At 35.5% G+C, this 49590-nt stretch carries 46 protein-coding genes and 1 pseudogene; 23 read left to right on the top strand and 24 right to left on the bottom strand.

What is annotated here, in order from left to right:
• Nucleotides 1-56 precede the first annotated feature (56 nt).
• The 4 genes from JCM15579_RS16835 to JCM15579_RS16820 are packed head-to-tail and all read right to left on the bottom strand — an operon-like array spanning nucleotide 57 to nucleotide 3268.
• Complete coding sequence (locus JCM15579_RS16835) at nucleotides 57-644, bottom strand: hypothetical protein (protein WP_054721916.1); 588 nt, start codon at nucleotides 642-644, stop codon at nucleotides 57-59.
• 37 nt (nucleotides 645-681) lie between these two features.
• Nucleotides 682-1053, bottom strand: coding sequence for a hypothetical protein (locus JCM15579_RS16830; protein ID WP_054721914.1), 372 nt, complete (start codon nucleotides 1051-1053; stop codon nucleotides 682-684).
• 19 nt (nucleotides 1054-1072) lie between these two features.
• A complete protein-coding gene (locus JCM15579_RS16825; protein ID WP_054721913.1) occupies nucleotides 1073-2254 on the bottom strand; it encodes a tetratricopeptide repeat protein in 1182 nt (393 codons plus the stop codon).
• A gap of 24 nt (nucleotides 2255-2278) precedes the next feature.
• Nucleotides 2279-3268 (bottom strand): hypothetical protein, encoded by a 990-nt coding sequence (locus tag JCM15579_RS16820; RefSeq protein WP_054721906.1) that lies wholly within the window; start codon nucleotides 3266-3268, stop codon nucleotides 2279-2281.
• A 454-nt stretch (nucleotides 3269-3722) separates the two neighbouring features.
• Between JCM15579_RS16820 and JCM15579_RS16815 the strand changes: the two genes are divergently transcribed.
• From JCM15579_RS16815 to JCM15579_RS16805, 3 genes are all read left to right on the top strand, one after another.
• Complete coding sequence (locus JCM15579_RS16815; protein ID WP_054721904.1) at nucleotides 3723-5279, top strand: hypothetical protein; 1557 nt, start codon at nucleotides 3723-3725, stop codon at nucleotides 5277-5279.
• Between the two features lie 63 nt (nucleotides 5280-5342).
• Nucleotides 5343-6977 carry a patatin-like phospholipase family protein gene (locus tag JCM15579_RS16810; protein WP_054721903.1) on the top strand — a complete coding sequence of 545 codons (1635 nt, stop codon included), beginning with the start codon at nucleotides 5343-5345 and terminating at the stop codon, nucleotides 6975-6977.
• A 149-nt stretch (nucleotides 6978-7126) separates the two neighbouring features.
• Nucleotides 7127-7450, top strand: coding sequence for an HU family DNA-binding protein (locus tag JCM15579_RS16805; protein ID WP_172677460.1), 324 nt, complete (start codon nucleotides 7127-7129; stop codon nucleotides 7448-7450).
• Between the two features lie 137 nt (nucleotides 7451-7587).
• Here the strand turns inward: JCM15579_RS16805 and JCM15579_RS16800 are convergent, their stop codons facing one another.
• The 4 genes from JCM15579_RS16800 to JCM15579_RS16790 form a co-directional block, all read right to left on the bottom strand.
• Entirely contained in the window at nucleotides 7588-8409 is an 822-nt protein-coding gene (locus tag JCM15579_RS16800; RefSeq protein ID WP_054721900.1) for a GyrI-like domain-containing protein, read from the bottom strand.
• A complete protein-coding gene (locus tag JCM15579_RS22060; RefSeq protein ID WP_262493540.1) occupies nucleotides 8385-8510 on the bottom strand; it encodes an SRPBCC family protein in 126 nt (41 codons plus the stop codon). The genes JCM15579_RS16800 and JCM15579_RS22060 overlap by 25 nt, the downstream gene beginning before the upstream one ends.
• 213 nt (nucleotides 8511-8723) lie before the next feature.
• Nucleotides 8724-9683 (bottom strand): helix-turn-helix transcriptional regulator, encoded by a 960-nt coding sequence (locus JCM15579_RS16795; protein ID WP_054721898.1) that lies wholly within the window; start codon nucleotides 9681-9683, stop codon nucleotides 8724-8726.
• 85 nt (nucleotides 9684-9768) lie between these two features.
• Nucleotides 9769-10227 carry a GyrI-like domain-containing protein gene (locus JCM15579_RS16790; protein ID WP_157471532.1) on the bottom strand — a complete coding sequence of 153 codons (459 nt, stop codon included), beginning with the start codon at nucleotides 10225-10227 and terminating at the stop codon, nucleotides 9769-9771.
• A gap of 381 nt (nucleotides 10228-10608) precedes the next feature.
• On the opposite strand from JCM15579_RS16790, the gene JCM15579_RS16785 reads away from it, so the two are divergent.
• Nucleotides 10609-11535, top strand: a complete 927-nt coding sequence (locus JCM15579_RS16785; protein WP_218186211.1) for an MBL fold metallo-hydrolase — start codon at nucleotides 10609-10611, stop codon at nucleotides 11533-11535.
• 111 nt (nucleotides 11536-11646) lie between these two features.
• Here the strand turns inward: JCM15579_RS16785 and JCM15579_RS16780 are convergent, their stop codons facing one another.
• From JCM15579_RS16780 to JCM15579_RS16770, 3 genes and pseudogenes are all read right to left on the bottom strand, one after another.
• On the bottom strand, nucleotides 11647-12063 hold the full coding sequence (locus JCM15579_RS16780; protein WP_054721894.1) for an Lrp/AsnC family transcriptional regulator: 417 nt from the start codon (nucleotides 12061-12063) through the stop codon (nucleotides 11647-11649).
• A 180-nt stretch (nucleotides 12064-12243) separates the two neighbouring features.
• Nucleotides 12244-12729, bottom strand: a complete 486-nt coding sequence (locus JCM15579_RS22355) for an NAD(P)-binding protein (protein ID WP_373280242.1) — start codon at nucleotides 12727-12729, stop codon at nucleotides 12244-12246.
• 141 nt (nucleotides 12730-12870) lie between these two features.
• Nucleotides 12871-13853: pseudogene (locus JCM15579_RS16770) on the bottom strand (cation:proton antiporter domain-containing protein); the annotation flags it as partial.
• 298 nt (nucleotides 13854-14151) lie between these two features.
• Between JCM15579_RS16770 and JCM15579_RS16765 the strand changes: the two are divergent.
• The 9 genes from JCM15579_RS16765 to JCM15579_RS16720 all read left to right on the top strand — a co-directional run bounded on the left by JCM15579_RS16765 (nucleotide 14152) and on the right by JCM15579_RS16720 (nucleotide 24810).
• Nucleotides 14152-14658 carry a flavodoxin gene (locus JCM15579_RS16765; RefSeq protein ID WP_054721888.1) on the top strand — a complete coding sequence of 169 codons (507 nt, stop codon included), beginning with the start codon at nucleotides 14152-14154 and terminating at the stop codon, nucleotides 14656-14658.
• 6 nt (nucleotides 14659-14664) lie between these two features.
• Nucleotides 14665-15051 (top strand): DUF2023 family protein, encoded by a 387-nt coding sequence (locus JCM15579_RS16760; protein ID WP_054721886.1) that lies wholly within the window; start codon nucleotides 14665-14667, stop codon nucleotides 15049-15051.
• Between the two features lie 526 nt (nucleotides 15052-15577).
• On the top strand, nucleotides 15578-16087 hold the full coding sequence (locus JCM15579_RS16750) for a ferritin (RefSeq protein WP_054721882.1): 510 nt from the start codon (nucleotides 15578-15580) through the stop codon (nucleotides 16085-16087).
• A gap of 137 nt (nucleotides 16088-16224) precedes the next feature.
• Entirely contained in the window at nucleotides 16225-16722 is a 498-nt protein-coding gene (locus tag JCM15579_RS16745; protein WP_218186210.1) for a ferritin, read from the top strand.
• Between the two features lie 237 nt (nucleotides 16723-16959).
• Nucleotides 16960-17346, top strand: a complete 387-nt coding sequence (locus tag JCM15579_RS16740; protein ID WP_157471531.1) for a hypothetical protein — start codon at nucleotides 16960-16962, stop codon at nucleotides 17344-17346.
• Between the two features lie 101 nt (nucleotides 17347-17447).
• Nucleotides 17448-20741, top strand: coding sequence for a preprotein translocase subunit SecA (gene secA / locus JCM15579_RS16735; protein WP_054721878.1), 3294 nt, complete (start codon nucleotides 17448-17450; stop codon nucleotides 20739-20741).
• A gap of 366 nt (nucleotides 20742-21107) precedes the next feature.
• Nucleotides 21108-21908, top strand: a complete 801-nt coding sequence (gene lgt / locus JCM15579_RS16730; RefSeq protein ID WP_054721876.1) for a prolipoprotein diacylglyceryl transferase — start codon at nucleotides 21108-21110, stop codon at nucleotides 21906-21908.
• A 158-nt stretch (nucleotides 21909-22066) separates the two neighbouring features.
• Nucleotides 22067-23857, top strand: coding sequence for an ankyrin repeat domain-containing protein (locus JCM15579_RS16725; protein WP_054721874.1), 1791 nt, complete (start codon nucleotides 22067-22069; stop codon nucleotides 23855-23857).
• A gap of 59 nt (nucleotides 23858-23916) precedes the next feature.
• Complete coding sequence (locus tag JCM15579_RS16720) at nucleotides 23917-24810, top strand: hypothetical protein (protein WP_054721872.1); 894 nt, start codon at nucleotides 23917-23919, stop codon at nucleotides 24808-24810.
• Between the two features lie 136 nt (nucleotides 24811-24946).
• On the opposite strand, the gene JCM15579_RS16715 is transcribed toward JCM15579_RS16720, so the two are convergent.
• The 8 genes from JCM15579_RS16715 to proB form a co-directional block, all read right to left on the bottom strand.
• Nucleotides 24947-26749 carry a MutS-related protein gene (locus JCM15579_RS16715; protein WP_054721867.1) on the bottom strand — a complete coding sequence of 601 codons (1803 nt, stop codon included), beginning with the start codon at nucleotides 26747-26749 and terminating at the stop codon, nucleotides 24947-24949.
• A gap of 202 nt (nucleotides 26750-26951) precedes the next feature.
• Nucleotides 26952-27650 carry a DUF4097 family beta strand repeat-containing protein gene (locus JCM15579_RS16710; RefSeq protein WP_054721865.1) on the bottom strand — a complete coding sequence of 233 codons (699 nt, stop codon included), beginning with the start codon at nucleotides 27648-27650 and terminating at the stop codon, nucleotides 26952-26954.
• 134 nt (nucleotides 27651-27784) lie between these two features.
• Nucleotides 27785-28576 carry a DUF4097 family beta strand repeat-containing protein gene (locus JCM15579_RS16705; RefSeq protein ID WP_054721863.1) on the bottom strand — a complete coding sequence of 264 codons (792 nt, stop codon included), beginning with the start codon at nucleotides 28574-28576 and terminating at the stop codon, nucleotides 27785-27787.
• A 63-nt stretch (nucleotides 28577-28639) separates the two neighbouring features.
• Complete coding sequence (locus tag JCM15579_RS16700; protein WP_054721861.1) at nucleotides 28640-29440, bottom strand: HEAT repeat domain-containing protein; 801 nt, start codon at nucleotides 29438-29440, stop codon at nucleotides 28640-28642.
• Nucleotides 29441-29451: 11 nt separating this feature from the next.
• Nucleotides 29452-29994: an RNA polymerase sigma factor gene (locus JCM15579_RS16695; protein WP_083464735.1), complete on the bottom strand. Its 543-nt coding sequence runs from the start codon at nucleotides 29992-29994 to the stop codon at nucleotides 29452-29454.
• 181 nt (nucleotides 29995-30175) lie between these two features.
• Nucleotides 30176-31483 carry a cryptochrome/photolyase family protein gene (locus tag JCM15579_RS16690; protein WP_245625957.1) on the bottom strand — a complete coding sequence of 436 codons (1308 nt, stop codon included), beginning with the start codon at nucleotides 31481-31483 and terminating at the stop codon, nucleotides 30176-30178.
• A 110-nt stretch (nucleotides 31484-31593) separates the two neighbouring features.
• Complete coding sequence (locus JCM15579_RS16685; protein WP_054721859.1) at nucleotides 31594-32841, bottom strand: glutamate-5-semialdehyde dehydrogenase; 1248 nt, start codon at nucleotides 32839-32841, stop codon at nucleotides 31594-31596.
• Nucleotides 32842-32895: 54 nt separating this feature from the next.
• Entirely contained in the window at nucleotides 32896-33966 is a 1071-nt protein-coding gene (proB, locus tag JCM15579_RS16680) for a glutamate 5-kinase (RefSeq protein ID WP_054721857.1), read from the bottom strand.
• Nucleotides 33967-34581: 615 nt separating this feature from the next.
• Here proB and JCM15579_RS16675 point away from each other — a divergent pair.
• On the top strand, nucleotides 34582-36612 hold the full coding sequence (locus JCM15579_RS16675) for a M3 family metallopeptidase (protein WP_054721855.1): 2031 nt from the start codon (nucleotides 34582-34584) through the stop codon (nucleotides 36610-36612).
• Between the two features lie 112 nt (nucleotides 36613-36724).
• Complete coding sequence (locus JCM15579_RS16670; protein ID WP_054721852.1) at nucleotides 36725-37099, top strand: winged helix-turn-helix transcriptional regulator; 375 nt, start codon at nucleotides 36725-36727, stop codon at nucleotides 37097-37099.
• Here the strand turns inward: JCM15579_RS16670 and JCM15579_RS16665 are convergent.
• The 5 genes from JCM15579_RS16665 to JCM15579_RS16645 form a co-directional block, all read right to left on the bottom strand.
• Nucleotides 37075-37584, bottom strand: a complete 510-nt coding sequence (locus tag JCM15579_RS16665) for a lactoylglutathione lyase family protein (protein WP_054721918.1) — start codon at nucleotides 37582-37584, stop codon at nucleotides 37075-37077. The two genes, JCM15579_RS16670 and JCM15579_RS16665, sit on opposite strands and share 25 nt — an antisense overlap.
• Nucleotides 37585-37853: 269 nt before the next feature.
• A complete protein-coding gene (locus JCM15579_RS16660) occupies nucleotides 37854-38489 on the bottom strand; it encodes a flavodoxin family protein (protein ID WP_054721850.1) in 636 nt (211 codons plus the stop codon).
• A gap of 89 nt (nucleotides 38490-38578) precedes the next feature.
• Nucleotides 38579-39121: a hypothetical protein gene (locus tag JCM15579_RS16655; RefSeq protein WP_054721848.1), complete on the bottom strand. Its 543-nt coding sequence runs from the start codon at nucleotides 39119-39121 to the stop codon at nucleotides 38579-38581.
• A complete protein-coding gene (locus JCM15579_RS16650; protein WP_054721846.1) occupies nucleotides 39108-39629 on the bottom strand; it encodes an RNA polymerase sigma factor in 522 nt (173 codons plus the stop codon). The genes JCM15579_RS16655 and JCM15579_RS16650 overlap by 14 nt, the downstream gene beginning before the upstream one ends.
• A gap of 77 nt (nucleotides 39630-39706) precedes the next feature.
• Nucleotides 39707-40417: an XRE family transcriptional regulator gene (locus JCM15579_RS16645; protein WP_054721844.1), complete on the bottom strand. Its 711-nt coding sequence runs from the start codon at nucleotides 40415-40417 to the stop codon at nucleotides 39707-39709.
• Between the two features lie 72 nt (nucleotides 40418-40489).
• On the opposite strand from JCM15579_RS16645, the gene dinB reads away from it, so the two are divergent.
• From dinB to rimO, 8 genes are all read left to right on the top strand, one after another.
• Nucleotides 40490-41704 carry a DNA polymerase IV gene (gene dinB, locus JCM15579_RS16640; RefSeq protein WP_054721842.1) on the top strand — a complete coding sequence of 405 codons (1215 nt, stop codon included), beginning with the start codon at nucleotides 40490-40492 and terminating at the stop codon, nucleotides 41702-41704.
• Between the two features lie 82 nt (nucleotides 41705-41786).
• Nucleotides 41787-44735, top strand: a complete 2949-nt coding sequence (locus tag JCM15579_RS16635) for a DNA polymerase III subunit alpha (protein WP_054721839.1) — start codon at nucleotides 41787-41789, stop codon at nucleotides 44733-44735.
• Between the two features lie 362 nt (nucleotides 44736-45097).
• Entirely contained in the window at nucleotides 45098-46003 is a 906-nt protein-coding gene (locus tag JCM15579_RS16630) for a YitT family protein (protein ID WP_054721837.1), read from the top strand.
• A gap of 280 nt (nucleotides 46004-46283) precedes the next feature.
• Complete coding sequence (gene rpmB, locus JCM15579_RS16625) at nucleotides 46284-46526, top strand: 50S ribosomal protein L28 (RefSeq protein ID WP_054721835.1); 243 nt, start codon at nucleotides 46284-46286, stop codon at nucleotides 46524-46526.
• Nucleotides 46527-46540: 14 nt separating this feature from the next.
• Entirely contained in the window at nucleotides 46541-46723 is a 183-nt protein-coding gene (gene rpmG, locus JCM15579_RS16620; RefSeq protein ID WP_054721833.1) for a 50S ribosomal protein L33, read from the top strand.
• A 9-nt stretch (nucleotides 46724-46732) separates the two neighbouring features.
• Nucleotides 46733-46888, top strand: coding sequence for a DUF4295 domain-containing protein (locus tag JCM15579_RS20095; RefSeq protein WP_083464733.1), 156 nt, complete (start codon nucleotides 46733-46735; stop codon nucleotides 46886-46888).
• Between the two features lie 160 nt (nucleotides 46889-47048).
• The gene (ftsY, locus tag JCM15579_RS16615; RefSeq protein ID WP_054721832.1) at nucleotides 47049-47999 is read left to right on the top strand and encodes a signal recognition particle-docking protein FtsY; all 951 of its coding nucleotides are present in this window, start codon (nucleotides 47049-47051) and stop codon (nucleotides 47997-47999) included.
• A 144-nt stretch (nucleotides 48000-48143) separates the two neighbouring features.
• Nucleotides 48144-49442, top strand: coding sequence for a 30S ribosomal protein S12 methylthiotransferase RimO (rimO, locus tag JCM15579_RS16610; protein WP_054721829.1), 1299 nt, complete (start codon nucleotides 48144-48146; stop codon nucleotides 49440-49442).
• Nucleotides 49443-49590 lie beyond the last annotated feature (148 nt).

Raw genomic sequence — 49590 nt, 5'->3', positions numbered from 1 at the left:
TTTATTATCACACGAATGTATTTCATCGAACTTTGTTTCGTGCGGTAAATGGCAATTTAAACACCCATATCTACAATCTTCCAGGTATTTTTAATTTTTCTCAGCTTAATAATGGTGTTATTTTTCCAGAAGTATTTTTCATCTCCATTTAAACTATAGTATTCTATTTCAAGATGGCAGTTCTTTTGATCTGAGAAGACACATTTGTTGATTCTAATTCCATCAATCATTTCCTGTCCACCTATCCATTTATAGTTGTTGTCAAAACCACAATCAATATCCTCGTAGGCAAAAATATCTTCGAAAGCTAAAAACTCTTCTTTTGTAATCTTTTTAAGATTCTCATCGCAATTTTTATAGCTGGCTATTTCAGCAGTAATTAGTTCCTCCGAAAAATGATGTATCCTAAGATTTGCTATATACCTGGTAAGATCTAAACATACAATATCATTGCTGTCTATTATGAATATTGGCCTATTCTCTTCGTTTTCCTCATATCTAGTTGAATGAATGTACCATTCAAAGAAGTTATTTATAGACTGTTCTACTATAAGACTATCAGATTTGCTTTCTTGGGCATGAACTTTTAAGAATGAAGATAAAATCAAGAATGCTATAATTAGGGTGTGTATTTTTTTCATCATGTTTAATTTGTTTTAGAATGATATGAATATTAATTCATCAATACGAATTGAATTCTGCATCAAATAAAAGGGTATTAGTCTTTATTTCTATTTTATTCAATTTTTCAATGGGATATCCATTTGTATAATAACCGAACGTTTCTGAAATAAAATCACTTGACTCAAACTTGTAGTCAATTTGATAATCTCCATCCACCTTAGCGATATTGGTCATGTCGCAATCATATTTTTTAGTTTCCCCGGGCAATAAAGAAATGTAATGCTTGCTTTCATATCCATTTGGGACAATTCTAAGAGAATCTATTCTATCATTGGTTCGATTGGTAATTTCGAACTTTGCAATGTTCTTGTTTTCGCATGAACATGTTAATGCGATTATAAATCCAATTGCTAATATTCTATGTATCATATTCGAATATGAATAATTGCTAATTCATCTCCTTTGTATAAGAGTCAATAATCTCGAACACACGATGATTGGTTTCAAACACTTTTTTGAACACCTCTCTTGACTTTTCAAAGTTCAGCTTGGCATTGCTAAAATCTTCTTTGTCGTATTGAATTACTGCGGTATAGAAATACAAGTTTCCATCTACCTTTGGGTCTTGCTGGTAATTTTTGTGTTGTTGCGTAAGAAAGGCAAGAAGCTCATCTTCTTTTTGATTGTTCCAATAGATATTCATTAAATCCTGGTAGATGGTTGGATTTCCTGGGGCCACCAGGAAAAATTGATTGGTTCGTTCTTTGTATTCTTCCTTTTTAAGGGACAATTCCAATTCCAGCAAGGGTCTTAGGGTATAGTAATCATGAGGCAGGATTTGATCAGCTTGTTTGTAAAAATCAATGGCCTTTTCGTAATCTTCAATTTCTCGATACATTACGGCAATCATGCGTGCTGCATCCGCCTTGTAATTTGGGTATTCGTACAAATTCATTGCTTTTTTAGCACTCTCAATGCCTTTGTCTCTCTGATCGGTATACAAATAAGCATAAGCAAGATTGTAATGACTTGATGGATAATCATTGCGTAGTGCGATGGATTTTTCAAAGAAAGGAATAGAAGATTTGAACTCTTTATTCATAAGATAAGCATAGCCAATTCCATAAGTTGACCAATAATCATAGATACCATTCTTATAGGCATCTAAATAATTCTTTTTAAATTGGTCAATCAAAAGAGAATCTGGTTGCAACCAACTGCCTTGATATTTCAAATGAACTTCGTGATAATAATAGCCAAGTTCCTTTTTTAATTTATAGTTGTTTGGATACTTCTTTATCAGGTTGATTAAAACTGAATCGGCTGAAAATCGAAACATTGCAAAATTTCCTGCCTTGCCTCTAATATCCATAATATCTTCATCTGGTTTCAAATCAGTCAATGCAAACATTTGGTGCATTATGCTGGTCGCAAAATAGTTTAGAAACAAATTGGTTTTGGCAATGGTGATTTCAGGCTTTTCGTTATTCGGATCAGCATTGTTAAGAACTTGATATGCTGACTCATATTTCTTTGTTTCTATCAGTTTATTGGCTTTTTCAAGAGCATTGTCTTGTGCAAAAGACAAAGAGAAATTAAAGATCAAAAATAGGCTTAGAATGCGTTTCATGCTATTGGTTTTAGTAATTCACTTTTATTTTAATTTCTTAACAAAGCCATAGGTTGGGACAGGAGTCTTACCATCAGGAATTTGGCTGAATGCTTTGTATAAAATGTAATCCTTGTCTTGATCAATGCCTTTAAACATTTTGCCAATTAAGCTATGGAGTTTATTGTTTTCAAGCTTGGTGCCAATCGTATCTTTTAAGTCAATGGTGGTTAGGTATTCGATCATAGGATAGAATCCTTCTTGAACTCCCTGAGGATGTATTGTTAGAATTTGTGGTTTAGATTCAATTTCATTAATCGTCAAAGGGAAAGTGTATTGCTCATTTATTTTACCAATGATTTCTTCCTGCAAACTTTTCATTTGATCTTCATTTTGATATTGCCAGAATTGATTTGCAGGTTTTGCAACAAGTGAGCACAAGAACATTGAATTTGCCGCATCAACTAAATGTCCTTTTTCCAATTCTTCCTTTGAAATGCTGTACAGTTCAGGAGCTGTTTGTCCATTAATTTTGTACTGACCGAACTGAAGGATATTTAATTTCCATCCTTCAGGAGATTTTCCGTAAATGTTTGTTATAATAAACTCATTAAGTTCATTTTTCGGAATAAGAAGAGAAACAAACATTTCTTTGTTCAGGGCCTTATATTGTATGATGTAGTCATTTGGGTCGTTTAAACCTGAAACAACCGTGTTTCCAATGTTTGTAGTAGTATTTTTAACCTGAAATTGATTTAAGATTCTGTAATCCGTGCTTGTAATGATATTACTTGCCTGTAGAATTAACTGGTCAATATTATCACCACTTTCTTCTAAAAGCTCTTTAGCCATTATCGATTTAATAAGAGCTGGATTATTGGTAGTTACAGCTTTTAATACTTTCTCATCTAGTTTCCTAATTTCATTTCGTACACTCGATTCGATATTTTCGTCTTTCCAAGTTCTATGGGTTCCAAGATTACAACTCTGAGTTATAAATGCTATTAAGACTGTTAAAAGAATTATCTTTTTCATAGGTGTTAGGTTAATGATTGGAAGTTATGTCAATGTATCTTATTCTACTGTTTTTAAAATTAATAAAGTATCATAAAGATCAGTTAAGATAACTTTAAAGAATAATTCCAAATAAAGGATAATGTCCATATTGTTGTTACACTTAGAGCAAAAATTATTATCCTGCTTATTTGATTCTTCTTAATGAAGTTGTTGATTGTTTTGCTAAGCATATTTCTCGAGAATAATTACTGTTTAGTAGATATTATTTTTTTATATTTACATATTGTTCATACAAGACAAGAACAGATACTACTTTTAGAATATGACTAACACTTCTCATAATTACATTGATTTCCTGCATGAAACTACATGGATAATTGATATGGAAACGGATAGCTAAATACAGAGCAATGAGAGTATTATTTTCCAGAGTTAAATTAAAATTTTCCCATTCTTTTATAAGTTGTTTTATATGAGTATTGAATACCAAACTGATACTGCTACAAATGCAGATAATAGTAAAATTTTTAACGCTGCAACAGTAAACCAATCTGATGGTCCTTTTTATTGTCAGTATTGTGGTGAAAAATTAAAGTTATCAAAGAATATTAATCCTGATGCTAGACAGTTCAGACCTCACTTTAAACATCAAGAGGAGGATGTCAATAATCCGCGTAAATGTATCTACACGAATAGTGATCATAGGCATAAGTTAGCGACAAAGGTACTATTAGAATCTAAAAAGATTAAAGTTCCTGCTATTGGTAAACCAAACCCTGAAAATCCTGATGATCCTTGGATGTTGATACGAGAGGCTTATTTTATTGAATCTGCAGATGTTCGAAAGGAGGTTGCAATATATGAGGATGAGTCTGGCGATATGCATTACGGAGACCAGACTTCTCATGAAAAGATGAATTTATTTGTTCGTCCAGATGTTGTGTTTTTCGATTCTGATGGTGCACCTTTATTATTTGTTGAATTGGTGCATACTCATAAACCAGATAAACAAAAAGTTCAAAAGTTTAATAGGATTGGAATAGATACAGTTCAAGTCAAAATACCACATACATCGAAAGAGGATATAGAAAAATGTTTTAACCGAAGTACAAACGTAAAATGGGTATATAACCATGAACAAGCAAATGCAGTTTATAGAACTCCTGACGGAAAAGAATCAATTGAGTTACCGAATGTTGATCAGGACCAAAGAAAACTTCTTGAAGAAACTCAAGCCTGCCGCCAGGCGAGGATTAGAAATCTTATACGAGGAATTAAACGATGTTTACAATCAGAGCAATATAGAGACATTGAATCACAGCTTGAATCTGAAGTACGAAGAGTTAAGGATAATACAGAAAGAAATAAAAGAGAATTGTCCGAGCTTGAAACAGGAGTTAGAGCAGAATTTAAAGGATACGAAGAAAAATATAGACAAGAAGTCGAAAGAAAATATAGAGACACAAGAGAAAAACTTGGAAAATCTATTAAGTCAGAAGAAGCAGCTATTAAAGACTTATCAGGAAAAACAGAAGATGTTGAACAAGAGATCGAAAGACTTAGAGGGGAAATCGAACGAATTGAAGAAGAAATTGAAGAATCCGGAAGAAGTCAAAGTGATATTATCTCAGAAGAAGAAAGAATTGAAAGAGAAACAAGAGGAGTTGAAGAAGAAATCGGAGATTTGGATGGAAAAATCTCTGCTTTTGAGTGGGATAAAAGACAATATATCGAACTTGAAGGAAAAGAACAAAAGCTTGGAGTTCAACTTAAAGAACGATTTAAAACAGAAGAAGAGCAGTTTAAGGAGTCAATTCGAGCAGACGAAGAAGACTATGATGTCGAGTTACGAGGAGAAGTTGACAATATCCTTAAACGAATATCTGAAGGAGATTATAAGGTCACAGATCCCTTTAGAGATACTATCAGAAGATTTTCTGGAGCAGTTACAGATACAGAACGCCTTTGCACTTTGTATAAAAGAAACGAGAAGGCTAAAGTTAAGGTGAGTAATGATGATGGAAGATAGTTATACGGGTAATAATCTCTATAAGTGCAATTTTAAATAACTAAAACTTAAAATAAACTACCCATGCAAACCCCAATCACCCCATTTGAATCCATCGGCTTGTGCTTTAGCGGTGGAGGATATCGCGCTACCTTTTTTTCCTTGGGCGTTGTGTCCTATCTAAACAAAATTAGCTACCAGGGAGAGTCTTTATTAAGCCATGTAGAGGCGGTAAGTTCGGTTAGTGGAGGTTCTTTGCTGGCTGTGGCCTATGCAAAGGCTGTTCAGGAAGAGAATTTCGACTTCCAGGATTTCTACAAAGCTTTTTACCAGAACTTTGCACCAGGCAATGATAAGCTGGTGGAACATGCGGTGGCCAAACTGGAGTCCGCCGAAGTCTGGATGAAACATCCACACAAGAAGCCTTCGCTTATCAATGCCTTTGCTTTGACCTATGCCGATATGCCCATTTTCAAGGGAGAGTTTGGCATGTTCAAAAAGAGTACATCCCCAAGTCTGAAACATGTTTGTTTTAATGCCACCGAGTTTTCATATGGCAAGGCTTTCCGTTTTCAGAACGTGGGTGTGTTTGGAAACGGCAGTTTGCGTTGTGCCGAAATGAACCAGCTAAGTGCCAAGGTACAGTTGGCCGATATTGTGGCTTCATCCTCCTGTTTTCCCATTGGTTTCGAGCCGCTGGTTTTCCCCGACGATTACATTCGCGAGCAAAAAGATCCACACTACAAGGCTTTAAAGCGCCTGCCTGACTTCTGCCATGGGGTTGGCGTAATGGACGGAGGCATTGTTGACAACCAGGGCATTGGGAGTATGGTGAACATCAGCAATTCCAGGCAACGCCAAAAGCCACTGGATTTAATCATAGTAAACGATGTGGGCAGTAGCGATATGCAGCCCTGGCAAGCCGAAGGTATCAAGGATACCACTAAAATGTCGATCAAAGAGAAAATGAAGAGCCTTTTGAAGTATGTTCGTGTTCATTGGTTGTATTGGTGTGTGCTGTTGGCAGGTATTCTGATCATGCTCATCAATTCTTTGGAGTTGATTAAGGGAAGAGATTGGGCATCCTTATACATTGTAGGAGGTGTATTTGCAGGAGTTGGTTTAAGCTTTACTTTAATTGGTGCCATTGTAGGTCATGTAAAGAACGATATAATACGAAAGCTCAGAGCGGTATTCAGAAAGAATGTACCAGAGTCGCTGTTGGATGAAGTAAGATCATTCCAGCGTTTGGATATCGATTTGGTAAAGCGCATGATCATAGAACGTGCCACATCGGGCGCCAAAATGATTAATAACGTTTTCCTGAAGCAGATCAGGTACCTGAATTATGAGTTGCTGTACTCTTCTGATACCCTGAAAAACCGAAGAATTAGCTCGGTAATTGGTGAATTGAATGGGGAAAAGAAAAATAATGAAGAAATTTCTGCCCCTAAAAAACAATTGAAAACCGTTGCCATGATTGCTTCGGAAGCCCCAACAACGCTGTGGTGGAGCGAGGAAGATATCAAACTGGATAGAATGAATTCCTTGATTGCCTGCGGCCAGTTTACCACCTGTTACAACCTGATGAAGTACATTTTAGAGCTGAAAAAGAGTGGAATAGAGGGTGAAGGTATGGAAGAGATGTATAAGGCCCTTAAAAAGGATTGGACGGCTTTTAATAAGGATCCAATGTTTATGGTGGATATCCCTGAATAGAATTGATTCGCATTTTGCATTCAAATCCGCCCATAGTTTAAGGTAATTTTTACAAACTAGCCTCAATAAAAATTTTTATTGTACTTAAGAAATGCTTATATTGTTGAGCAATTGGAAAAAATTTATTTAAGAAAGTCCAATAAAACCAAATGAACTGGGAATTTTTTTATTACCTTCCCATTTTAATAAAGAAAAATTATATGAACAAGCAAGAATTGGTTTCAGCAATTGCTGAAAAGGCAGGATTGTCAAAAGCGGATAGCGAAAAAGCATTAAATGCAATGATGGATTCAATTAAAGAATCTTTAGTGAAAGGTGAAAGTACTCAATTGATTGGATTCGGTACATTCTCAATCACTGAAAGAGCTGCTAGAACAGGTAGAAATCCTCAAACTGGAAAAGAAATTCAGATTGCTGCTAAGAAAGTAATCAAGTTCAAGGCTGGTAAAGCTATGGACGAAGCGGTAAACTAGTATTCAATTACTAGTATATGAACAGCTGCCCATTGGGTGGCTGTTTTTTTTGTGCGGAATTTTCTAGTCAGAGGGAAAAACATTTGCCATAACAAAAAGAGACGCAGTGTTTTGCGCCTCTTAGTTAAATCATTACTTTATTTGATTGCCATGCAGATGTCTGAAATCAAATCTTTAGGCTCTGTCTCCATTGGGTTGTTGCGGTAGAATTCCATTGGAGGAATCTTCTTGTTTTGTTTGAACTCTTTGGCTCTTTCCATGGACATAATCGCGCTCCATCCATTTCCCGACAGTTCGTAAGGGCCAATGTGACGTACCGTTTGTATTTTGGTAGCCGGAAGATTTCCTTTATGCATTCCGGCAGGTACGCTTTCAGGATCTGATTTGATTCCAACTCCAGCAGTGTAAACTACCTTGTTCTTGTTAAAATCAAACTTGTGATACACGGAGAACCAATCGCAGGTAACTACATCTTCGTTTTCTTTTGCGAATTCTGCCAGTTTCTTGAAATCCGCTTCCATTACTTCGCCAATATTATCGATGGTGCATTCGCTCTTTAGGCCAATAAAATTGCAACCCTCGAATTGCGATTCTCCAAGAAACTCAAGTTTGGCATCAACATGCCCCTTTTCGATGTAATCTTTCAACATCAGCAGGCCGCGGTCGTAATCCATTCCAATCAAGCGTTCCATCATATTTTTCATCCAGAACATGAAAAATGGGAGTGATCCTGCCAGGGTCCATGTCAATTTGGTAGTGTTCTCGTCAATTTTCTCTATGATAAAGTCGCTTGTAGATTCTGATTTCCATGGCTTTAGAAATTGCAAATCATACTTAATTACGGATTCTTCCTCCGAAATGACTTTAATGATTCCAGATCCGATACGTTTTCCTTCCCATTCATGGGTTTTACCATGATCAGAAATTGTGTCTTTTACTTCAGGTTCCAGTATGAACATGGTGACCAGGCTTTCCAGTGATTGAAATCAGCAATAATGCTTTTTATTTTATCGATACCAGCAGCTATTGTGATCGATTTTTCTACATAAGTTTTAGGCATAGGTATTTTATTTTAGGTAATCTGTTTAATATAGGATGGTTTGTTTCTTTATCAGATTCTTAAAGTTAAAAAGAATCAGAAGTTATTACAAGTTTGAATGATCATCAAGCTCATAATCGTAAAAATAGCAGGAATATGCTTACAATTAATGAGATGAATTGCCTGCACAATTTAATAATATAGAAAATAGTCATTTGCTTATTTGAATTCAAATTAAGGCAAGTCGTTCTGGTATTTTTCATATAGCTTTTTTACCATTTCACCTACCATATTTTTTAAATTGGGTGGAGAAAGAATATCAACTTTATCTGTCATTGTTAAAATCCAACGGGCAAAACCGTTTAAATCCGGATTTAGGAATTTCATTACAATAAAGTTTCCATCTTCATGTTCACTAATATGCCCATACCAATATTTTGATTCATGAAGCTGCAGAGCCATTGGTTTTTCCATTCTGAGTTCTACCTCAAAATGTTGATATTGCTCTCTTTCCTGATTCAAATAGTCTTCGAAATCTTTATCAAGCTTGCGATGGTAGGTTTGCTCTGTGATTTCCAGTTTCTGTATCCGATCCAATCTAAAGTCGCGATAACTATTTCTTAAACGACAATAGGCAATTAAATGCCAGTTTAAGGCATAAAATAACAAGCCAATTGGTTCTACTTCGCGAACCGATAGTTCTTGCTTGTAGTGAGCAAAATAGCCCAATTTTAATATTCTTGACTTTACCAGTGCCTTTTGAATATCCTGCAAATAGATAGAATCCTTTTTGGGAATATTGGTGATACCAGTGAATACCTTCACGGAGTTCTCAAGCTTTTCAAGAACCAATTTGTCCTCAGACTTCATCACCGACTTAATTTTGTACAAAGCATCCTGAAAGGAGGCATCTACAATTTTATCGGAGATATGAGAAATGAGCTTGCCTGCAATCAAAATAGCCGAAGCTTCCTCGGTTGTGAACATGATGGGAGGTAATGCGTAATTGTCATCTAAAAAATAACCAATGCCAGTTTCAGAACCAATGGGAACTCCACCTTCTTCAAGAGCACGTATATCGCGATACACAGTCCTTAAGCTAATGTCAAATCGGTCAGCAATTTCCTGTGCTTTTACAACTTTCTTGCTTTGTAATTGAGTTAAAATGGCCTGTAATCTGTCTATTCTGTTCAAAATTTAGCTTCCCCTTAATTGTTGAAACATCCAGAGTATTTACATCACATCTAAAACACTCCGGATACTTCTTACATACAATGGTTTAATTCACCTGAAATTGAATTTCAGTAATGTTATTCGAAGGATTCTCGAAATCGCAATTTATGTATATTTCGCGACATGTTTGTCCTGGAACCAATTTAGCTTCTTCCATTTCTTTCATGAGTACTTCGTACGATTCCTTAAGTTGATCCCATGCACCCAAATGTGTTTTCTTCACATGTGCATATTCTTCTAGTTTTTCCAATTTAAATTTTTCGCTACTAAAGCTATTGCCAAAAGTAGCTACAGGCAAACAAATTTTCAATTCAAATTCTTCTAAGGTAACACAAGTTTCCCATTTATAAATCCAATATTGTGGACCTGAAGGATGTAATCCTGCATTCACTGCTTCTTGAACAATCTCTTTAGGAAAGTCTTCAATGTTTTTTATTAAATCTTCCAAAGTTGTTCTCACGACTTTAGACAATACCATCATTGGCGGTGCTGTTACTTTCTTCATAATTTCCATTTTTAAATTAACAATAGAACAAAGCTAAATGGCAGTAGTGACAGCAGTATGTCAGTAGGATTTTCGAAAGTGAATTTTTTACAGAAAATCTTTTTTCTCTAACTTTTGAGTGGAAATCGACAGATTGCCTGATAAAGGACATCAAAATGTATTAATAGATGCATATTGAGTTTGTATGTTGTGATTAAAAGACATTTGATCTGATTTTTTAAGATATATCATGCAATAAGGTGATAGTAGTAAGAGGGAAGTGTATTTTTACCCTGTATGATTTTGAATATGACAATGAACTTAAACCAGGAATCTAAAGAACAAAAGACTAATTTGTATTTGCTTTCCTAACGATTTATATACCTAACTAAAGACTAATTTATGAAACTAAAATTGTTATTGCCTGTATTGGGAATTTTTTGCCTAAGCAATTTGTTTGCACAGAGAGATCTTTCCAATTCCGAGATCACTAAAGTGATAATGCTTGGTTCTGGGAATCCCAATCCATCACCTGTTCGTTCTGGAAGTTCGCTTGCAATTGTAGTAAAGAATGAGGTCTATATTGTTGATTTTGGAGCAGGCTTAATTCGTCAGGCAGCAGCATTGTCTCCTCGTTATGGTGGCAATGTGAAAGCCTTGGATGTGAAAAATATTAAAAGAGCATTCTTAACCCATTTGCATTCCGATCATACCGTAGGTTATCCTGATTTGATTCTAACGCCTTGGGTAATGGGAAGAAACGAACCATTGGAGGTATATGGACCTGAGGGACTTCATAAAATGACAACACATATACTTTCAGCCTATGAAGATGATATAAAATATCGTTTGTATGGTTCTGAACCTGCCAATAATCAAGGTTGGAGAGTAAATTCTCATGAGTTTTATGAGGAAGGTGTGATTTATTCTGATAGTTTGGTTAAAGTGGAGGCATTTCCTGTTCCTCATGGATCCTGGCCATCTGCTTATGGATTCAGATTTACAACTCCTGATAAAGTAATTGTGATTTCTGGCGATACAGCTCCTAGTGAGAAAGTGATTGAATATGCTAAAGATGCTGATATTTTAGTACATGAGGTGTACTCCAAGAAAGGATTTGATGTTCGATCGGCTTTCTGGCAAAATTACCATTCAAAACAGCATACTTCTACCATAGAATTGGGTGAAATTGCCAATAAAGCAAAGCCTCAATTGGTGGTACTTTATCATGTGCTTGATTGGGGAGCAAGCGAAAAGGAAATGCTTAATGAGATTTCTACTACCTATTCGGGGAAGGTTATTGTCGGTAGAGATTTGGACATATACTAGGAATTAACAATTTAGCATACTCGAAAACTGATACAAAAAGCAAAGATCATCATGGATCTTTGCTTTTTTAGTCTTCCGTAAGGTCAATCTTTAATTCATATTTCAATTCTTTTAGTACAAATGAGCTTTGCACCTGGCAATGTTTTCTATAACAGCCAATTCGGTACTCACAAAATTGTAATATTCCTCTACATCTTTAACCATTACTTTTAAAAAGAAATCATGATTGCCAGCAATGTGGTAGCACTCGAAAACCTTAGGATTACAGTCAATTTCTTTTTTAAAGGAAGCCGTAAATTCCGGACTGTGATGCTTTAAGGAAACGAAGCAGAAAACCGTTAAATCTCTGCCAACTTTTTTAGGGTTTAAAAGAGTGATGTATTTTCGGATAATTCCTTTACGCTCCATTTTTCTGATTCTATCGAAAATGGGAGTGCGACTGAGGTGAAATTTCTCACCTATCTCTCTATTTGAGATTTTTGCATTGTCCTGCAGAATATTTAAGATCTTCTTGTCAATACTATCCATAAGAATTTTCAATTGATTTCAATGAGTTTGAACAAAACTAACAAAAACGTATTTCCTATTCAAACATCTATTAGTAGTTATATTGTCGGAGATAGTGTTTGAATTAAAGATCTTTGTTCTTTAATGTAATGGCTATGCTTTTATTTGCCCGAATTAAAGAGTTAAGAGCAAAGTGGAGTATTACCACATTGGTTTTCGTGTTTCACATCCAATATTAATTTGATGGCAAACGTGATTGGCAAAACCATAACCTGCTTCAGAATAGATGTCGTAAACTGCATCAACATTCATTTTTTCAAGTTGTTTTCGTTCGTCGTCAAATCGGGCAATGGCTGCTACATTTCCATTGTAAGTGGTTTTTTGCAAACGCTCTACTGCATACAAGTTCGATTTGTGATCGTTCATGCAGAGCATTACCAAACGTATTTTGTGATGATTTGATTTTTCGAAAATGTTCTCCCAGAATTCACTATCAGTTGCATCATCCTGTTGAATATTTTTGCCTTCCTTTTTTAAACGCTGAACCACATCGTAATTGTAATCAAGCCCTAATACTTTACGTCCATATGTTCTGTTTAATTGCTCGTAAACCGCCATTCCCAATTTACCCATTCCGAAAACCAGAATCTCAGCATCCCCAATATCAAAAGCTTTATCGTAAATCAATCGTTTATTGGTCTCGAATATTCTTAAATATTTACGAATGCCAAAGTATATTTTATGGGCATTTGAGTTTAAAGGCGATGATATGATAAAGGTGATGGCAACAGAGATGGCTATAGATACCAGCCAATCGGAAGGAATTAGACCTTTGCCTACTGCAATTGAGGCTACAATGAGTCCAAATTCACTAAAATTGGCCAAGGCCAAAGATGTAAGAACGGAGGTTCTGGCACGAACTCTAAATCTGGTTAGAACAAAAAAGTACAATATCACCTTAAAGTTTATGGCTAAAGCAAGGATAAAAGCAAGAATCAACATTTGTATGCTTGGCAGGCCAATTAAACCAATGGAAAGAAAGAAGCCAATCAGAAAGATATCTTTAAAACTCATTAAAGAATCGGCCAGTTCTTTTGCTTTTTTGTGATTGGAAATCAATATGCCTACTATTAATGCTCCCAAATCGCTTTTAAGCCAACAAACTTGAACAATTCGGCACCTACTACAAAGGCAAGGAAAAACCCATACAATATTAATATCTCGCCATGACCAATTTTTTCCAAAATCAATAATAATAGAGGACGAATGACAACAAATAACACAGGGAGTCCAATGGCCCAATAGGTTGGAAGTTTTCCTGCTACAAGTACAATATAAAATACTGCAAATATGTCCTGAATAATAAGGATACCTATGGATAAAACTCCATACGCAGATTTTAATTCACTTTTTTCTTCCAGAATTTTTACGGCATAAATGGTACTTGAAAAACTGAGGGCAAACCCTATGATTAATGCTTGTTGCCAGTTAAAATCAGTAAATATATGTAACGAGGTATAACTTAATCCAAACAGAATAACTGCCATAAGTATTGTGACCAGCAACATATGAATGGATGCACCACCCCAAATTTCGCGGTGCAAAAGGTCTTTGATTCTAAGTTTTAAACCAATGGTGAACAGAAGAAGGGTAATTCCCAGGTCGGATATGCTTTGGATTAAATCATCAGATTCTGCACCAAAATATTTCAAGGTAAAGCCTGCCAAAAGGTAACCTACCAAAGGAGGTAGTCCAATTAATTTGACAACAAGTCCTAAACCAAATGCAATAGCCAACCATACCGGATCCATAAGTAAAATTTTAGAGATTAAATTCCGCGCTCCTTCTGCGGAATACTAAAAATAGATAAATCTTCTGCAATGAGCAATAATAATTTCTAATGATATATAGGTATATCTTTTGGTGTAAAGGTGTCATTTATTTGAATAATTGTCCTTAATGATTTTGTGTGGTTTTTACTACTGTCCTGGTTCCTAGAATACTTAGCGTGGAGAACTTGCAATAACATAAAATCCCAATAAATAGCGATTGATAGGCATTCAAAGGCCTTTTACTTTTGTTGGTATAATTAATCTAAATAAGAACAAAATGCAAGACATCGGAATTTTTTACGGTTCATCTACCGGGAACACAGAAAGCGTAGCAAAAAAAATACAAGAAGAATTTGGCGCAGATATCGCATCAATTATTGATGTTGCTGATGCTAGTGTAGCAGATCTTGAAAAGTTTGATAACCTAATTTTGGGAACTTCAACATGGGGTATTGGCGATTTGCAAGATGATTTTGAAGGTTTTTTATCTGAAATTTCAAATGCAAATATGGACGGAAAGAAAGTTGCCCTATTTGGTTTAGGCGATCAGTATTCGTACTCCGATTCATTTGTTGATGGTATGGGCGAGTTATTTAAGGTATTGGAAGAAAAAAACTGTGAACTTATTGGGGAGACTTCTACCGATGGTTATGAATATGATGCTTCGGGAGCAGAGAAAGATGATAAGTTCGTTGGATTGGCTATCGATATCGACAATCAAGATGACCAAACAGAAGAAAGAGTTGCAGATTGGGTTGCAGAACTTAAAAATCAATTTAATTAGAAGAGGATGAAACTAACTTGTTCGGATTATAAGACTGCTGACATGCAGATTTTGATTCACCACGTTTACGAATACAACAAAGGATTAAGAAGTTTGGTGTTGCACACCATGCATCGCAGTGAGAGGGAAAAAACAGAAAATTTATTGCAACGCAAAGGGATTAGTTATTTTCTGCAAACTGTTAGCCAAAACAAGATTAATGTATTTTTTGGAAAAGAAGAGTGTATTCAGATTGTGAAATTCTTTGGAGATAAATCTTTATCTGATTTCACCGATGAACAGGATTTTATTCTGGGAATTATGCTTGGCTACGATAGAAATCAGCAATACGAGAGATATATTAAACGAACAGGGATCAATAATGAACTTATCAATACGAAGTTAGTTGGCTAGATATAAAGATTTTTCTTTTGCTATTAATTCGATACTCACCTTAGACAGACATACTGCTCTTTGGTGAGTGTTTTTCGCACAAAAAATCATAACATATGGTGATTGTAGCTTAGGTTTCGTATAGCTTACTTTGCTATTGTTCAATTTATTCCAATCACCTAAGGTTTGATAATAAGTTTGAATGGATATGATTAAAAAAACAAAATGTTGAATATTTAATCTCGCCATGATTAAAATTATATTTAGTGTTGTTTAGAAGTGTTTTCATCATTTTGTTAGTGTTGTATAGATGTAGTTCGCAATAAGTTAGTTTTCACTACATCATTTGTATTTTACCCCAATGGAATTTTTCTGTTGGGGTATTTTTTGATCGAATTTGTAGAACAATTGCTAGGTAAGTCTTGTTAATTGTTTAGTATTTAGTTTGAGTTTAAATAAGCATTAAATTTAATAAACTAAAATAGGGGATTGATAGATTTCTCTTACATTTGAATGAAATTAGAAAACACAAAAAAGATTATACATTATGGCTATCAATAAAAATGTTGAGAAGATTTTGAATGAGCAGATTAATGCTGAATTTTGGTCGGCTTATTTCTATTTATCAATGTCTAACTATTTTAACGCGAACGGAATGCCAGGTTTCGCAAATTGGATGAAAGTACAGTTTGAAGAAGAAACTTTCCACGCGATGAAAATGATGGACTTTGTGAATGAAAGAGGTGGACGTGTTATTCTTCAACCAATTGCTGAAGTGCCTTCGGAGTGGGATGGTGTTTTAAATATTTATGAAGAAACATTAAAGCACGAAGAGAAAGTAACTAGCTTGATTAATGGTTGTGTAAATGTTGCTATGGAAGAAAAAGATCATGCAACTGTGAACTTCATGAAATGGTTTGTAGACGAGCAAGTTGAGGAAGAAGCAACTGTAAGTGAAATTATTGACCAATTAAAGATGTTCAACTGCCAGGGACAAGGTTTGTATATGTTGGATAAAGAATTTAAAGCAAGAACTTTTGTTGCTCCTGCAGTATAAGGATATTCTTGATGAAATACTTCAAGCCTCATGTTATCATGGGGCTTTTTTCGTGCGTCAAATTTATAGTTCTGATTGGCAATAAATTTTGTAACTTCTTCCTTATGGTTTTTAAGTCGCACTAAAATGATTTCAAGATGATTATCAACAAAAAAGTACAAGAAGTTTTAAATAAGCAAATCAATATGGAGTTTTGGTCTGCTTATCTGTATCTGTCAATGTCTAATTACCTGGCCGATTTGGGATATCCAGGATTTGCACATTGGATGCAGGTTCAATCGAAAGAGGAAGCGGGACATGCCATGAGAATGTTGGATTATGTGAACGAAAGAGGAGGCAGGGTTTTGTTGGAACAAATACCTTCAGTACCGCATGATTGGAAAGGTGTGCTAGATGTTTTTGAGGAAACCTACAAACATGAACTAAAGGTAACAGACCTGATTAATGAATGTGTAAACGTAGCTAATGCAGAAAAAGATCATGCCTCTAAGATATTCTTAAATTGGTTTGTAACGGAACAAGTAGAAGAAGAGGCTTCAGTTAGTGAGATTCTGGATCAGTTGAGGATGTTTGATGCCAAGGGTGAGGGAATGTATATCATGGATAATAACATGAGGGTAAGAACACAGGAATGATAATGGAACTTTCGAGATAATTTTAAAAAGGATGTCCAATACATAAGCATTGACATTCTTTTTTATACTCAATTTGTTAGGATATCACCACTTTAAAGGGAAATAAAATTAGGATTGAGGAATTTGAAAGAAGTGACAAGAACAAGCATTATTGAGTTTGAGAAGTCTGTCAGCTAAATTATTTTCATAAAAATGACTTCAAACCAATAAAAATTTCTACTTTTGGTCTCGATGGATATGAACAGATACCTCATAGTAGTTTTTTGTGTGCTCACGGGATGTGCGGCAGCCGTACCTATGGCCAATGCTCAGGATTTTACTATGGACAACGAACTATTCGCAGAATGGTATGCCGATCATATTCAACATCTGGATGAAGCATTTGCTTCACCAATTCTGATAAATGTAGAACAGGAAAAGTTGGCCGGTTCATGTTTTTCAAATGCAGAGGAATTGTCTGTATTAAAGAATTTGCCTAAAATACCTGCATTAAATCAGCAATTAAATTTTCTGAATTATCCTGAACCAGAGGATTTAAAAGGATATCTTCCTTATTCAGAACCATGTTTTAGCCAAGTTGTTAAGCGCGATAATCCCATTCGTGCTCCAGGTTATTCATGCTAATTCATTAAGGTTCTAGCTTGAACCAGCTTTCTATTTTAAATACATTATAGCTTCCTCTATTTGTAGAGGAATGCAATCAATATTGAAATCAATAAATCATTATGGGTTTTCTAGATAAAACATTAGGAAAACTGTTTGGTAACAAATCAGACAGAGACTTAAAAGAATTAGCTCCTTATTTGGCAAAGATTAAAGCTGAGTATGATAGAGTAACAAAACTAAGCCACGATGGTATTCGTGAAGAATCTGCAAAATTAAAGCAACGTATTCAAGATTACGTACAAGCAGAAAATGATCAGATTAAATCCTTGAAAGACAAGATCGAAAATGGTAGACTTTCTGTAAATGAGAAGGAAGACATTTACGATCAGATTGATAAGATTGAAGGAGAAATTGATGAGAAAATCGAAGAGGTATTGGAGCATATTTTACCAATAGCTTTTGCGATTGTAAAAGATACTGCTCGTCGTTTTGCAGAGAATGAGGAAATTGAAGTAACGGCAACTCAATTCGATCGTGATTTGGCTCCACATTTCGACAATGTTCAGATTGACGGAGACAAAGCAGTATTCTTCAACTCTTGGACTGCAGGAGGTACAGAGATTGTTTGGGACATGATTCACTACGATGTGCAGCTGATTGGTGGTACAGTTCTTCATCAAGGTAAAATTGCCGAGATGGCAACAGGGGAAGGTAAAACATTGGTTGCAACCTTGCCTGTATTCTTGAACGCATTGACCGGTCGTGGTGTTCACGTGGTAACCGTGAATGATTACCTAGCAAAACGTGACTCGGAATGGATGGGACCATTGTACCAATTCCACGGAATGTCGGTAGATTGTATTGATAAGCATTCTCCAAACTCGGATGAGCGTAGAAAAGCATATGCTTCAGATATTACATTCGGTACCAATAATGAATTTGGTTTTGACTACTTGCGTGATAATATGGCAACGAATCCTAAGGATTTGGTGCAACGTCGTCATAACTATTCTATCGTCGACGAGGTTGACTCGGTATTAATTGATGATGCTCGTACGCCTTTGATTATCTCTGGTCCAATTCCAAGAGGAGACCATCAGCAATTTGATGCACTGAAGCCTCAGGTTCAGAATTTGGTGAAAGCTCAGAATGATTTGGTAATGAAAATCTTTACCGAATCGAAGAAATTACTAAATAGTACAGATAAGAAAGAGCAGGAAGAAGGAGCGAAGCTGTTGTTGAGAACCTTTAAAGGTTTGCCAAAAATGAAGCCATTGATCAAGTTCTTAAGTGAGCAGGGTAATAAGGCTACATTAATAAAGACCGAAAACTTCTACATGCAGGAGAACAACAAAAACATGCACATCATTACTGATGAATTGTATTTTGTTATCGATGAAAAGCATAACTCAATTGAATTAACCGATAAAGGTATCGACTTGTTGAGTGGTGATACCAATGATGCAGGATTCTTTGTGTTGCCTGATATCGGTTCAGAAGTTGCGGTGATTGAGAAGTCGGATCTTTCTGATGAAGAGAAATTGAAGCAAAAAGATGAATTGATTCAATCTTACTCGGTAAAATCGGAAAGAGTACATACCGTAAACCAGTTATTAAAAGCTTACACTTTATTCGAGAAAGACGTTGAGTACGTTTTAATGGATGGTAAAGTGAAGATCGTTGATGAGCAAACTGGTCGTATTATGGAAGGTCGTCGTTATTCTGACGGTTTGCACCAGGCAATTGAAGCAAAAGAAAATGTGAAGATTGAAGCTGCAACACAAACATTTGCGACCATTACCTTACAGAATTACTTTAGAATGTATCACAAGCTTTCAGGTATGACCGGTACTGCGGAAACCGAAGCTGGTGAATTCTGGGATATCTATAAATTGGAGGTTGTAGTTATTCCTACAAACCGTCCTATCGCGCGTGATGACCGTGATGATTTGGTTTATAAAACCAAGCGAGAAAAGTATGCAGCAGTAATTGAAGAGATTGTGAATTTGGTGAACGAAGGCCGTCCGGTATTGGTAGGTACAACTTCGGTTGAGATTTCGGAATTATTGGGTAGAATGCTTAAGATTCGTGGAATCAAACACAATGTACTGAATGCGAAATTGCACCAAAAAGAGGCTGATATTGTTGCTGAAGCAGGTAAGAAGGGAACTGTAACCATTGCTACCAATATGGCAGGTCGTGGTACCGATATTAAATTAACCGATGAAGTGAAAGCTGCCGGCGGTTTGGCTATTATTGGTACAGAACGTCATGATTCTCGTCGTGTTGACCGTCAGTTGCGTGGTCGTGCTGGTCGTCAGGGAGATGTTGGTTCATCTCAGTTCTTTGTTTCTTTGGAAGACGATTTGATGCGTTTGTTCAGCTCCGACAGAATTGTGAAGCTTATGGACCGCATGGGTCTTGAAGAAGGTGAAGTGATTCAGCACAGCATGATTACCAAATCTATCGAGCGTGCTCAGAAGAAAGTGGAAGAGAATAACTTTGGTATTCGTAAGCGTCTATTGGAGTACGATGATGTAATGAACTCTCAACGTGAGGTAATCTACAAGCGTCGTCGTCATGCATTATTCGGAGAGCGTATTCAAGTGGATATTGCCAATATGATGTTTGATGTGGCAGAAGCAATTGTAAATGAATACCACGGAGGTGATTTCGAAGAGTTCAAAATGGAATTGATCCGTACATTCTCTGTCGAATCTCCAGTGAGTGAAGAAGAATTCTTGAAAGACAATCCATCTGATACTACGCAGAAAATCTACGATGTAGTATTAGATACTTATAAAAGAAAGACTGAAGGTATTGCAAAACAAGCTTATCCTGTTATTAAAAATGTATTCGAATCTAAAGGTGAATTGTACGAGAACATTGTAGTTCCATTTACTGATGGTTCTAAGATGTTTAATGTGGTAACTCACCTGAAGAAAGCTTATGATACTGAAGCGGAAGATGTAGTTCGTTCTTTCGAGAAAGTTTCTATCCTTGCTACAATTGATGAATCATGGAAAGAACACTTGCGCGAGATGGATGAATTGAAGCAGTCGGTACAGAATGCATCTTACGAACAAAAAGATCCATTGTTGATTTACAAGTTTGAATCGTTCAACTTGTTTAAGGCAATGGTTGAAAATGTGAATAAGAGTGTTGTTGCAAGTTTGACAAAAGGTCACATTCCATTGCAAGATCCTGAAGAAGTTCGTGAAGCAGAAGTGCGCAAACGCGATATGAGTAACTTGAGAACTTCTAAAGAGGAATTAGGTTCGGATGGTAGAAAACAAGCTCCTAAAAAGGCTGAGCCAGTTAGAAACGTTCAAAAAGTAGGGCGTAACGAGCCATGTCCTTGTGGTAGCGGTAAGAAATTTAAGCAATGTCATGGTAAAGGTGTTCCTGCTTAATTTTCGTAACCTGAATTTGAATAAAAATATGTACACAGTTTCAATTATTTTTTAGAAGAAATTGTTTCAGATTTTTGAAGTATTATCGGGATAATTCGAAAAAATATGAAGCGATTTATGCAAAAAATAAGGAATAAAGTAAGTGAAGTCATCTTCATCCAATCTTTAGCTTAAAAATTCTTTACAATACCTCGGTATTCTTTCAGAATTTTTAAACTTAATCTTGAATAAATCTGACTTACTGTGTTGATATTTTTAATCGAATTCAGGTTAAAATGAAATATTAATATTATTTTCACATGGATTGTTCCGTTTATCGGGACAATCCATTTAGTTTTGATACACTGAACTCTAAAAATAACTGATATGTTACTATCAATCCTTTGGGATGTAAAACCTGAAATTTTTACGATTGGGTCCTTCTCTGTGCGTTGGTACGGATTACTTTTTGCCCTTGGCTTTTTGTTGGGATACTATATTGTTGAGAAAATGTTTAAGAAGGATGGAATCAAGCTTGAATTACTTGATAAATTGTTCCTGTATACCATGATTGCCACTGTGGTAGGAGCTCGTTTAGGCCATGTTTTATTCTATGGCTGGGAATTTTACTCACAGCATCCGGCAGAAATAATAAAAGTATGGCATGGAGGATTGGCTTCTCATGGTGCTGCAATTGGTATTATCACCGCTTTGTGGTTCTATTCGAAAAAAGTAAGCAAAAAATCAATTCTTTGGATTTTGGATTACGTTGTAATTCCGGTTGCTTTGGCAGGATGTTTCATTCGTTTGGGTAATCTGATGAACTCTGAGATTATTGGAGTGAAAACATCTGTTTCATGGGGATTTGAGTTTGTTAGAGCTTCTATTGAAGATCCAAAGGCACCTCGTCATCCAGCGCAATTGTACGAAGCAATTTGTTACCTGATTTCTTTTGGTGTTTTAATGTATATGTACTGGAAAACAGATGCAAAACAACGCTCAGGTATGATTTTTGGAGCCTTTTTGGTATTGATTTTTACTGCTCGTTTCTTCATCGAGTTCATTAAAGAAAATCAGGAAGCATTTGAAGAAGGGATGGCTTTAAATATGGGACAATGGTTAAGTATACCATTTGTTTTACTAGGAGCTTATTTCGTTATTAGAAATTTAAAAGCAAAAACAGCATAAAGATTCATTATGAAATTTAAAAATCCGAATCAGTATGGTTCGGATTTTTTTATGTTCTAACTATCAATTTGAGAAGGAAGAGTTACAGGATGCAGAGGAAATATTCATTACAATTAATTGTGCTTATTTTTATTGTGATTGTACTACAATCATGCTCAATGTTAAAAATACAAGGAAGTAAGCATTCGGATAATTATGGTACAGTCTATGTTTTTCAGAATGGTATTGAGTTGCCAATATCCACCCAAAGTGATACAATAGAGATAGATAAAAGCAAATTTGCCCTTCGTTTTTACAATAAGTGTTACGATTCTGAAGCAAATGAGTTTTGCGCCACACGAATTGCTGCATTTTATAATGCAGAACAAGTGCCCAAGATGCAAACAGGCATGCCTATCGACTCAATTGGGTGTTTTGCTCCTGGAACAGGAATGGCTGCAACTAAAGATGGAGGTTATGAATCTCTAAATTTTAATTCTTATGGACATCACTATCTGTTTTATCAGAGCGAGGAAAATAAGAGGGTGAATTCACTCGGTTCGTTGGGGGATATGATTAAGTTAGAGTTTGAAATTGACTCCCTAAACTTTATGGGACATTCCACAGTTATGTCCGAAATACAGGGAAGCGAATTCTATATTTTGCTATTTACCGATAGAAATCAAAATCAAATTGTAGACCAAGGTGAGTGTAAGAAACTCACCATTCGTGTTAAAGATAACTACAAAGGATGGACAGTTCCTTATTGGAATATGCAGGATTCATTGGGACACACTCCCTTACATAAGTTGTTTTTATTTGAACAGTGGAAACATATCAATGGCAGACAAAAGCTAGCGCTACTACAGGAAGCACTTTCGTTGGACAGTACGAATCCTAATATTCAGGATGCCATGGGAAATACCGCTTTGCATTACGCTTTGGGTACATATTACTTGGAAAAGGAAAAGAGATCCTGTGATCACCCAATTGAGCTAATAAAATTACTATTGAACAGTCCCAAGGTAGATGTAAATATTCGTAACTATTACTATAACAATAACCCATTGCAGCAGTATTTAATGAGTAGCAACAGTGGAGTAAATCGAATAAATGCCAGAGGAATTGAGTTAATTAACTTGTTTCTTGCGCGAGATAACCTGCAATTGAATAGTTTAAACAATGTTAATTTTTCTGCCTTTGACTACGCAAGAAGAAAAAACTGGTTAGATGATAAGAATACAGAACTTGTTGACAAACTAAAACCGAATGACGAGTATAATTACGGAGCTTCCCAAGAATTATCGAAATTTGTAAACCGAATAGGTACTGATGCGAAAATAGATGAAGTTGATTTTTACAAGGAGAATATTAAGCTTTGCCTGGATTACAATGCAAATCCTAATGTAATCGAAAATCAACTGGCACGAACACCTTTGACCTGGTTGTGTTACACAAAGAAAAGGTCATATGGATATTCGGATGAAGAAATTCAATCGAACTTGCAATTGCGATCAGAATTGGTAAGGCAACTGATGCAAAATCCAGACATTGATCCAAACCTGCCTGACTACATTGGTGCGACTGCCTTACATTATGCAGTGGATGCTTATGCAACGGTTCTGGTAAAAACTTTAATAAGTAATCCTAATACCAATGTGAATAGTAAAAATTCAGCCGGTAATACCCCTTTAATGCAGATGATTCATAATCTAACCCATTTACGTTTGGGTGCTCAGAAAGATGCATGTGCCTGTTTAAAGGAATTAATATCCGACAGTAGTCGACTAGATTTTAGAGTGTTGAATTACAAGGGCGAATCAACTCTCGATTTAATTAATTTCTGGATGTTGGATAAGGAAAGAGGTGACGTAAATAAAAGATTATATCCCGAGATGTATAATTGTCTGGAAGAATTAAAACAAAAAATTGAAAGTAAAATATCTGATAAGAGGGTAGTATTCAGATAAAAAGAAGAATTTAATACAATAAATCAGTTAGTATGAATCATTGTTTAAACAAAGGATATATGAAACAAACGGCACTCTACTTATTATTACTCTTTGTAAGTATTGCCTGTTCTAATAATAAGACACAACAGCAAACCAATGCAGCCAAACCAAAGTTTGTACAGTTGCAGCCTCAACAAAACGACACCACTTTTTTTGAACTGGACAAAAACACCATTATTTCTAAAAAAGTACCGATGAATATCAATATGACCAAAACCAGCTTGCAAAGTACCAGCTATTGGAAACTAATAAGCCGGGATAGTACGTACACTTTTGAGCTTATGGATATTCGGTATATCATGCCTGGACCATTTCTAAGCTTTGTTTTTGATACAAAAAAAGACAGTGTTCAGTTGGTTCAGAAAATAAACGAAAATGCAGGACGCATAAGTTTTGGAGAAGAAACAGTGGCCAAGCAAGAGAAAGCATTACAGAATCTTAAAAGAATCAAAGGACTTAAATTTACAATCATAAAAACCGATAGCTGCTATTTTCAATCTGAATTTAAATTCCCTTTGGCAGAAATTACCGTTAATAATGAATATAATCCGGTTCCCGAAATTCAAAATCATTTAAACCCGGAAGATCTGATTCGTATTTTTGATAAAATGCTCTTGAGGCCAAAGGAACCATTTGTTGTAGATAGCTTGTATGAATTGCCCCATGGTACATTTATGGGAAGGAAATTTTCAGATATAAGCCTGAATTATACATTTCAAGATCCAAAAGGATTTATTCAAGTAAAAAATGTATTTAATGCCGATCATAAATTGATGCAAAGCAAATTTGATCATAAGTTATCCCTGTCAAAAGAAATAAAAACAAAAGTGGGAACAATAAGATCAAGCAAAAGAGTAAATGCCATTATAAAGTTTAAGCAGAATTCTGAGAACAACCTTAGTAAAGAATAGTTGTTGCTGTTCCTTTTACAGCAATGCAATCTATTATCTAATTTAATTAGAAGCAGAATAAATCGTCCAATAGTGATGATAGAAAAAAACCGAGCCAGTTTTGGGTCGGTTTTTTTTGTTAATTATTAATTGCGAACTATTCATTGTTTATTAGTTCCATTTCAATGCCCATTTTCTTCATCAAAATAGGTGCGTTAAAAGTTTTACAAACACCATTTTGGACTTTATAATCAAAGTACAACTGCTCACCATCTATTTTAATGTCGAAGAACCTGTTTTCCACATGACCAGGCAATTCATCTTCCAAAACAGACAATTCCAAATCGTGGGTGGCAACCAAGCCAACTGCATTGTATTTTACCAATTGCTTGATTAGTGCAGCCGAACCTGTGTGTTTGTCTTTGGAATTGGTTCCTCTAAGGATTTCATCAAGTAAAAGCAATGCATTTTCTTTTTTGTTTACCTTATCAAGCACTTGTTGAATTCTTTTAAGTTCTGCATAAAAGGATGACTCATTTTCTTCAATAGAATCTTTAATTCGCATCGAAGTATTTACTTCAACATTTGAAATCAGCATTTGCTTTGCACAAACCGGGGCACCACTCAATGCAAGCACCACATTTACACCTATGGTACGCAAAAAGGTACTTTTTCCGGCCATATTCGATCCTGTAACAATATGAACCATTCCAGGACCTTTCATTTCATAATCGTTACAAACACGCTTGCTTTCATCAATCATAGGATGACCAGCGTCTTTCATTTCCAGTCTAAAGTGATCCTCAACAATTATTGGGAAAGTCCATTCCGGATGATTAAAACTTAAGTTGGCCATGCTGCTTAAAGCTTCAATTTTACCAATACTTTCAAACCAGTTTTCTATTTCAAGTCCATACTTTGTTTTCCATTTATCGATGCGGAAAAGCAAGTGCAATTCATAAAAGAAAAGTGCATTGAATAGGATTTGAACCAACATGTTGTATCGCTGATCAAGGAGCTCAATTAATTTTCCAAGTTTTCTAATTTTTTGGAATGATTTAATATCATTACTCGCTAGCTTTTGTTTGATCTCATTCAATTTTTCCGATTGCCAATCTTCAGATTCAAACTCTTCAATGATTTTTGCATAAATCTTAAGCATGTCTGCACGTTTAGAGGTGCTGTTATGAGCAATGCCTACCTTCTTGAAATTAAAGTAGTGAATTGCGATGCTAATCATCAGCAAAATCAAAATTGGAATGGAAGAACCTATCATTGCATAAACTAGTGCTGGAAGCGACAGAAATGGTAAAATGGAGATGGCAAGCAATAATTTTCTATTGCCATGAAAAGGGGATGGCATTTTGCCCCATTTACTTACAAAATCTGGATCATCTGCTTTTAGTTTTCGTTGTAAACCGTATTGTATGATATTCTGGCGCCAATCTATTTTATTGCTTAACTCTTGAATGGCTTTTTGTCTTTGGGCAATGGTGTTGTTGTTGGCTGGAGCAGATAAGTAGGAGGACAAACAGTCATTTCCGCTCTTGCTTACGCAACGATTAATCAATTGGTAAATGGAGTGTTCACCAAACATGTCCAAATCGGAACTGTAAGGATGGTTATGTATTTCGTACTCCTTGCCATTGTTATAGAGATTACTATGCCTTGTTTCCAGGCAATTCAATTCATTTTCATTGATTTCAATCAATTTCAGAAGCCTCTTGATGTTTTTCTCATTTCTGCTGTATTTACGAACAAAATAGGCCAGCGCTCCAATTAAAATGACAGCAACAAAAATAGCTGCAGGCATTGAATAGGGAAGAATGACATAAAAAAGAACAAAAGCTCCAACTGCACTAAACAATCTAATTGCTGAATATTTGCGGTTTGCTTTTTTTAACAGCTGAACTTCCTCTTTAAAATTCTGTATGCGTTTTGAATAAAAATCAAGATTCATAGGTGTAATTTTGCTTCTATCTTAGGTTAATTGATATTGAAAAGCTAAAACTACGAAATCTACTCTTACAATGAGTAATTATTGAATTTAAAAGAAGGCTTATAACAAACAAAAACCTTTGAGTTGTAATTATCTCAAAGGTTTAAGCTGTGTAAAAAAAGGTAATAACAAATCTTCTGTGAGAAGAAGCAAAGCAATTATATTACTTGTCTTTTCGTAGAAAGATGTCACCACTTATCGTTTTTAGGAAAATTTCCTCTCCGCCACCATTTAATGATGCCGTGAATTTACCGTTGTGATAATGTTTTAATTCTCCCTTGTCTTTTGTATTCAAATCAAAATCGGTATACATTTCACCAGTAACTGTATTAAGAACCAGATGTGCTTGTTGCTTGCTTGGTAGACTCAAGTCAATGAATCCACTAATGGTTTCTATCTCCATTTTGTTCTGTAAGCCAACAATGTTTATGTTACCACTAATGGTATTGATTGATAATCTGGCATCTCGAGGTAGTTTTACTTCAAAGAAAAGCTCCATGTCAATGGAATTGGTTGTAATGGTTTCTGTTTTCCCATCTTTGTTCTGTTCTCTCTGAATGATTGTGGTTCTGTGTAAATCTTCCATGTTTTCAATCTCCGATTCGATTTCGATGCCTTTAGAAAATGAGTTTACATTAAATCGAAAAGCATCATTATCCTCATTATCATTGATATTAACAGAGGCTTTTACATACACTTCGTTTTTATCCCAGGTCGAAATTTTAATGTCATCAGCAAATTTAAACTCCAAAGAGACTTTCTCTTCTGATGAGATCTTTACAGATTTTTCAACAATTTTCTGTCCATTAGCAAACATTGTCCCCAATAAGAGTAGTAATGTGATATAAATTGATTTTTTCATATTTCTGATGTTTTGAAACTGTTAACAAAAGGGCACAAAAAAGGCTGCCAGGGGAAAAATGATTTTCTTAAGCATAACTCTCTTTAATTTGCAAGAGTTAGAATGAAACAAGGGTCCGAAGCAGCCTGTTGGCTCTATTTTTTTCTAAGGTAAATGTTGTTGTTGATGGTTTTTACTTTAAAGTTTACACCACCACCATTAATTTGGGCTTTAATTTTATTGCCACCACCAACATACGAAAGACCTTTCTTTTCTTTTTCGTCAACTTTAATGTCAAAATCGGTATAGAATTCGCCATTAATGCTACTCAATGCTATATTGGCCGGCGTATTGGAAGGCATTTTAATGTCGACCGTTCCATTAATTGCGGAGATAGAAATAGGGCTTTCCTGGTTTATTCTATTAAAGTTGATGTCCACATCACCATTGATCAAATCAAGGATTACAGGACCAGTAACTTCATCAAGCTTGACACTTGGCATTAAGGTATTGATTTCTATTTCTGAGCTGAAATTATTAATCTCAATGGTTTTTGATGAAGCAAATGGACTTTTGCAGTTAATTTTAAGGTTTATGCCTTTAGGGATTTTAAAGAAGTAATATTTGTGCTGAGTAACTTTACCTAATCCCGTTAAGGTAAGAATTGATCCTTCTTTTGAAGAGTTGATTCCTATATTGGTATTGTCATCTAGTCCACTACCATAAATTGGTTTTAAGCCTTTGGCTCGTGCTGGAATTTTTTTCTCATAATTCGTCTCGATGATCAATTTTGAACCAGTGTGTTCTTCAACTTTAATCTCGCCAAGAAGATTTTCAATGCAAATTTGATCACCTTGTCTAACTGCCAATTCATAATTTTGAGCTTTAAGGTTTAATGCTCCTGTAATCAGGATGCAGATAATTAGGAGTCTATTCAGTGTATTCATTATTCGATGTTTTAAAAATTGATATTAATTGAGCTGCCGGCATATTGTATTTCAAAATCTATTCTAAACAAAAACTTTAATTCCTTCTTTGGCCATTTCTTTAACTACCGGAAGGTTGTTGTCTTCCTTTAAAATCTCCTCCAGTAAAATTTTAGCCCTGTTTTCTTGAATATCGATGAGTATATTGATTAAAGTGATTTGAATAGAAGGTTCTTTTTGATTTTTTAAGGCTTCGAGATAGGCATTTCTAACCAAGGGATGCTGTGCGAATTTGGTAAGTGCATTTGCTGCTGCCATCCTAACATTTACATTGGCATCGCTTTGCAAGGTTTGTACCAATACAGACAAAACTTTATCATCTGCTACAGCTTGCTTCTCCAAAATGTTTACAGCCTTTAATCTCTGACTACTGGTTGGTTGTTTTAAAGTAGCCATCGTTAAATTTTGCTTCATGTTATTCAAATCCGATTGCAAACTTGCAATTATCATGTTTTGATCATTGGTAGAGGGTGAGTTTTTACCCAATAAAAACCCAATTCCAAAAATGATAAAAATAGCTGCTGCATACTTCAGAAATTCACCAAACTTATAATTGTTTTGTTTTTGATCTTTAAATTGAATCGATTCTTGGCGCAGATTTTCTTTCTCCTCTTCTAATATTTGGTTGAAATTCACACTTAAATTAGCGCTTGGTTGTTCATCTTCAATATCATTTATCGTATGCAAAAATTGTTTGGCAAGTTGGTATTCATTCCTACAATTTTCACAAGTGGTAAGATGTTTCTCAACTTCATTTGTTTGTTCCTGATTCAAATTGTTCTCTAGGAATTCTATTAGAAGGTCTTGTATGTATTTGCAATTCATTCTTGTTTAATTTAAGCCAGTTTAAAATAAAGTTCTCTTAGTTTGTTTATGGCCCTATGGGCTTTTACTTTTACAGCTGTTTCGCTTAGACCTGTTATTTCGGCTATTTCTCGGTATTTTAAACCTTGAAATCGACTGAGCTCTATGATCTCTTTTTGATCTGTTTGTAATCCGTCCATCGCCTCATATAAGATTCTCTTTCTGGATTCCTTTTCCATTTCTTCTATGGCCGAATCGGTTTCATATTCGATTTTTTCAGGTTCACTAAAGTCTGAAATCACTAATTTATTATCCCGATAATAATTCGCATGAACATTTCTTGCAATCTGATACATCCACGATCGGAATTTGTGTTGTTCATTATAAGTCTTTCGATAGGTCAATATTCTTCGAAATACCGACTGTACAAGATCTTCACTAATAGATTGGTTCTTTGTCAATCTCAGAAAGAAATTATAAAGTCTTATATGGTACTTATCGAACAAGGGTGATAATGCATTCAATTCACCAGATCTTACCAAAATCATTAATTGTTCGTCATCTCTGTTTTTCACAATAAAATTAATTGCTAGCGTGTTTTGTTCTTTCTTCTGTATTGGTTACCCGGGAATATGGGAATGGTTACAAGGCAAGTTAAAATTTTCTTGTAAAAAATTATGAACGTAGGTATAGTTAACTTTATAAAAGTTTGATTATTTGTGAAATAGGATAGTATACTTAGCAGATAATAAATTGTTAAAATGTATTGATAGCTTTTTTATACGTCTCCAGAGCTCTATTTCTCGCAAATTTGTGATCAATCATTGGTTCAGGGTAGGAGTCTGTACCCAATTCAGGAACCCATTTTCTGATGTACTCAAAATTAGGATCGAATTTCTTTTGTTGTTCAATGGGATTAAATACTCTAAAATAGGGAGCTGCATCACAGCCGCATCCGGCTACCCATTGCCAATTGCCATTATTGGCAGCTTGATCGTAATCAAGCAAATGATTGGCAAAATATGCTTCACCCCAACGCCAATCTATTAATAGGTCTTTAACCAAAAAACTGGCAACAATCATTCTAACGCGATTGTGCATGTTGCCTGTAGCCTTTAATTCTCTCATGCCGGCATCTACAATAGGAAAGCCTGTTTTGCCATTTGTCCATAGTTCAAACTCTTCTTCATTATTCAGCCACTGAATATTGTTGTAAGCCGATTTAAAGCATTCGCTTTCAACTTTTGGGAAGTTGACTAAGATCTGCATGAAAAATTCTCGCCAAATCAGTTCATTTAAGAATTGGTCATCACCTTTTAACGCTTCTTGCACTGCATGGCGAATACTAATGGTGCCAAAACGAAGATGTACACCTAAATTTGACGTGGCTTGTAAGGCTGGGAAATTTCTTCTAGAATCATAATGGTTGAGCATGTCCGCAGATAAATTAATGGCTGGGATCTTAATCGAAGATTTACTGAATCCAATCTCCGATAAAGATGGTATTTCTCTAAATTCAACTTGAGCAATATTCGAGGAATTTAGTTCATATGAATAGGGTAGGTGTTCCTTTGAATTGAATTCAGATCGCCATTTCTTCATGTATGGAGTATAAACCGTGTAAGGGTTTCCATCTTTTTTAAGGATTTCTCGCTCTTCAAATATCACTTGATCTTTAAAAAGTTGAAATTTTGCTTGTTGAGATTCACAAATATCTTTGCAGTTCATGTCTCTGAATATAGCGAATGGTTCGTAATCCTTATTAGTATAGATCTTCGCTACTGGATATTCCTTTATCACTTGTAATAGACATTCCTGTACTTGACCATGTTTTACGATTAAGGAAGATCCAAATTGTGAGAGTTGTTGGTTGATTCTTTGAAGTTCGGTGTGAATGAAAGTTACTCTAGCATCATTTCTGTTTTCCAATTGATCTAGAATTTCTGTATCAAAATTGAAATAGAATAAAAGCTTGTATTTCGATTGTAAGGCATGATATATCGCTGCATTATCTTGTAATCTTAAATCTCTTCTAAGCCAAATTAAAGCGTATTTGTCCATCATCTTCATTTATTGTTTTTTCTTAATACAATATAAACCAGAAAATGTTCAATGATAAATATAAAATGGACAAAAAATGCCCGAATGATCTAAATTTCATTCGGGCATGGCATTTAATTTCTTATCTGACCATCACCAGTAATAATCCATTTGTAAGAGCATAACTCCTCCAAAGCCATTGGTCCTCTCGCATGAAGTTTCTGTGTACTGATACCAATTTCAGCTCCCAATCCAAATTGTGCACCATCAGTAAATGCAGTTGAAGTGTTGGAATAAATGGCTGCAGCATCAACCATTGAATAAAAGGCTTTTATGGTTTCTTTGTTCTCACTAATTATTGCTTCGCTATGCTTTGAACTGTATTTGTAAATGTGATTAAGTGCAGACTCAAAATCATTTACTGTTTTGATTGACATTTTATGACTTAGGTATTCTGTTCCATAAGACTCCTCACTTGCCTGAATCAAAAGTTGATTAGGATATGAACCTTTTAGAACTTCAAAGGAGTCTTGGTCAGCATAGATTTCTACATTTTTATCGTTTAAATGATTTACAAGTTCAGGAAGATCATTTAATCTATCAGAATGAATAATGAGGCAGTCGAGTGCATTACAAACGCTTACACGCCTTGTTTTGGCGTTGTAAATAATGTTTTTCCCTTTTTCAAGGTCTCCATCTTTGTCAAAATAGGTATGTACAATGCCAGCACCAGTTTCAATTACCGGAATTTTAGAATTTTCACGAACCGAGTTGATTAAATTCTGTGATCCGCGTGGGATCAGAACGTCTACAAATCCTTGTGCATTCATTAACTCTACTGCCGCTTCTCGTTCTGGTGACAGCAACTGAATAATTTCAGGATCCACCTTTTCTTCTTCCAATGTGTTTTTGATGATCTTCACAATGGCCTGATTAGAGTGCATGGCATCGCTTCCGCCTTTTAAAATACAAGCATTTCCCGATTTTAAGCAAAGCGCAAAAACATCAATGGTTACATTTGGTCGCGCTTCATAAATAACGCCAACAATGCCCAATGCTACGCTCATCTTTTCAATCAACAAACCATTTTCGAGCTTTTTTTCAGATAATTTGCGTCCTAATGGAGAATCTAATCTGGCAACATTTTTTACACCGCCTGCAATCCCAATTATTCTCTCATGATTTAGTAACAATCGATCATATTTTGGATCTTCGGCTGACATTCGTTCTAAATCCTTTTGGTTTGCTGCTAAAATAGCAGAGCTGGAATCAACAATTGCTATGGATAGTTTTAATAGAATTTCATCAATCTTTTGGGTAGATAAAAGAGGCATTTTTCTGGATGCTTCTTTGATTTTATGGAATTGTTCTTTGGTATTCATGGTATTTGAATTTAAATGTAAGATAAAGATATGTAATCATCAGTAAATTAATTGTTAATATAAGAATAGGTAGTCGTAGTGAACCAATGGTTTGGCTCCACTTTTTCCCATGTGAAGTTCTGCTTTGGTTTTGCTGTAGGAAGTTTTGCCTAATCCTAAAACTTTGCCTTTCTCATTCATGATTTTTACAATATCTCCTTTTTCAAAATTTCCATTAATATCAGTTACACCAATAGGTAACAAACTTGTGGCATTATTTGAATTTAAAGCCTCTTCAGCGCCATGGTTGATAATTACATGTGCTTTTTCGAATCCATCAGATCCGGCAAGCCATTGCTTTACCGTTGATGCTTTTTTATAGGCTGTAAATTCGGTGTGATCCACATTTTCATGATCTGCTATTAAATCAAGAACAATATTATCCTTTGAACCATTGGCAATGTGTACAGGTATACCTGATTTGGCTATTCTTCCGGCAATACTACATTTGGTAAGCATCCCACCACGTCCGAAATTTGATTTTTTGGTGGTGATATACTGTTTTAAGCGATTGATATCTCCATTGATGGTTCTTAGCAATTTTGCATTAGGATCTTCTGGATTTCCTGTATAGATCCCATTAATATTGCTTAACAGATAAAGTGCTTTACAGTCCATCATCGATGCGATAAGACCGGAAAGCTCATCGTTATCGGTAAACATTAGCGCGGTAACCGAAACCGCATCATTTTCATTGATTACAGGCAAAATATCATTGGCCAGGAGGGAACTGATGCAATTTTTCATGTTCAGATAATGCTCCCTGGTTCTAAAATCCTGTTTTGTTACCAATACCTGTGCACATTGTAGATTATACTCTTTTAAGTATTTTGAATAAATGTTTAGCAATTCAACTTGCCCAACCGATGACCATACCTGGCGTGCTGATATGGTATCTGTTTTTTGATTCAGGTTGATTTTACTTCTACCAACTGCTACAGCACCTGATGATACAAGAATGCACTGATATCCCAACTTCTTTAATTCTGATATCTGAAATACAATGTTTTTAATTCTTTGTTTGTCGATTTGGCCCGTACTTTTGGTAAGTACGTTAGAGCCTATTTTGATGCAAATTCGCTTCATGAAACTTGATTTTCTTTGGTGTACGAAACTACATCTTGCTGCCCAAATATTGGTGCAAGATGAAAATGATTGTATTGCATGTTTTTCTATATGCGAAAAATGCAATAAATGCTTGTATGCTTTATGAATAGTGATTTACTACTTAAAGCAATACTTTAATTAGTAAGAAATTATCGTACCCACATGGGAAAGCGAAAAGAATTGGGTGATTTAGGGAAAAGAGGGGCAATGAAAGAGTTGAATGTACCAGAGAATGATACAAGCAAATCAGCTTTTTTGTGTAATAATCTTAAGTCTTTCATAATGGAATTCATTTGGTTATTAAGTTTCCCCCTAATAAAACCAAGTCAAATATAAACATTCTTTTGGGATTTAATTCATTGCAAACAAGATTATTGAGAGTGTGTAGTCTGTCGAAAACTTCCGAGATTAATATTTGAATTGAAAAGCTTTTATGATTGAGCTGTGTAATGTGTAGAAAATAAATGATATATGACTGTTTTGTATTTGAAATTATAATGTTTGTTAAAATTTTTCAAATAAGATTTTTTCAGCCCTGATTTTGTATGTTCAATTCTTATCTTTGTTTGAGAAATTATTAAATCACGATATATTATGAGTAAAAATCCTTTATTAGAAGAATTTTCAACACCATACCAATCTGTTCCATTCGATAAAATTGAATTGGAGCATTACATGCCAGCCTTTAAGCAAAGTATCGAAAATGCCAGAACGGAAATTAATGCGATAGCCAATTCTACTGAAGAACCAACTTTTAAAAATACCATTGAGGGTCTTGAATATTCGGGGCAGCAACTGGATAGAATAGGCTCGGTTTTCTTCAATTTAAATCATGCCCACACCAATGATGAAATGCAGGCTATGGCGCGTGAAATATCACCTATGCTTACCGAATTTTCAAATGATATTATCATGAATGAGAAACTCTTTAAAAGAGTGAAGCAGGTGTACGAAAAAAGAGATGAGTTTGATTTAAATGTAGAACAAACTAAGCTTTTAACAGATAGATACAAGTCTTTTGTTAGATCAGGTGCTGATTTGGATGAAGAGAAGAAAGGGAAAATCAGAGAAATCTCGAAAGAACTTTCAAAATTAACCTTGCAATTTGGCGAGAATGTTTTGGCAGCAACCAATAATTTTGAACTTCATTTAACGAAAGAGGAGGATGTTGCAGGCCTGCCTGAAGGAATTCTTGAAGCTGCATCGGCTTTAGCCAAGGAAAAAGAGAAAGAAGGATGGATCTTTAACCTTCAATTTCCTAGCTATGTTCCTTTTATGCAATACGCCGATAAGCGCGAATTGCGTGAGAAAATGTTCAAGGCCTATTCTTCGCGATGTTTTAACGATAAATTCGACAATCAAAAGATCATTCATCGCATTGTGGAATTGCGTTTGGCAAAGGTTCACCTATTAGGTTACGAAACCTATTCGGATTACGTGTTGGAGGAAAGAATGGCAAAATCGGCAGACAATGTAATCAAATTCTTAAATGAACTTTTGGATGCATCAATGCCAAAAGCGCAAGAGGAATTTAAGGAGTTGCATGAATATGCAAAATCGCTTGGGGCAGATTTCGATTTGCAAAGATGGGATTGGGCCTACTATGCTGAAAAGTTAAAGACCGAGAAATTTGATATTAACGATGAAATCACTCGTCCTTACTTCGAGTTGGAGAGGGTGAAAAAGGGAATTTTCGATTTGGCTACAAAATTGTATGGCATTCAGTTCAAGTTGAATACTGATATCCCTAAATATCACGAAGAAGTGGATGTATACGAAGTGTCAGATCAAGAAGGAAACTTTTTATCGCTATTTTATGCCGATTTCCACCCAAGAAGCACCAAACAAGGTGGTGCATGGATGACTTCCTTTGTAGATCAGTACATGAAGGAAAATAAGGATTACAGACCACACATTTCAATTGTATGTAACTTTACTCGTCCGACCGAAACCAAACCATCTTTATTGACTTTTAATGAGGTAACCACTTTCTTGCACGAGTTTGGTCATGCATTACACGGTATGCTTTCGAAATGTACCTACAGTGCTTTGTCGGGAACCAATGTGTATCGTGATTTTGTAGAGTTGCCATCGCAGTTTATGGAGAACTTTGCTTTCCGTAAAGAATGGTTGGACGAAGTTGCAGCGCATTATAAAACAGGAGAGAAAATTCCTCAGGAACTGATTCAGAAAATTATTGATAGCAGCAATTTCTTAAGTGGATATGGCTTTGTTCGCCAAATAAGCTTTGGTTTAAATGATATGGCTTGGCATAGTGTAAAAGAGCCAATTACGAATCCAGTGGGAGAGTTCGAAGACCAGGCAATGGCCTCAACTGAATTATTCTCTAAAGTGAACGGAAGCTGCATGAGTACCTCATTTTCACACATTTTTGCAGGTGGTTATGCTGCTGGATACTACGGTTACAAATGGGCTGAAGTGTTGGATGCTGATGCTTTCGAGGCATTTAAAGAGAATGGCATTTACGATAAGGCAACAGCCGATGCTTTCAGAGAAAATGTTTTGGAAAAGGGCGGAAGCGATCATCCGATGAATTTGTACCTGAAATTCCGCGGAAAAGAACCATCGATCGATCCTCTATTGAAGCGCAGTGGTTTGAAGTAGAGTAGATTAAAAAACTGTAATGATAATCTTAAATCGTCACTCTATTAGTTATAGACTGGCGATTTTTCTTTGCCAGCAAAAGCTTATATTTGTTATCAAATAAGATTCGACTATGACCAAAGATTGTTGCAACTCAAAAATCATCAATTACGAGGGAAAGAAGTTTGTTTGTTCTCTGGCCTTTACTTTACAATTGATAGGTGATAAGTACAAATCGCTTATTTTGTTTCACTTGAAAGATGGTGAAATGCGTTCAGGTGAGTTACAAAAAAGCATTCATGGTATCTCTAATCGTATGTTTACCTTCTCGATAAGGGCTTTGGAGCGTGATGGTTTGGTAAGTAGGGAGGTTTACCCTGAAGTGCCACCAAAAGTCGTGTATGGATTAACTGAGGCGGGAAAAAGCATTATCCCCATCATTCTTGAACTGGATCAATGGGGACAAAATTTTGCGAAAGAGAATTACTTGTACGCTCCTGGTGAATAATGAAGTTCGTAGGAGTGGGAATAGATTTCGAATACTACTCCGAATGGATCTTCTACATAACACATACGGTATGGTTTATCACCTGGATAATATTCGCGAATAGGCATACGCTGTTTTCCTCCATGTTCAACGATTTTTTGAACCAATTCTTCTACATCCGGATCCTGAACCGAGAAATGAAACAATCCAGTTTGGAATGGATTGAATTCCGGAGCTTTTGGTTGACTTTCTTTGAATTCGAATAGTTCAATTCCAATGCGATCGCCTGTTGAAAGGTGCGCAATGCGGAAACTGTTCCATCCTTTGCCAAATACATCGATACACATTTGTCCAATTGCTGTCTCATTTTCTTCCAAGACTTCGGTTGGAGGCATAATTACATAAAAACCCATTACTTCGGTGTAGAATTTCACTGCCTTGTCCAAATCAGGCACTGTAATCCCAATATGGGAAAAGCTCTTTGGATAAACTTTTTGATCTTTCATCTCTGTTGTTTTAGTTTGTGCATCAAGCGAAAAACAAAGGCTGATGCTCATTAGTAAAATTAAAATTGCTCTCATCATTCTTGTTTGAAATACGCTGCAATGTTAGAGCTAAAGAGGAAAGAAATCAATATCGCACAGAGCTGAAATATGGTTACATGGATGTGTAGTATGTTGAATATCAACAAGTGTGGTGGTTGTTAATGATTTGTTAATCGCAAAAAAGCTGACAATTATAAATTGACAGCTTCTTCTATAACAATGATATGCCTTTACCTCACAAAATTGGTAAGTATTTTTCTTTCTTGTTCAGGTGCTTCTACTGTTTCTTTTCCATTTTTCATTACTTCCATTAGGTAAGCCATATTTTTACCCAATACCCTCATGATTTGAACCCCTTCTTCATCCTGATGAACTTGACCCGGCATTAATCCATGAATCACATTCCAATAGTTCGATGTTGGGATCATCATTTCCGAATAAGTCAGGTAATTGTTCAATTCATTAAAAACAGGTAATCCACCTGAACGACGAACGGCTGCGACTGAAGCACCTACTTTATGACGGAACAATGATCCGTTAGCACCAGCTACATAAAATGCACGATCGAGGAAGGATTTCATTCCGGCACTTAATGATGAATAGTGTACTGGAGAACCAAGAATAATCCCATCGGCCTCCTTCATTTTCTGAATCCAAATATTCACATCATCATTTTTGATGACACACTTTTCATCTCTATTTTTAAAGCACATATTACAGGCCGTACATGCTTTTACATTTTTTATACCAACGTTTACAATTTCGGTCTCGATACCTTTTTCTTCCAACTGTTCACACACTAATTTTAATGCATGATAGGTGTTGCCTTCTTTTTTTGGGCTACCATTAAATGCGACTACTTTCATTTGCTTGTGTTTTTTTGATTGATAATGCAAAGGTAAGCTTGCAATTGTTTAGCTTGTTTTAATGAGATGTTAAAAAATTACCTGGAGGTTTAATTACCCTCAATTTCGGCAATATTTGCCAGTGCATTATCGCGAAGTGGTTTGTATTTAAAATACCAAATTATTAGACCTATGATGATTGCAAGCGTAAAAACCGAAAAGAAAACAATTTGAGATTCAATAGTATTAAATAATGGTTGAGATCTGAGATTAAAACTGGCATTCATTAAAAAAACAGCAAGAAATATCAGGATGCTCTTTTTTCGGAATGGATGATACCTTTCTGCTGCTTGCTTTAACATGAGAAGGGTAGGCAGCGAGTAATCAACATTTTTGTATTCTTTTTGGTAGCTTCCAAATACTAGTGCAAATATTAAAAATGCTGCTACAAGGAGCAGTCCTGCAATCAAATCAGTAAGTTCTTTTGTGTCAAAATAGTGTATAAAGGCAATGATCGTGTAAAGTGGGATGAAAATCCAATAAACAATCTTCATTCGTTTGCATAGGTTAGAATAATTGCTATCCTCCTTTTTAAGTTTTCCTAATAATTGATCCAGATTAACTTTTTCGTTCTTTGCTTTATTTAAGTTCATGCTTACCTCCTGTTAATTTGTTTTTTAATTGTGTTTTAATGCGGTGAATTTTCACCTTCACATTGGGTTCATTAATGCCGATCACATCTGCAATTTCTCTCATGCTTAATCCTTCAAGCATAAGAGATATTAAGGCTTTGTCAATCACAGAAAGCATATTTAGTTCATTTTGAAGTTGGTTGAATTGCTTTTCTTCTTTTCGCTTGATTTCCAAATCTTCATTGTCCAGAATAGAACTTAGATTTTGCGTATCGGTGTTTATTATTAGCTGCATTTCTCTGTAGCTTTTGCCTGTAAAGCTTAGCGATGTGTTAACAGCTACACGATAAACCCATGTGCTAATTGCCGATTTTCCTTTAAATTGATCCAAACTCTTCCAGATATTAATCAGTACTTCCTGATACATATCTTTTTGATCTTCGGCATTCGAATTATAGTAACGACATATCCGCTGTATTCGATCACTATTATCCGATAGAATTTGATTAAATAGATCTTCTTTTTTCAATGTGAGTGTGTTTTGTTCTTTATCTATTTAGTAAGGGAGGAGTATGATTAGTTACACTTTTTTTTTGATTTTTTTACTTATAAAATCTCAAAGCCATTATAAGTCTCAAATTTCCAGATCTCTACTACTTTCCCAATTTGCAGTTCATAAGGTTTATAATTTCTGTTTGAAGAAACCAATAGGAGAGATTGATTTTTCTCAAGTTGCTTGTATACCACTTTAAATACGATACCATCCTCCTGGGTAACAATAATGCAAGGCGTGCCGTCTTTAATCGTTTCCCAGTTTTGAATATAAGATGCCGTTACCCACGATCCTTCGGGAATGGGAAGCATGGAATCTCCTTCAATTTGAAAAGTTCTGTAGGTCTTATTTTTGGGCAAGAATGGGAGAGAGAATTTTGGTAGTGATTCTATAAAATCCAAATCGCCATAGCTATTTGTATAGCCAGCTTGTGCTTTTAAGGGAACCATTTCTATATTTTCTTCTCCATCCTGATTTACCGATATGGTAAGCAAACGAAGTTTTTTGCCAGTTACATCAATGTCAAATCCATCTTCGATCTGTGAAAGCTGAAATTCCGATAATTCCTGCAGGTTATACCTTATTAAAGCATCAATGGAAACATTAAAGTATTCAGCGAATTTCACCAGTACTTTAAAAGGTGGTTGAACGCTTTTTTCATAGCCAGCTAGTGTGGTTCTTGTAATCTCCAATTGTTCAGCCAAATCGGCTTGCGATTTTCTTCTTCTCTTGCGAAGGAACTTGATATTATCTGCAAAAAACATGCTTTTTTCTTTCAAAGATAAGGAGAATAGACTAAATTATTGACAGGATTATGACGAAAATATCGACATCTAATGAAAAGGACAATATTGCATATGGATTTAGACACATTTTTTGTGTCGTGTGAGAGGTTGTTGGACAGTAGATTGGAAAATCGACCGGTCTTGATAGGGGGAACATCAGATAGAGGAGTGGTAGCCGCTTGTTCTTATGAAGCTCGTGCATATGGCATCCATTCTGCCATGCCCATGAAAATGGCGCGCATGCTTTGCCCGGAAGCTGTTGTGATTAGGGGGAATAGTGGAACTTACAGCGAATATTCCGATCATGTAACAGAAATCATTAAGGAGCGTTCGCCTTTGTTCGAAAAATCATCGATTGATGAATTTTATATGGACATAACAGGAATGGATCGCTTTGTAAAGGAAAGTTACATGTGGTCAAAGGAACTGAGAGAAAAGATCATGAAGGAGACTCGTTTACCCATTTCCTTTGGTTTATCTACCAGCAAAACGGTTTCTAAAGTGGGAACAGGTGAGGCCAAGCCCAATAATCATATCAATATAGAATCAGGATATGAAGTTCCATTTTTGGCTCCACTTTCCATTAAAAAGATTCCTATGGTAGGCGATAAAACTTACCACAAGTTGCGAAGTATGGGAATAGAAAAAGTACGAACTGTACAAGAAATGCCTATGGAGCTAATGGAACGCGTACTGGGGAAAAATGGGCAAGTGATTTGGAAAAAAGCACAGGGGATTGATAATACTCCAGTGATTGCCTGGAGTGAGAGAAAATCCATATCTACAGAACGAACTTTTGAGCGAGATACTACTGATGTAGTGAAAATGCGTAGTATTTTGGTTGCAATGGCTGAAAACTTGGCTTATCAGCTGCGAAATGGAAACAAACTAACTGCTTGCGTGACGCTTAAGATTCGCTATTCCGATTTTCAGACTTACACCAAACAGAAGCGAATTCCCTACACATCGCTCGATCACACACTAATCGCTACAGTGCTCGACCTGTTTGATAGAATGTATGAACGTCGGGTTTTGATTCGGCTCATTGGAGTTCGATTTAGCAATTTGGTGGGAGGAACTTACCAAATTCGTTTGTTCGAAGATTCTGAAAAGCTCATTAAGTTGTATCAGAAAATGGACTACTTGCGGAATAGATATGGAAAAAATGCAGTGAAACGAGCCATAGGAATGGATGTAAAAACCATTGGAGGAATGAATCCTTTTAACGGACAAGCTCCAATTATTCCTGCTCACCGTAGACGATAAAACAGTTAGTAATTAATAATTAACAATGAGTAATAGTATAGATAATTGATCATTACTAATTGTTAATTCTTCATTGTATAGCATGTTATTAAATTGCCATTCATATTACAGTTTTAAGTACGGAACTCTTTCTGTAGAGGAGGTTTTAAAGGAAAGCCAAGCGGGAGGACACAATACCATTGTATTGACTGATATTAATAATACAGCCGTGAGTCTCGATTTTGTACGGCAGGCAAAGGTATTTAATGTACGACCGCTTGTTGGAGCAGATATCAGGAATAGAGCGAAACAGCAGTATGTCTTACTGGCCAAAAATGCTAGCGGATTTCGGGAAATTAATGAGTTTTTGTCAGGAAACCTGCATGCCAGTAAGGTATTTGAATCAGAAGCTCCTGATTTGAATGAAGTTTTTGTGATCTATCCATTTCAAAGCCAGTATAGATATCTAAAAGCAAATGAATGCATTGGAATCAGACCACAGGATTTACCTTATTTGCCTTTTTCTGAATGGAAGAATCGCCTAGATAAGCTGGTAATTCTACAAACAGCAAGCTTTCGCAACAAAAAAGATTACAATATTCACCGACTGTTGCGGGCTATTGATAGAAACACACTACTAAGTAAGCTTTCGAAAGAAGAACAGGCGAGTTTTGAAGATAGATATAGAAGTAAGTCTGAACTGTTGGAATTGTATAAAGATTATCCTGAAATTATTGAGAATACAAAAAACTTGTTAGCTGCTTGCTGCATGGACTTTGTGTTTGGAACAAATAAGAATAAACAGGTTTTTCAGCATTCAAAAGAAGAGGATTTTACTTTGCTAAAGCAGAAAGTTTTTGAAGGATTACCTTACCGATACAAAGAGGTGACAGATGAAATTTTAGATCGCTTAAACAAGGAATTAAAAGTGATTTACAAGCTCGGATTTTGCTCCTACTTCCTGATTAATTGGGATCTGGTTCGTTATGCACAAAGCAAAGGATATTACCATGTTGGACGAGGAAGCGGAGCTAATAGTTTGGTTGCTTACTTATTGAAAATCACGAATGTTGATCCAGTTGACTTAGACCTTTACTTTGAGCGCTTCATCAATCCGTTCCGATCATCACCTCCCGATTTTGATATCGATTTTTCATGGACAGATCGGGATGATGTAACACGTTATTTGTTTGACAAATATGGCTGGGATCATGTTGCTTTGCTGGGAAACTTCATCACTTTTAGTCATAAGTCGGCTTTTCGAGAAATTGGCAAAGTGTTTGGTTTGCCCGATGAAGAAATCAGTCGTTTGCAGAAAAATCCCAATCCAGCACAAGCTGATGAGTATGGAAAGTGGGTGATTCGATACAGTCAATATATAAGTGGTTTCCCAAGTCACAACAGCATACATTCTAGTGGAATTTTAATTTCAGATGAGCCCATTAATAACTATTCGGCTACCGAGTTATTGCCAAAAGGTTTTCCTTCAACTCAGTTTGATATGTATATAGCGGAAGATTTGGGCTTGCATAAATTTGATATTCTGAGTCAGCGAGGACTTGGAAAAATTAAGGATACCTTGGAGATCATCAAACAAAACCATGGGGTTGATATTGACATTAACGATACCAAATTGTTCATGGAGGATATCCGCGTGAAGCGCATGTTGAAAAAAGGACAAGCTATTGGTTGCTTTTATGTGGAATCGCCTGCCATGCGCATGCTTTTAACCAAATTGAAAGCAGAAGATTACAAACGCCTGGTTGCAGCCAGTTCCATTATTCGTCCGGGAGTGGCCAAAAGTGGAATGATGCGAGAATACATTATTCGCTTTCAGAATAAGGAAAGGAGAGAACAGGCACAACGCAACTTGCCTGAGTTGTATAATATACTTGAGGAAACTTATGGAGTAATGGTTTACCAGGAAGATGTAATTAAGGTGGCTCATTATTTTGCCGATCTAAGTTTAGATGAAGCAGATGTCTTGCGCAGAGGAATGTCGTGGAAATTTAAACAGCGAAACGAATTTGCAAAGGTGAGAGATAAATTTTTCTCCAATTGTAAAGCAAAAGGATATGCTGATGCAGTGGTGAGCGATATTTGGAGGCAAATAGAGAGTTTTGCCAATTATGCTTTTGCAAAGGGGCATTCGGCCAGTTATGCAGTAGAGAGTTTTCAGGCACTTTATTTAAAAGCATATTATCCTTTGGAATACATGGTAGCCACCTTAAATAATGGAGGAGGATTTTATGCTGCACAACTCTATCTGCACGAAGCGGTAATGCATGGAGCCAGAGTAGAAATGCCTTGTGTAAACCAGAGTTCATGGAAAAATATTATCGATAGAAATACCATTTGGCTGGGATTTTATCTCTTAAGAGATTTGGAACACTCAACAGGCAAAAAATTGATTGAAGAACGCAAGGAGCATGGCAATTTTAAAAACTTGCGCGATTTCGTAAAGCGTTTTCCAATCAGTTTGGAGCAATTGATAATATTAATACGTATTGGAGCTTTTCGATTTACAGGAAAAGGAAAGAAAGAGTTATTGTGGGATGCCCATTTTTTATTAGGGCATAACAAGAAGAACAAACCAGAGAGAACACTTTTTCAGGCAGAGGTAAAGGAATTTGAGTTGCCTGAATTGTGGAAACACAAGCTTGAAGATGCATTTGACGAGTTGGAATTATTAGGATTATCAGTTCAATCACCATTTCGGTTGGTAAAAGGTGATTTGCCTTCCGCCCTAAAAGCTTGTCATTTGCCTCGTTTAATCAATCGCTACATCAGAATTGTTGGTTTTTTAATTCATCGCAAGCCTACAAAAGCCAATAATGGTAAAATTATGTATTTCGGAACTTGGATAGATTTAGATGGACATTGGTTAGATACTGTGCATTTTCCTCCTGTTGCTAAAGGATATCCATTTCGTGGACCTGGCTGTTATGTTATAGAAGGTAGGGTGATGGATGAATATGGGTTTCTAAGCATAGAAGTGAGTAAAATGGAGCGAATGCCAAATGTAGGTATCGATGATGTGGTTTTAGGTTGAAATCTCTCTTTTTGTGATATTTACATGTTCAGTAATTATTCAAATAACGCAAAATTTCGTGATGTGACAACTTGAAACATATATTTAGTATACATAATCGTAGTTTTATATTCTATTTTTTTTGTTCTATTACTATTTTAAAATCAGGAATAATACTTGTACTTGCCTATTCATAAGTGAAAATTTGACGTCTTTTTTAATCGATTTTTGAAAAACTGTTTAAAAAAATATGCCAAACTTTCTTTTAGTTCTGTTTTTCAGGTGTTTGTAAAAGCGAGAAAAAAGGGTAAAAACCTTGCAAATAAAATCGGCGAATCTATTTTTGTCGGCGAATTTTTATCACTTTAACAAACACTATTAAAATGGCTTTTATTACTAAAGAAAAGTTCTTGTCGAATGAATGGTTAACGGCATACACTTACCTGATTTTGGGTAGTATCATTTTTGCTGTTTCTGACATCTTATTTGTTGTACCTTACAAATTGGCTCCAGGTGGAGTTTATGGTATTGCAACAGTACTAAACACTTTGTTTGGCTGGAAAATTAGTTACTGTACTTTTGCAATGGAGGTTCCGTTGGTAATTATTGGTACAATTATTTTAGGTCCTCGATTTGGGATTAAAACCATAGTTAGTATTGCTACGATTTTATTGACTGTGTGGGTAATGGAAACACACATTGTTCCAGGGTATCCAAAAGTGATTGCCGATCCAATGTTGAATACCATTGTGGCAGGTGTTTTCTATGGTATTGCTATTGGTATGATTTTTAAATCAAGAGCCACCTCTGGAGGTTCGGATATCATTGCAATGATTTTTGCAAAATATACGAAGCTGTCATTAGGTAAACTGGTAATGATTGTTGATGGTTTAATTGTATTGTTTACATTGGTACAGCCAACAGAAACAGGAGCAATTGGTTGGGAGTTTGCGATCTATTCACTAATCATTATTTATATTGAGGGTAAGATTATTGATATGGTGGTAAGTGGAGCAAACTATCACAAAACGGTAATGATTGTTTCAGATCAGTATGAGTCTATTGTATCTAAGATTAAAGGAGATTTAAAACGTGGTGCAACCGTTTTTACTGGTACAGGAGCTTATTCGGGTGAAGAAAGAAAAATGGTTTACTCTGTAATGAGTAGAAGAGAACTTGAGATCTTAAAACTTCACGTAAAATCGGTAGATCCTGAAGCATTTGTAAATGTAACCGAAGCAAATGAAATTATTGGTAAAGGATTCAAATCTCTAAATGAGGAAGAATAAATAATAATTCAATATAAATGCGTAAATCCCTCCCAAATTCGGAGGGATTTTTTTATTTTTGCATGTAGGATCACTTCAATTTACAATTCAGATATTTATTGTTTGTTATTCTGAAATCTGGCAGATCATAAAAACGTATTGTTTTTGCAGATTAGCGAGTGATTGAGGCTGATTGAAAATATATCTGTAAAAAGTTGTAAGATAATTTGATTTTTTAGAAAATTATTACGTATTTTGCGACCTGTTTGAAAAGCGTTTAAGGAAAAAAATAATCTGGACTATGTCAAGAGTTTGTCAAATTACTGGAAAGAGCGTAATGGTGGGAAATAATGTTTCTCACTCAAAGAGAAGAACTAAAAGAAGATTCTATCCAAATCTTTTCGTTAAAAAGTTCTATCTTCCTGAAGAAGATCGTTGGATTGAATTGAAAGTTTCTGCTGCCGGAGTACGTCTAATTAATAAATTAGGTGTAAAAGGTGCACTTACTAAAGCTCAAGAAAAAGGATTTATTAAAAATTATTAAAAAAGGCATAGAAAATGGCTAAAAAAGGTAATAGAGTGCAAGTAATTCTTGAGTGCACTGAGCATAAGGAAAGCGGTATGCCAGGAACTTCAAGATACATCACTACTAAAAATAAAAAGAATACTCCAGATCGTATGGAGTTGAAGAAGTACAATCCTATTTTGAAGAAAGTAACCCTTCACAGAGAAATTAAATAATTTTAAGATATGGCTAAGAAAGTAGTAGCAACCCTACAGAAAGGTGAAGGCCGTGGTTACGCAAAAGTAATCAAAATGGTGAAGTCACCTAAGACTGGTGCATACTCTTTTAAAGAAGAGATTGTTCCAAATGAAAACGTAAAGGATTTCTTTGCTAAAAAGTAAAGAATTCATATCATACTGAATTATAAAAGCTTCCCGACTATTTGGGAAGCTTTTTTTTGTGCTTTAAATCAAAACTTTTATTGTTTTATTTTAAAACGTTTATTGTTAATTGTTTGTGTTTACGATTTTTTGTACTTTAGCAGCTTAAAATTTAGAAGAAATGGGATTATTTGGAAGTTTTTCGAAATCGAAAAAAGAAAATCTTAATAAAGGGTTGGCCAAAACAAAGGAAAGTGTATTCAAAAAGCTTTCCAGAGCTGTTGTTGGTAAATCTACCGTTGATGATGATGTACTTGATGAATTGGAAGAAGTATTGATTACTTCTGATGTGGGGGTGGATACAACATTAAAAATCATCGAACGAATTGAAGAGAGAGTTGCTCAGGATAAATTCTTGGGAACATCCGAATTGAATCGAATCTTAAAAGAGGAAATTGCTGCTCTTCTTGAAGAAAACAATAAAGGTGATTACGATGCTTACGAACTTCCAAAATCAGAATATCCATATGTTATCATGGTAGTTGGTGTGAATGGTGTTGGAAAAACTACTACTATTGGTAAACTGGCACATCAATTTAAAAACGCAGGAAAAAAAGTAATGCTTGGTGCAGCCGATACTTTCCGTGCTGCAGCTGTAGACCAGTTAATTATTTGGTCGGAGCGAGTTGGAGTTCCTGTTGTGAATCAGGGAATGGGAGCCGATCCAGCTTCTGTTGCTTTCGAAACCTTAACCAAGGCCAAAGAAGAAGGTTCTGATGTGGTTATCATTGACACTGCCGGACGTTTACACAACAAAATCAACTTAATGAACGAGTTGAGTAAAATCAAGCGTGTAATGGACAGAGTAATCCCTGGTGCTCCAAATGAAATCCTATTGATATTGGATGGTTCTACCGGACAGAATGCATTCGAACAGGCAAAACAATTTACCAAGGCAACCGAAGTAAATGCATTGGCAATTACCAAATTGGATGGAACTGCTAAAGGTGGAGTTGTGATTGGAGTTTCCGATCAGTTTAAGGTACCAGTAAAATATATCGGAATTGGTGAAGGAATGGAAGATTTGCAGGTGTTTAACCGCGAAGAATTTGTAGCTTCATTATTTGATTGAAAAGATCGAACAAAATAATATAAGACAGGCTGCCATTTTTGGTAGCCTTTTTCATTTAAGTAGATTCAAAAATAAATATCTAGATGGTGAAAAGAGTAATTTATCCTATTTTTGCCAAAATTTAATTTGAGATAAGAAGATCGTATGAGTCAAAATAAAATCAACATTATAAGCTTAGGCTGTTCAAAAAACTTGGTCGATACAGAATTGTTAATGAAACAACTCGATGCAAACCAGTTTTCTGTTACCTGTGAAGAAGAGAATAGCGATGCCAAAACCATTATTATTAATACATGTGGGTTTATTGGCGATGCGAAAGAGGAATCGGTTGATACTATCTTGCAATATGTAGAAGCGAAAAAGGATGGTAGAATCGATAAGCTTTTTGTGATGGGATGTTTATCGGAACGATACAGAGAGCAACTAAGTGAGGAAATTCCGGAAGTTGATAAATATTTTGGAAAGTTCGACTGGAAAGGCATGGTAAAAGAGCTGAATAAAGACTATGTTCCAGATTTTAAAAATTTAAGAGTTGTTACTACTCCAAAGCATTTTGCTTACCTAAAAATTTCGGAAGGATGTAATCGCTCATGTTCCTATTGTGCAATTCCAATTATAACAGGCAAACATGTTTCTCGTCCTATCGAAGATATTGTTGAAGAAGCAAGAAATCTTGTAAAAGGAGGAGTGAAGGAACTTTTGGTAATTGCTCAGGATCTTTCTTATTATGGCATCGATTTGTACAAAGAATCGAAATTGGCAGAATTGATAGAAGAACTATCTAAAATTGAAGACTTGGAATGGATCAAGTTGCATTATGCATATCCAACCCAATTTCCTTTCGGGATTTTAAAATTAATGCGTGAGAATCCTAAAGTTTGCCGTTACCTCGATATTGCCTTGCAACATTCAAGTGACAACATGTTAAATTTGATGCGAAGAGGTATAGATCGAGCTAAAACCATTGATCTTATCAAGAAAATACGCGAAGAAGTTCCGGGAATTACGCTTAGAACTACCATGTTGGTTGGCCATCCAGGTGAAACAGAGGAAGATATGGAAGATCTTAAAAATTTCGTTCAGGAAATGAAATTTGAACGTTTGGGCGTATTTCCTTATTCCGACGAAGAAGATACCTATGCTGCAAATCACTACGACGATAATATTCCACAAGAAGAAAAGGAGAGAAGAAAAGAGGAAATCATGCTGATTCAGCAAGACATTAGCATGGAGGCCAACAAAAAACGTTTGGGCGAAGTGTTAAAAGTAGTGATTGACAGAAAAGAAGATGATTATTATTACGGAAGAACCGAATTTGATTCGTACGAAGTAGATCCGGAAGTATTGATTTCTGCAGAGAATGGGGATTTAAAAATTGGAGAATTCTACAATGTTGAAATCACAGATTGTGAAGATTACGATTTGTTTGGAATTGTAAAGTAATACCGATCTTACAAAAATAGAATAAAGACCATCTGTAGAAATACTGATGGTTTTTTTATGTAGAACACTAATCTTTTAATTATTTTAATATATATCAAATCAATTTATAATATATATGATACTAAATTTTAATATATATCAAAATATT

It is taken from the genome of Marinifilum fragile JCM 15579 (genome assembly GCF_001310955.1).
Taxonomy (GTDB): Bacteria; Bacteroidota; Bacteroidia; order Bacteroidales; family Marinifilaceae; genus Marinifilum; species Marinifilum fragile.
The sequence above is the reverse complement of the archived record's forward strand: the minus strand, read 5'-3'. Positions and strand labels throughout refer to the sequence as shown.

Excerpts from the sequence above, each read along its gene's own strand:
- JCM15579_RS16835 (WP_054721916.1), bottom strand. The coding sequence starts at position 644 with ATGATGAAAAAAATACACACCCTAATTATAGCATTCTTGATTTTATCT.
- JCM15579_RS16830 (WP_054721914.1), bottom strand. The coding sequence starts at position 1,053 with ATGATACATAGAATATTAGCAATTGGATTTATAATCGCATTAACATGT.
- JCM15579_RS16825 (WP_054721913.1), bottom strand. The coding sequence starts at position 2,254 with ATGAAACGCATTCTAAGCCTATTTTTGATCTTTAATTTCTCTTTGTCT.
- JCM15579_RS16820 (WP_054721906.1), bottom strand. The coding sequence starts at position 3,268 with ATGAAAAAGATAATTCTTTTAACAGTCTTAATAGCATTTATAACTCAG.
- JCM15579_RS16815 (WP_054721904.1), top strand. The coding sequence starts at position 3,723 with ATGAGTATTGAATACCAAACTGATACTGCTACAAATGCAGATAATAGT.
- JCM15579_RS16810 (WP_054721903.1), top strand. The coding sequence starts at position 5,343 with ATGCAAACCCCAATCACCCCATTTGAATCCATCGGCTTGTGCTTTAGC.
- JCM15579_RS16805 (WP_172677460.1), top strand. The coding sequence starts at position 7,127 with ATGAACTGGGAATTTTTTTATTACCTTCCCATTTTAATAAAGAAAAAT.
- JCM15579_RS16800 (WP_054721900.1), bottom strand. The coding sequence starts at position 8,409 with ATGTTCATACTGGAACCTGAAGTAAAAGACACAATTTCTGATCATGGT.
- JCM15579_RS22060 (WP_262493540.1), bottom strand. The coding sequence starts at position 8,510 with ATGCCTAAAACTTATGTAGAAAAATCGATCACAATAGCTGCTGGTATC.
- JCM15579_RS16790 (WP_157471532.1), bottom strand. The coding sequence starts at position 10,227 with ATGAAGAAAGTAACAGCACCGCCAATGATGGTATTGTCTAAAGTCGTG.
- JCM15579_RS16785 (WP_218186211.1), top strand. The coding sequence starts at position 10,609 with ATGAAACTAAAATTGTTATTGCCTGTATTGGGAATTTTTTGCCTAAGC.
- JCM15579_RS16780 (WP_054721894.1), bottom strand. The coding sequence starts at position 12,063 with ATGGATAGTATTGACAAGAAGATCTTAAATATTCTGCAGGACAATGCA.
- JCM15579_RS16765 (WP_054721888.1), top strand. The coding sequence starts at position 14,152 with ATGCAAGACATCGGAATTTTTTACGGTTCATCTACCGGGAACACAGAA.
- JCM15579_RS16760 (WP_054721886.1), top strand. The coding sequence starts at position 14,665 with ATGAAACTAACTTGTTCGGATTATAAGACTGCTGACATGCAGATTTTG.
- JCM15579_RS16750 (WP_054721882.1), top strand. The coding sequence starts at position 15,578 with ATGGCTATCAATAAAAATGTTGAGAAGATTTTGAATGAGCAGATTAAT.
- JCM15579_RS16745 (WP_218186210.1), top strand. The coding sequence starts at position 16,225 with ATGATTATCAACAAAAAAGTACAAGAAGTTTTAAATAAGCAAATCAAT.
- JCM15579_RS16740 (WP_157471531.1), top strand. The coding sequence starts at position 16,960 with ATGAACAGATACCTCATAGTAGTTTTTTGTGTGCTCACGGGATGTGCG.
- secA (WP_054721878.1), top strand. The coding sequence starts at position 17,448 with ATGGGTTTTCTAGATAAAACATTAGGAAAACTGTTTGGTAACAAATCA.
- lgt (WP_054721876.1), top strand. The coding sequence starts at position 21,108 with ATGTTACTATCAATCCTTTGGGATGTAAAACCTGAAATTTTTACGATT.
- JCM15579_RS16725 (WP_054721874.1), top strand. The coding sequence starts at position 22,067 with ATGTTAAAAATACAAGGAAGTAAGCATTCGGATAATTATGGTACAGTC.
- JCM15579_RS16720 (WP_054721872.1), top strand. The coding sequence starts at position 23,917 with ATGAAACAAACGGCACTCTACTTATTATTACTCTTTGTAAGTATTGCC.
- JCM15579_RS16715 (WP_054721867.1), bottom strand. The coding sequence starts at position 26,749 with ATGAATCTTGATTTTTATTCAAAACGCATACAGAATTTTAAAGAGGAA.
- JCM15579_RS16710 (WP_054721865.1), bottom strand. The coding sequence starts at position 27,650 with ATGAAAAAATCAATTTATATCACATTACTACTCTTATTGGGGACAATG.
- JCM15579_RS16705 (WP_054721863.1), bottom strand. The coding sequence starts at position 28,576 with ATGAATACACTGAATAGACTCCTAATTATCTGCATCCTGATTACAGGA.
- JCM15579_RS16700 (WP_054721861.1), bottom strand. The coding sequence starts at position 29,440 with ATGAATTGCAAATACATACAAGACCTTCTAATAGAATTCCTAGAGAAC.
- JCM15579_RS16690 (WP_245625957.1), bottom strand. The coding sequence starts at position 31,483 with ATGATGGACAAATACGCTTTAATTTGGCTTAGAAGAGATTTAAGATTA.
- JCM15579_RS16685 (WP_054721859.1), bottom strand. The coding sequence starts at position 32,841 with ATGAATACCAAAGAACAATTCCATAAAATCAAAGAAGCATCCAGAAAA.
- proB (WP_054721857.1), bottom strand. The coding sequence starts at position 33,966 with ATGAAGCGAATTTGCATCAAAATAGGCTCTAACGTACTTACCAAAAGT.
- JCM15579_RS16675 (WP_054721855.1), top strand. The coding sequence starts at position 34,582 with ATGAGTAAAAATCCTTTATTAGAAGAATTTTCAACACCATACCAATCT.
- JCM15579_RS16670 (WP_054721852.1), top strand. The coding sequence starts at position 36,725 with ATGACCAAAGATTGTTGCAACTCAAAAATCATCAATTACGAGGGAAAG.
- JCM15579_RS16665 (WP_054721918.1), bottom strand. The coding sequence starts at position 37,584 with ATGAAAGATCAAAAAGTTTATCCAAAGAGCTTTTCCCATATTGGGATT.
- JCM15579_RS16660 (WP_054721850.1), bottom strand. The coding sequence starts at position 38,489 with ATGAAAGTAGTCGCATTTAATGGTAGCCCAAAAAAAGAAGGCAACACC.
- JCM15579_RS16655 (WP_054721848.1), bottom strand. The coding sequence starts at position 39,121 with ATGAACTTAAATAAAGCAAAGAACGAAAAAGTTAATCTGGATCAATTA.
- JCM15579_RS16645 (WP_054721844.1), bottom strand. The coding sequence starts at position 40,417 with ATGTTTTTTGCAGATAATATCAAGTTCCTTCGCAAGAGAAGAAGAAAA.
- dinB (WP_054721842.1), top strand. The coding sequence starts at position 40,490 with ATGAAAAGGACAATATTGCATATGGATTTAGACACATTTTTTGTGTCG.
- JCM15579_RS16635 (WP_054721839.1), top strand. The coding sequence starts at position 41,787 with ATGTTATTAAATTGCCATTCATATTACAGTTTTAAGTACGGAACTCTT.
- JCM15579_RS16630 (WP_054721837.1), top strand. The coding sequence starts at position 45,098 with ATGGCTTTTATTACTAAAGAAAAGTTCTTGTCGAATGAATGGTTAACG.
- rpmB (WP_054721835.1), top strand. The coding sequence starts at position 46,284 with ATGTCAAGAGTTTGTCAAATTACTGGAAAGAGCGTAATGGTGGGAAAT.
- rpmG (WP_054721833.1), top strand. The coding sequence starts at position 46,541 with ATGGCTAAAAAAGGTAATAGAGTGCAAGTAATTCTTGAGTGCACTGAG.
- JCM15579_RS20095 (WP_083464733.1), top strand. The coding sequence starts at position 46,733 with ATGGCTAAGAAAGTAGTAGCAACCCTACAGAAAGGTGAAGGCCGTGGT.
- ftsY (WP_054721832.1), top strand. The coding sequence starts at position 47,049 with ATGGGATTATTTGGAAGTTTTTCGAAATCGAAAAAAGAAAATCTTAAT.
- rimO (WP_054721829.1), top strand. The coding sequence starts at position 48,144 with ATGAGTCAAAATAAAATCAACATTATAAGCTTAGGCTGTTCAAAAAAC.